This window comes from Noviherbaspirillum sp. (genome assembly GCF_035254685.1).
Classification (GTDB): domain Bacteria; phylum Pseudomonadota; class Gammaproteobacteria; order Burkholderiales; family Burkholderiaceae_D; genus Noviherbaspirillum.
Window position 1 is genome coordinate 1 of the sequence record NZ_DATFAI010000044.1, and the last position, 56,606, is coordinate 56,606.

General features: G+C 58.3%; 55 protein-coding genes (1 of these 55 running past the window's edge). 23 read left to right on the forward strand and 32 right to left on the reverse strand.

The window, feature by feature from the left end; all coding sequences use genetic code 11:
• Positions 1-320 precede the first annotated feature (320 nt).
• The 3 genes from VJ698_RS20615 to VJ698_RS20625 all read right to left on the reverse strand — a co-directional run bounded on the left by VJ698_RS20615 (position 321) and on the right by VJ698_RS20625 (position 3,099).
• Positions 321-965 (reverse strand): hypothetical protein, encoded by a 645-nt coding sequence (locus tag VJ698_RS20615; protein ID WP_324104691.1) that lies wholly within the window; start codon positions 963-965, stop codon positions 321-323.
• 268 nt (positions 966-1,233) lie between these two features.
• Entirely contained in the window at positions 1,234-2,406 is a 1,173-nt protein-coding gene (locus tag VJ698_RS20620) for an HNH endonuclease (protein WP_324104692.1), read from the reverse strand.
• Between the two features lie 426 nt (positions 2,407-2,832).
• Entirely contained in the window at positions 2,833-3,099 is a 267-nt protein-coding gene (locus VJ698_RS20625; protein WP_324104693.1) for a hypothetical protein, read from the reverse strand.
• 278 nt (positions 3,100-3,377) lie between these two features.
• Between VJ698_RS20625 and VJ698_RS20630 the strand changes: the two genes are divergently transcribed.
• From VJ698_RS20630 to VJ698_RS20645, 4 genes are read left to right on the forward strand one after another with little or no spacing between them, the layout of a single operon-like run.
• Positions 3,378-4,187: an abortive infection family protein gene (locus VJ698_RS20630; RefSeq protein WP_324104694.1), complete on the forward strand. Its 810-nt coding sequence runs from the start codon at positions 3,378-3,380 to the stop codon at positions 4,185-4,187.
• A gap of 47 nt (positions 4,188-4,234) precedes the next feature.
• Positions 4,235-4,687, forward strand: a complete 453-nt coding sequence (locus tag VJ698_RS20635; RefSeq protein WP_324104695.1) for a hypothetical protein — start codon at positions 4,235-4,237, stop codon at positions 4,685-4,687.
• A gap of 28 nt (positions 4,688-4,715) precedes the next feature.
• Positions 4,716-5,516 carry a TIGR02391 family protein gene (locus VJ698_RS20640; protein WP_324104696.1) on the forward strand — a complete coding sequence of 267 codons (801 nt, stop codon included), beginning with the start codon at positions 4,716-4,718 and terminating at the stop codon, positions 5,514-5,516.
• A complete protein-coding gene (locus VJ698_RS20645) occupies positions 5,513-6,145 on the forward strand; it encodes a DUF2026 family protein (protein WP_324104697.1) in 633 nt (210 codons plus the stop codon). Before VJ698_RS20640 ends, VJ698_RS20645 begins: the two co-directional genes overlap by 4 nt.
• A 25-nt stretch (positions 6,146-6,170) precedes the next feature.
• Here the strand turns inward: VJ698_RS20645 and VJ698_RS20650 are convergent, their stop codons facing one another.
• Positions 6,171-6,434 (reverse strand): hypothetical protein, encoded by a 264-nt coding sequence (locus tag VJ698_RS20650; RefSeq protein ID WP_324104698.1) that lies wholly within the window; start codon positions 6,432-6,434, stop codon positions 6,171-6,173.
• A 169-nt stretch (positions 6,435-6,603) separates the two neighbouring features.
• Here VJ698_RS20650 and VJ698_RS20655 point away from each other — a divergent pair, with 169 nt between their 5' ends.
• The 4 genes from VJ698_RS20655 to VJ698_RS20670 all read left to right on the forward strand — a co-directional run bounded on the left by VJ698_RS20655 (position 6,604) and on the right by VJ698_RS20670 (position 9,602).
• Complete coding sequence (locus tag VJ698_RS20655; RefSeq protein WP_324104699.1) at positions 6,604-6,828, forward strand: helix-turn-helix transcriptional regulator; 225 nt, start codon at positions 6,604-6,606, stop codon at positions 6,826-6,828.
• A gap of 35 nt (positions 6,829-6,863) precedes the next feature.
• Complete coding sequence (locus tag VJ698_RS20660; protein WP_324104700.1) at positions 6,864-7,610, forward strand: hypothetical protein; 747 nt, start codon at positions 6,864-6,866, stop codon at positions 7,608-7,610.
• Between the two features lie 42 nt (positions 7,611-7,652).
• The gene (locus VJ698_RS20665) at positions 7,653-8,219 is read left to right on the forward strand and encodes a hypothetical protein (protein WP_324104701.1); all 567 of its coding nucleotides are present in this window, start codon (positions 7,653-7,655) and stop codon (positions 8,217-8,219) included.
• 84 nt (positions 8,220-8,303) lie between these two features.
• Entirely contained in the window at positions 8,304-9,602 is a 1,299-nt protein-coding gene (locus VJ698_RS20670) for a hypothetical protein (protein WP_324104702.1), read from the forward strand.
• 1,370 nt (positions 9,603-10,972) lie between these two features.
• On the opposite strand, the gene VJ698_RS20680 is transcribed toward VJ698_RS20670, so the two are convergent.
• The 4 genes from VJ698_RS20680 to VJ698_RS20695 form a co-directional block, all read right to left on the reverse strand.
• Positions 10,973-11,155, reverse strand: coding sequence for a hypothetical protein (locus VJ698_RS20680; protein ID WP_324104703.1), 183 nt, complete (start codon positions 11,153-11,155; stop codon positions 10,973-10,975).
• 167 nt (positions 11,156-11,322) lie between these two features.
• Positions 11,323-12,558 (reverse strand): TniQ family protein, encoded by a 1,236-nt coding sequence (locus VJ698_RS20685; protein ID WP_324104704.1) that lies wholly within the window; start codon positions 12,556-12,558, stop codon positions 11,323-11,325.
• A 10-nt stretch (positions 12,559-12,568) separates the two neighbouring features.
• Positions 12,569-12,910 (reverse strand): helix-turn-helix domain-containing protein, encoded by a 342-nt coding sequence (locus tag VJ698_RS20690; protein ID WP_324104705.1) that lies wholly within the window; start codon positions 12,908-12,910, stop codon positions 12,569-12,571.
• Positions 12,911-12,973: 63 nt separating this feature from the next.
• On the reverse strand, positions 12,974-14,740 hold the full coding sequence (locus tag VJ698_RS20695) for a TnsD family Tn7-like transposition protein (RefSeq protein ID WP_324104706.1): 1,767 nt from the start codon (positions 14,738-14,740) through the stop codon (positions 12,974-12,976).
• 543 nt (positions 14,741-15,283) lie between these two features.
• On the opposite strand from VJ698_RS20695, the gene VJ698_RS20700 reads away from it, so the two are divergent.
• The 4 genes from VJ698_RS20700 to VJ698_RS20715 all read left to right on the forward strand — a co-directional run bounded on the left by VJ698_RS20700 (position 15,284) and on the right by VJ698_RS20715 (position 21,046).
• On the forward strand, positions 15,284-16,261 hold the full coding sequence (locus VJ698_RS20700; RefSeq protein ID WP_324104707.1) for a hypothetical protein: 978 nt from the start codon (positions 15,284-15,286) through the stop codon (positions 16,259-16,261).
• A gap of 2 nt (positions 16,262-16,263) precedes the next feature.
• Positions 16,264-18,309 (forward strand): hypothetical protein, encoded by a 2,046-nt coding sequence (locus tag VJ698_RS20705; RefSeq protein WP_324104708.1) that lies wholly within the window; start codon positions 16,264-16,266, stop codon positions 18,307-18,309.
• Between the two features lie 377 nt (positions 18,310-18,686).
• Positions 18,687-19,727 carry a hypothetical protein gene (locus VJ698_RS20710; protein ID WP_324104709.1) on the forward strand — a complete coding sequence of 347 codons (1,041 nt, stop codon included), beginning with the start codon at positions 18,687-18,689 and terminating at the stop codon, positions 19,725-19,727.
• 251 nt (positions 19,728-19,978) lie between these two features.
• Positions 19,979-21,046 carry a beta family protein gene (locus VJ698_RS20715; protein WP_324104710.1) on the forward strand — a complete coding sequence of 356 codons (1,068 nt, stop codon included), beginning with the start codon at positions 19,979-19,981 and terminating at the stop codon, positions 21,044-21,046.
• Here VJ698_RS20715 and VJ698_RS20720 read toward each other — a convergent pair.
• Complete coding sequence (locus VJ698_RS20720) at positions 21,010-21,627, reverse strand: sce7726 family protein (protein WP_324104711.1); 618 nt, start codon at positions 21,625-21,627, stop codon at positions 21,010-21,012. The two genes, VJ698_RS20715 and VJ698_RS20720, sit on opposite strands and share 37 nt — an antisense overlap.
• Positions 21,628-21,645: 18 nt before the next feature.
• Between VJ698_RS20720 and VJ698_RS20725 the strand changes: the two genes are divergently transcribed.
• Genes VJ698_RS20725 through VJ698_RS20735 form a run of 3 tightly spaced genes read left to right on the forward strand, consistent with a single transcriptional unit; the run spans position 21,646 to position 23,726 of the window.
• A complete protein-coding gene (locus VJ698_RS20725; RefSeq protein ID WP_324104712.1) occupies positions 21,646-22,065 on the forward strand; it encodes a hypothetical protein in 420 nt (139 codons plus the stop codon).
• Positions 22,062-23,078: a hypothetical protein gene (locus tag VJ698_RS20730; protein ID WP_324104713.1), complete on the forward strand. Its 1,017-nt coding sequence runs from the start codon at positions 22,062-22,064 to the stop codon at positions 23,076-23,078. Before VJ698_RS20725 ends, VJ698_RS20730 begins: the two co-directional genes overlap by 4 nt.
• Positions 23,079-23,096: 18 nt before the next feature.
• Positions 23,097-23,726, forward strand: coding sequence for a hypothetical protein (locus VJ698_RS20735; protein ID WP_324104714.1), 630 nt, complete (start codon positions 23,097-23,099; stop codon positions 23,724-23,726).
• Positions 23,727-24,169: 443 nt separating this feature from the next.
• Here VJ698_RS20735 and VJ698_RS20740 read toward each other — a convergent pair whose 3' ends face one another.
• From VJ698_RS20740 to VJ698_RS20820, 17 genes are all read right to left on the reverse strand, one after another.
• Positions 24,170-25,240 carry a GNAT family N-acetyltransferase gene (locus VJ698_RS20740; RefSeq protein WP_324104715.1) on the reverse strand — a complete coding sequence of 357 codons (1,071 nt, stop codon included), beginning with the start codon at positions 25,238-25,240 and terminating at the stop codon, positions 24,170-24,172.
• A 305-nt stretch (positions 25,241-25,545) separates the two neighbouring features.
• On the reverse strand, positions 25,546-25,737 hold the full coding sequence (locus tag VJ698_RS20745) for a 2-hydroxymuconate tautomerase (protein ID WP_088707154.1): 192 nt from the start codon (positions 25,735-25,737) through the stop codon (positions 25,546-25,548).
• A gap of 22 nt (positions 25,738-25,759) precedes the next feature.
• Entirely contained in the window at positions 25,760-26,548 is a 789-nt protein-coding gene (gene dmpH, locus VJ698_RS20750) for a 2-oxo-3-hexenedioate decarboxylase (protein WP_324104716.1), read from the reverse strand.
• Positions 26,549-26,564: 16 nt separating this feature from the next.
• The gene (dmpG, locus tag VJ698_RS20755; RefSeq protein WP_324104717.1) at positions 26,565-27,596 is read right to left on the reverse strand and encodes a 4-hydroxy-2-oxovalerate aldolase; all 1,032 of its coding nucleotides are present in this window, start codon (positions 27,594-27,596) and stop codon (positions 26,565-26,567) included.
• A 19-nt stretch (positions 27,597-27,615) separates the two neighbouring features.
• Positions 27,616-28,527 carry an acetaldehyde dehydrogenase (acetylating) gene (locus tag VJ698_RS20760; protein WP_324104718.1) on the reverse strand — a complete coding sequence of 304 codons (912 nt, stop codon included), beginning with the start codon at positions 28,525-28,527 and terminating at the stop codon, positions 27,616-27,618.
• Positions 28,528-28,702: 175 nt separating this feature from the next.
• Positions 28,703-29,485: a 2-oxopent-4-enoate hydratase gene (gene dmpE, locus VJ698_RS20765; protein ID WP_324104719.1), complete on the reverse strand. Its 783-nt coding sequence runs from the start codon at positions 29,483-29,485 to the stop codon at positions 28,703-28,705.
• A gap of 22 nt (positions 29,486-29,507) precedes the next feature.
• Positions 29,508-30,341: an alpha/beta hydrolase gene (locus VJ698_RS20770; RefSeq protein ID WP_324104720.1), complete on the reverse strand. Its 834-nt coding sequence runs from the start codon at positions 30,339-30,341 to the stop codon at positions 29,508-29,510.
• An 11-nt stretch (positions 30,342-30,352) separates the two neighbouring features.
• Complete coding sequence (locus tag VJ698_RS20775) at positions 30,353-31,807, reverse strand: 2-hydroxymuconic semialdehyde dehydrogenase (protein ID WP_324104721.1); 1,455 nt, start codon at positions 31,805-31,807, stop codon at positions 30,353-30,355.
• Between the two features lie 120 nt (positions 31,808-31,927).
• Positions 31,928-32,353 carry a heme-binding protein gene (locus tag VJ698_RS20780; RefSeq protein WP_324104722.1) on the reverse strand — a complete coding sequence of 142 codons (426 nt, stop codon included), beginning with the start codon at positions 32,351-32,353 and terminating at the stop codon, positions 31,928-31,930.
• 1 nt (position 32,354) lies between these two features.
• Positions 32,355-33,281: a catechol 2,3-dioxygenase gene (locus VJ698_RS20785; RefSeq protein WP_324104723.1), complete on the reverse strand. Its 927-nt coding sequence runs from the start codon at positions 33,279-33,281 to the stop codon at positions 32,355-32,357.
• 41 nt (positions 33,282-33,322) lie between these two features.
• On the reverse strand, positions 33,323-33,649 hold the full coding sequence (locus VJ698_RS20790) for a 2Fe-2S iron-sulfur cluster-binding protein (RefSeq protein ID WP_324104724.1): 327 nt from the start codon (positions 33,647-33,649) through the stop codon (positions 33,323-33,325).
• Between the two features lies 1 nt (position 33,650).
• Positions 33,651-34,712, reverse strand: a complete 1,062-nt coding sequence (locus tag VJ698_RS20795; RefSeq protein WP_324104725.1) for a phenol 2-monooxygenase domain-containing protein — start codon at positions 34,710-34,712, stop codon at positions 33,651-33,653.
• Between the two features lie 55 nt (positions 34,713-34,767).
• On the reverse strand, positions 34,768-35,127 hold the full coding sequence (locus VJ698_RS20800; protein WP_324104726.1) for a phenol hydroxylase subunit P4: 360 nt from the start codon (positions 35,125-35,127) through the stop codon (positions 34,768-34,770).
• Between the two features lie 189 nt (positions 35,128-35,316).
• Complete coding sequence (locus tag VJ698_RS20805) at positions 35,317-36,867, reverse strand: aromatic/alkene/methane monooxygenase hydroxylase/oxygenase subunit alpha (protein WP_324104727.1); 1,551 nt, start codon at positions 36,865-36,867, stop codon at positions 35,317-35,319.
• A 25-nt stretch (positions 36,868-36,892) separates the two neighbouring features.
• The gene (locus VJ698_RS20810) at positions 36,893-37,162 is read right to left on the reverse strand and encodes an MmoB/DmpM family protein (protein ID WP_324104746.1); all 270 of its coding nucleotides are present in this window, start codon (positions 37,160-37,162) and stop codon (positions 36,893-36,895) included.
• A 9-nt stretch (positions 37,163-37,171) separates the two neighbouring features.
• Complete coding sequence (locus VJ698_RS20815) at positions 37,172-38,164, reverse strand: aromatic/alkene monooxygenase hydroxylase subunit beta (protein ID WP_324104728.1); 993 nt, start codon at positions 38,162-38,164, stop codon at positions 37,172-37,174.
• 65 nt (positions 38,165-38,229) lie between these two features.
• Positions 38,230-38,484, reverse strand: coding sequence for a phenol hydroxylase subunit (locus VJ698_RS20820; RefSeq protein ID WP_324104729.1), 255 nt, complete (start codon positions 38,482-38,484; stop codon positions 38,230-38,232).
• Between the two features lie 359 nt (positions 38,485-38,843).
• On the opposite strand from VJ698_RS20820, the gene VJ698_RS20825 reads away from it, so the two are divergent.
• Together VJ698_RS20825 and VJ698_RS20830 are read left to right on the forward strand one after the other, a co-directional pair.
• Positions 38,844-40,526: a sigma 54-interacting transcriptional regulator gene (locus tag VJ698_RS20825; RefSeq protein ID WP_324104730.1), complete on the forward strand. Its 1,683-nt coding sequence runs from the start codon at positions 38,844-38,846 to the stop codon at positions 40,524-40,526.
• A 7-nt stretch (positions 40,527-40,533) separates the two neighbouring features.
• A complete protein-coding gene (locus VJ698_RS20830) occupies positions 40,534-41,271 on the forward strand; it encodes an FCD domain-containing protein (RefSeq protein ID WP_324104731.1) in 738 nt (245 codons plus the stop codon).
• 329 nt (positions 41,272-41,600) lie between these two features.
• Here VJ698_RS20830 and VJ698_RS20835 read toward each other — a convergent pair whose 3' ends face one another.
• Complete coding sequence (locus VJ698_RS20835; protein ID WP_324104732.1) at positions 41,601-41,765, reverse strand: hypothetical protein; 165 nt, start codon at positions 41,763-41,765, stop codon at positions 41,601-41,603.
• Positions 41,766-41,897: 132 nt separating this feature from the next.
• On the opposite strand from VJ698_RS20835, the gene VJ698_RS20840 reads away from it, so the two are divergent.
• Genes VJ698_RS20840 through VJ698_RS20850 form a run of 3 tightly spaced genes read left to right on the forward strand, consistent with a single transcriptional unit; the run spans position 41,898 to position 43,526 of the window.
• Entirely contained in the window at positions 41,898-42,317 is a 420-nt protein-coding gene (locus tag VJ698_RS20840; RefSeq protein ID WP_324104733.1) for a DUF1924 domain-containing protein, read from the forward strand.
• A 17-nt stretch (positions 42,318-42,334) separates the two neighbouring features.
• Positions 42,335-42,823 (forward strand): diheme cytochrome c, encoded by a 489-nt coding sequence (locus tag VJ698_RS20845; RefSeq protein WP_414691198.1) that lies wholly within the window; start codon positions 42,335-42,337, stop codon positions 42,821-42,823.
• Complete coding sequence (locus tag VJ698_RS20850; RefSeq protein WP_324104734.1) at positions 42,795-43,526, forward strand: cytochrome b/b6 domain-containing protein; 732 nt, start codon at positions 42,795-42,797, stop codon at positions 43,524-43,526. Before VJ698_RS20845 ends, VJ698_RS20850 begins: the two co-directional genes overlap by 29 nt.
• Positions 43,527-43,621: 95 nt before the next feature.
• On the opposite strand, the gene VJ698_RS20855 is transcribed toward VJ698_RS20850, so the two are convergent.
• Positions 43,622-44,110 carry a glycine zipper 2TM domain-containing protein gene (locus VJ698_RS20855; RefSeq protein ID WP_324104735.1) on the reverse strand — a complete coding sequence of 163 codons (489 nt, stop codon included), beginning with the start codon at positions 44,108-44,110 and terminating at the stop codon, positions 43,622-43,624.
• A gap of 75 nt (positions 44,111-44,185) precedes the next feature.
• A complete protein-coding gene (locus VJ698_RS20860; protein WP_324104736.1) occupies positions 44,186-44,740 on the reverse strand; it encodes a glycine zipper 2TM domain-containing protein in 555 nt (184 codons plus the stop codon).
• Between the two features lie 247 nt (positions 44,741-44,987).
• On the opposite strand from VJ698_RS20860, the gene VJ698_RS20865 reads away from it, so the two are divergent.
• Positions 44,988-45,200 (forward strand): hypothetical protein, encoded by a 213-nt coding sequence (locus VJ698_RS20865; RefSeq protein ID WP_324104737.1) that lies wholly within the window; start codon positions 44,988-44,990, stop codon positions 45,198-45,200.
• A gap of 55 nt (positions 45,201-45,255) precedes the next feature.
• Here the strand turns inward: VJ698_RS20865 and VJ698_RS20870 are convergent, their stop codons facing one another.
• Both VJ698_RS20870 and VJ698_RS20875 read right to left on the reverse strand, forming a co-directional pair.
• A complete protein-coding gene (locus tag VJ698_RS20870; protein ID WP_324104738.1) occupies positions 45,256-46,983 on the reverse strand; it encodes a methyl-accepting chemotaxis protein in 1,728 nt (575 codons plus the stop codon).
• 247 nt (positions 46,984-47,230) lie between these two features.
• Complete coding sequence (locus VJ698_RS20875; RefSeq protein WP_324104739.1) at positions 47,231-50,152, reverse strand: PAS domain S-box protein; 2,922 nt, start codon at positions 50,150-50,152, stop codon at positions 47,231-47,233.
• 349 nt (positions 50,153-50,501) lie between these two features.
• Here VJ698_RS20875 and VJ698_RS20880 point away from each other — a divergent pair, with 349 nt between their 5' ends.
• The gene (locus VJ698_RS20880; RefSeq protein ID WP_324104740.1) at positions 50,502-52,379 is read left to right on the forward strand and encodes a potassium transporter Kup; all 1,878 of its coding nucleotides are present in this window, start codon (positions 50,502-50,504) and stop codon (positions 52,377-52,379) included.
• Between the two features lie 137 nt (positions 52,380-52,516).
• Complete coding sequence (locus tag VJ698_RS20885) at positions 52,517-55,885, forward strand: EAL domain-containing protein (protein WP_324104741.1); 3,369 nt, start codon at positions 52,517-52,519, stop codon at positions 55,883-55,885.
• Positions 55,886-56,040: 155 nt separating this feature from the next.
• On the opposite strand, the gene VJ698_RS20890 is transcribed toward VJ698_RS20885, so the two are convergent.
• Positions 56,041-56,606, reverse strand: the end of a protein-coding gene (locus tag VJ698_RS20890; protein WP_324104742.1) for a PAS domain S-box protein. 2,353 nt of this gene lie beyond the right edge of the window; 566 of the gene's 2,919 nt are visible here — the last part of the coding sequence; its start codon lies beyond the right edge, outside the window — the gene reads right to left on this strand; the stop codon is at positions 56,041-56,043.

Consider the following 56,606-nt stretch of genomic DNA (forward strand, 5'->3'; position numbering starts at 1 on the left):
TTTTGTGACACGCTTCACCGAAGGCTTCAGCCGCTTCGTTGCCTTCACGACTGCTCCGGTTGCTTCCGGCAGGAGCACTTCGCCGGGTGGGGCTTGCACCCACTGGAACAACACCGCCTTATCACGGCGCACGCCAGAAGCAGTCAGTAGGCAGCACTACGCCACTGGCGGCCTCGAACAAGCAAGCGAACCTCGTCGCTACATTGGCGAATGCCACAGCCCCCGTTTGATATGTACTCGGTCGTCCCAACACATTTCCAATAGCGCCGGCCGTCCGAGCTGAACCATCAATTAGGACAGCCGACTGCCAAACGGTTACACTAGGCCTCCTCTCCCAGCCAGCGCAGACCCGCAGAGTTCACGAAGATTTCGGGCTCGCCGAAGGCGCGCTCGCCCATGCGCTTCAGCTGCAGCGTGCCTTCCACATCGACTGTATCGCCGTAGAACACGCGCTCCTGATCCTGATCGACGGTGACAACGCCTTCCAGCGGGAACTGAAGCCAATTAGCTCCGTTTGCAATATCGGCGTCACTGACCTCGACAGGAACCTCGGCCATAGGCATCTCTCCGTTTGTCATCGCCGTTTGCGAAGTTACTGCGTCGTCATCAGTAATCTCCGCGTCAACAAATTCCTGCAGATAGACCCCGAAGCTTTCAGTGTTCCTGTGGACCTGCGTCTCGGTCAACGCGGCGTTCAACGCTTCCCAAAGCGCAGCACCTACGACATCGGGCGCGGCGCCGCACCCAAGCTGGTGAAAGCGAGTCGCGAAGAGTGCCTCGTCGAGCACGAGATGAGAGGCATCGAAAGACTGGTCCTGGGCTGAGGCAGCTTGGTAGCCAGCAAGCGTCGAATAACCAATCACAGCGGCAAGCAACTGCTGAACGTGCCCGTAGGACAACGTCACGCCTTGTTGATTGCATAGCGTGCGGCAAGCAAAGGCAATTTGGGAAAAAAGCGGATGCATACGTATCTCCAAGTTCAGCGCGGACATCGAGTGCTTAAGTGCCCAGCGCCAGCGAGAACGCATGGATCACAGAAAGGTAGACTTTGGGTAAAGCTGTCGGTTTTGAGTCACTCGAAACTCAGGCGGACGCCTGCCTACGCAGTATTAGGCAACCATCTGGAACTGTCAAGCATAGGACAAGCTCGACGCTGCCGAAGCGGCTGGATGGGGCGTGCGCCGAGCCAGCGATGTGGTTGGGCTTGTGGAACGTAAGGAGCGCGACTAGGTGCTAGGCGTTGCCCGTCAAGCGTCGCGCTTCGAAAGCCTCGATCGCGGGGAGCTGGACGTGCCCCTGACGGTTCGCCAAGAAGTCGGGAAACGCGATAGGCCCGATGGATATATTCACCTGTGGCGCAAGCGCGTATAGGACCCCATGACGGTAAATATCGAAGCGGCTGTCGGCCCAAAGTCGAGGTTCGTCCGAAACCACAACAGAGATCATGTCTCCCGCTGGGAGTGTGACCACGGCGACAAAGTCCTCACGGATCGCCAGAAGCAAGATCGAGTGTGCGCCAGACAGACCTGTGAGACCAGCAAGCTCCTTGCTGGTCTCACTGAACAGCCGTGAGCCTCGCATGAGCGCAGCTCTTTTCTGCCGGTCTTGTTCCCACTGCACTTGCCGCATCTTGGTGCCGTGGCTGCTGTCGAGGTACTCCGGACCGAACAGTTTGTAGCCCAGGCCACGCGCCAACTTGGCCAACCAGCGCTCCTCGACACCGATCGTTATGGTAAGACGCTGGTTCCATGTGTCTCCCGCCATGGCCTTACGGCTCAGCATCTCGTATTCGGCTTGAAGTTCGGCCGGGATTTGGCGGACCACTCCAGCTTCTGTATCGTCTTGCTGGACCTCGAAGTTGCCGGCGTAACGTGCTGCCTTCTTGAACTGGAGCATGAATGACCGAATGGTGAGCGAATATTTGAGCGGCTCGGTGACCGTCAAAAATAGGTACGCACGGCCGGGATCCTTCCGCCGCGCAATGGGATCCCCGCCGGCGTATGCGTCGAATCGCTCGTTATCATTTTCATGGATGTGGTAGACATGCTCGCCATATGGGCCGGACCAGATTTCACACACTTCGTTCTCGCCGAACGTCATGGACTGATTACGCCCCATATAATTGAATGGCATCCACGACTTCAAATCATTCAGATCGACGAAAGGCCGCACCGCCTGGGCCTGCTCGTTGCGATAGAAGAAGCTGCGGATGAAGGGGCCGTCAACGAACATCCCCATAACAGAATTGCATCGGCTGCAGACATCGTCTGTCTTAAACAGGTCCGGGGCAATGTTGCCGCCCATTGCATCCGAGAAGATGTGCTCGAGCGTGAACTCGCCCACCGGTTTGTGGGAATCGCAATAGATGCAGCGCCGCGTTTCCATTTCTTTAGTGTTTTCGGCCATGGGTAGTACTCCTACAAACGAACGCGCTGCAGACCATGCAGCGCGCCCGGGTTAGAGCGAAAATTCTGCGAGAAAAAATCCTGTCTGTATATTTTTATTTCACCGATCAGGGCCGTGCAGCGTCGAATTTGAACTCTTCACCTGCTGCATCCTTGGAGCATTGGCTGGTGCAGCGTAGGGCGTCACCATTCCTGTGGACGGACCGAGCCACCGTCTACTTCAGGTCGACTACTCCAGTTCCCTGTAGGACTGAAATGGCCCGGAACCTGGCATAAAGCTGCCGGCGCGCACGAAGAGCGCTAACGCCGTGTCGGCCATCATGCGACATTCACCGCTTGACGGACTAGACAGATTTGGTATTACCGCAGCGTTTTGTGTCGTGTACAGCGTACAAGTGAAGAGGGCTGCGTCACCGCAGCCCTTGTGTCAGTCGCGGCTTACATAGCCGTCAACATACTGTGAATGATGTTCGCAGCAGAGAAAGCCCGAGTCTGTTTCATACTCGGCGGGCTCGTCGCAATATTCGCAACACTGGTTGCGCTGCCTCCTCGCGGCTTGGCACGCGGGACACATTGGCTCGTCAGGATTGAATTCGTCGTCGATGTCCTCGAAGTCCGATTCGCCTGTCTCGCCCCCACATGCGTCACAACGCGCTTCCTCGCGCTCGTCTTGGTCATATTTGTGGTCACGCATGGCTAGCACCTCCCACGAAGCGACGGAAGAACGCCTCAGCGTGCTCCTCCTCGGAACCTACCGTTGGGGACGCCATAATCGACCGCATTGTCAGTGGAGCGCATTTGATCAAGCTGCGAGGTGAGTCAATGCGCATGACCAAGGCAAAAGCCAAATAAGCGATGGGTGGGTTGGCGCAACGACTCGTTCGTTCAACCCACCACTTGAAAGATTGCCTCGCCGACACCACTTACTGGCGTATAGTTGATATTCCGACAAATTTAATTGGGCTCGTCTAAATGCTGCAACTCTATTCAGGGAGTGGGTCGGGGGAAATTGATCTTTTAGGGCCAGCTTTGCCGGAAAATCAATGGCAACGCTTAAAGCCATCGATAGTCAAGCTACTCCGGCATAAAGGAAGTTTTGAATCCGCAGAGAGGTTGGAATCTATGCCTTTCACAGTGGAAGCTGCTACGAACTCCTTTGGCGACGAATTTTGCGTGTTGCTCGTCACAGTAGGCTTTGAGGAATATGCACAACTTGGCGAGCAGATTGGCGACCGTGGATCAGAACAAATTTACCGCCAGATCGCAAACGTCTCCACTGACTTGCTGCCCAATGGCTATATCCGTTTCATTGCTGCGCGCTTGAATACTGAAGACATGCCTGAGGCGGTTGAATCGCCCAGCTTGAGTGTTTCGTCGAGCACAGTGGAACGCGCTCTTGAGGATGCTGACAAGTTGATCGCGTCCGGCCAAGGTGCAACGAGCGCACTGGACCGAGTGCATACGGCGTTCCATGGCTACCTGAATGTCCTTTGCCGTGAGGCCGGCATTGTTGTTGAGCCCGGCGAAAAGATGACGTCGGTCTTCAAGAAATTGCGCGAGCAGCATCCCAAGCTTTTGTATGACGGACCGCGATCAAATGAGGTCGGGATGGTCTTCAAAGGAACCGCCACGATCATCGATGCCGTCAACACCCTGAGAAACAATGCCAGCGTTGCACACCCTAACGAGGAAGTCATGCCTCAAGCCGAAGCAATGTTTCTCATTAACTTGATTCGATCCCTGCTGCACTTTATCGAAATGAAGGTGCGTGATCAGAACTGACTAGCGCCCTTCAGAAATATGGAAGGGCTTACTATATAGGGAGCTTCATGCGTAAGATTCTGTTTTGTTTGACGCTGTCGTCATTGATGTCGGCGTGCGCTACCAACAGTGCGTTTCGGGCGGTTAACCTCGATCCTGCGACGTTCGCGGCCATTTGTGGCGGTGACACGGCCGGTAGGTCGAGCCCACCCGTAGCCTTGGCTGCAAGTACAAATTCCCCCATTGCTGCTGGCTCCGTCTCATGCGGTGCCGCGCGCGGTCCTGCATCGGCTGAGTACCAAAAAGTAGCTTTAACTTTCAGCGAATCCGACAAGGGTTTGGCCCGCCCCAACGCTCTAATTCTTGTTTCGGCATCACCACCGCGCGATGGTCGCCTGTCGACCGAACTGGTGGATGCAATCAAGATTCAGACATCAATGGCAGGGATGTCGCGGGTGGTTATGATCGAAAAGACGCCACTCACTGACCAAAGAATCTATCTCGGGTATGCCTATCCATGATGCCTGCCAATAATCAAAACGGCTAGCCATGGCAAACCTTCCTTGTTTTGCCTCGGCCGAGCTTGAAGCAGCCTGCAAAGTGCTGGGCGACACCGCGAATGGCCTGACCGGTAGCGAAATCGGCCAGCTATTGCTGGAAATTGGCGTCGCCGACACCGCTCCATCAATGACAAAGTGGAAGCGCTTATACAACGCTTTGGCTGAAAAGCAGAACCAAGTCCAAGCGGGCAATTTCCTCATCCAATTCATTAACAAAGCCATGGCCCCGGCTAAGTATGTTTCCGCCCCGGAGCTTTTTCATTGGCGTCGGGATGGTCTCAACGTTGCTCTTGCGTTCACTGGATACAGGGTGCGAGATGATGGCAAAGTCGCGCATTCGACGCGGGAATCGACGGTAGATGGTGCTCGCGCTCGTGCTGGCCGACTGCGGTCCCTGCTTGAGAACCGTGGCATCCACACAGAGGTACTCAAGTATTGCAAGGCCGAGCTACTGGAAGAAAACTATTTCCATGCGGTGCTCGAAGCTGTCAAGGGCGTGGCCGAACGACTTCGGCTCATGTCAGGACTTGGATCAGACGGTGCTGAACTCGTGAATGCTGTTTTTTCGGTGAAGACGCCAATCTTAGCTATTAACTCGCTCAAGACAGACACCGAGCTGAGCGAGCAGAAGGGAATTGCCAACATGCTGGTCGGCATCTTTGGTGCGATACGGAATCCTGTCGCCCATGCACCGAAGACGACTTGGGCAATGCCGGAGCAGGACGCGATTGATGTATTTGGAATCCTGTCCTACGTTCATCGAAAGCTAGACGGAGCTACCAAGATATGAATTCACGACCTCTGCTACCGCTGCTGGATTACCAACGAATCTATCAGGTCATTTATAGCGTGCTTGAGGCATCCAGCATCGCCGTTACGCACCGCGCATGCATCTTTTTTGCGGCTGTTGGGGCAAACATCCTACGAGAACATCACAATCTGCCTGCAACGATCAGTGCTGGCTGCATGGCGCTCATGGTTGACGAGCAGCGGGCGAACGTAGTTGTATATGGTCGTGATGAAAACGGCATTTTCGTGAATGATGAAAAGGCGTTTCATGCATGGGTTGAGTGCAATGGTTGGCTAATCGATTTCATGGCCCCGATCATGGGTGTCGCATTGCGCCAAGACGGAGTTGACTGGCCTGTTCCTCGCCGGATGCTGCAAAAGCGTCTAAGTGATCGAAAAGGCAGCCTCAGCGAGGTTCAACATGCCGGGGAGTTCTTCGCCAGCCACGATCACGCCCTCACCGAGTCGCTCATCGATGGTCAGTCAGTTCAGTTTCTTGATCTGATGAATGCCTGTATGGCTTGGTATCGCAGGCCACCGAAGCCACTCAAGGAAATCGCATTAGCAGACAGCCACGGCCCGACAAAGAAGCTGACTCTGCGTGCGCCATCGATAGACGGCGTCTGGTGAGTCTTATGGTGTGTGCCTAAGCCTGTTACTTGATCGCCCATTCCAAGAAGGCCATGCCTACGCAAAAAAGGATCAAGCCGAAGAACGCGATCACGCCGAGGACCGCAATCAGCTTGCGGTAAGCGTAGCTCATCACAAAGATCGCAAAGCCACATCCTACATAGATCAGCTTGGTCGTCGTGGTGTGCACAACGAAGAAGTGAAATCTCGGCAATAGCATAGTCAGCAGCCAGACGCCGATGCCGGTCACGATGGACGGTATCGCCATATCGAGGAATTCGCCGCTCACGGCGTTCATTTCCTAGTCCGACAGAATTCTGTCACCAATTTTGTACCAACCCATGATGTCGCTCCAGCTTCGAGATTTGTAGATTATATTCTACAAATATGGACTATAGTCATCATTTGTTGATTATAATCCGTGGATTGATAGTCTCGTCACCGGCATCCTCCAATGCATGGGACGGGAATATGATCAGATACGCAAGCAGCTTGCGGTCAACATTCGGGTACTGCGAGGCCAGAAAGGGCTGTCGCAGGAAGCGCTCGCCTTGAGCGCTGATCTCGACCGAACCTACATCAGCCAGATCGAGCGTGGCGTCGGGAATCCATCCTTGCTCGTGCTGTGCAAGCTGGCCGCCATCTTGGAAACCGATATCACGGAACTGATGAGCGAGGACTAGTTTGATGAGCATAGTGAACGCAGGAGTCGAACTCGATGTCGTGCGCCCATCAGCCAATTGAAGCATCGCTCGACCGTTGGCACGAGTGCCACTGGCATCTTCATCAGATGGAGGGGAACTACCACGATCCGATCCCTTTTCGATACGCCCTGAATTCATTCATCCGAGCCATCGCGGACGTGCCGGAGCTGCTCACAAAAAACTTGGAGCGCCATGAATCCGCAAGGCGGGCAATCAAGCCTCGACTGAAGGAATTAATTGCTACCGATCTCTTCTCGCTTTTGCGTCTTAGAAGAAACTTCATAGTCCACCAAGGGATGCTAGATGTTGAGAGTCGAGGCAGCATCGGCACCATCGAAGGCTCTCGGATCAAGATCAGTTTTCCATTTCGTGTCGAGCCGTGGGAGAGTTCGGACGACGCATATGAGCGCTACAAAGAAATTTGCCGCACTGATTCGTTTTGGAGAGGTCTTGGGCCGGATTGCGATTCTGCACCGGTCTTATGGCGTACATGGATGATTTCTCAGTTCCCCGGCAAAGACTTGCTTGAAGTGGCCTTTGACGCATGGAAGCTTGTGGGCGACCTGCTGTCGGCCACTGTGGTCGAACTCGGCGGTGAGCCGCTTGATCTGTCAATGCCTTGTCGGCATGATCCTGAAGCAGTTCGCCTTAAACGTTACAGTCAACGCGAATTCTTCATGAGCGTGGATGGCGTTGATCTCGCTGAGGAGGAGCGAAAGTGGAACGAAGAGCGACTTAAACGTAAATCACCTCAATCGTGAATCGTGCAGGTGTAGGAAAATTGAAGAAGGTTAAAGTGTCCGATGAACATTGATGTAGCGATTGCCATCAGCGTTGTAGCCGCTGTTGCAGCATTACTTTCGTGGATTGAAGCGCGGCGCATGTATCAGATCACAAAGTCCGCCTTTTTGCGCCAGTCGTTCGAAAAGGTGGAGACCCTGCCTAGCGTTGAAGCGCTGGGTATCGTCAAAGTCAGCGGAAGAACGCGAGCGAAGTTGATGGTTTTTAATCAGCGGGACACTCCGTATCGTGTTAATTGCGTGAAGTGTTACGTTTACGATCCCAAACCGCGCAATCTTGCGAATTGGTTCCGCAGCAAACTTGGGCCATTTGACTGGGACTATTCCCCTCAAGCGGCTGTTTGGAATCCAAAAGGGACGCTGGACGATGATGAGCACTTCATTGAGGATACGCTGCAATTTACGCTGGTGAAAGAGACCGAGCTTTTGTTAGTAACGCTAAAGGACGTGAATCCGGATCAGAGATATCGGTTTGAAGTAATTACCTCACAGGGAACTACATGCTGGGAAGGGATTCTTCCAACTTGCAGAACTCGACTCCCCCATGATCATGTTCGATCAATCGCATGACCTCTTCATGGCTCAACTATGAGACAGATATCACGAGTTCAGTTCAATGCTTACTGCTACGCGAGGCAGCCTCTGATTCGTGTGATGGCTCAAGAGGTTGCGTGGTTTGAGGCGTTCGAAAAAAAGATTCTTGGCCTGATCACCTTCGACAGGACCGATGGTGACTTTGGCTTTCTGGTCCTCGGCCGCGACAATCGGAAGATGTTCCGTTGCATTGAAGTGAGCGGTGAGTTTTATCAAACGCCGGATCAAGCCATACAGGCCATGGCGGAAGCGTTTAAGAAATACGAACATGACGGTCGGGCGCTTTATCCGCAGGGAGATGAGAAAGTAGCCCCGTACGAAATTCTCGTGCCGGTTGTCCCCGACAATGAATTACATCCGTATTTCAAAGTCTTGATTTCAGAGCCCCGCTATGAGGCCGCTCGCAACCTCATCCGCGAAATCGTCTACACGTATAAAGACCCTGATGGACACTACATTAAGGAGTTTCAGACGCATGGATTTGATGCACGCCTGTGGGAGCTTTACCTGTACGTCTATCTGTACGAAGAAGGGTTCGAATTCGTAAGAGGCAATCCCGCTCCTGATTTTCACCTTTCATGGTTTGGAGATGAGTGCTTTGTCGAAGCCGTGACGGTGAATCCGAGCCAAGATAAGAATCGTCCCGATGCCGATGAACCTGAAAATCACGAGGAAGTTATGGCCCTGGCCGACGACTATTTGCCGATCAAGTTTGGCAGTCCTCTGTTCTCGAAGCTCAAGAAGAAGTATTGGGAAAAGCCACACGTCGCTGGTAGGCCACTTGTGCTGGCGGTTCACGATTACCACATGCCGGGTTCCATGATGTGGTCACGAACTGCATTAAGTGAATTTTTATATGGGCTCAGGACACGGCTGGAACTCGACGGGGACGGAAAGGACATTGCCAAAGCTGAAGTGGTCGAATCGCATAGCTGGAATGGGAAGACCATTCCGTCAAATTTCTTCAACTATCCCGATGCTAAATATATTAGCGCAGTTTTGTTCAGCAATGCGGCAACGATCACGAAATTCAATCGCATGGGAAAGTTGGCGGGGCTGGGTTCAAAGGATATTCTGATGATTCGGAAGGGGTTCAAGTACAACCCTGACCCAGAAGCTCTACGGCCGCTGGAGTTCGCAATCGACGTAGATGATCCACGATACGAGGAATCATGGGCGGACAGCATTGTCATGTACCACAATCCGAACGCGTTACATCCTGTCGATCCTGACTGGTTTCCGAGCATTACTCACTTATGGATAGACAGTAAAACCGGCGAATTTAGAGGTATCCAACAGCCCTATGACGTGCTGTCATCGGTAACAGTAGTCCTGTCGGCAGTCGAAAACTTCGACTAGGTGTTCGCTACGGCATGCGACTATCGGCCGAGCAGGAATATGGCGGACCGAAGCGGCCAGTTCATGCTGGCGCGGGTGGCCAGTTTTTGTGGCATGCGCAGTTGTCGAGAGAGCGGAAGGCTTTAGTCCGGGGGACAAAATTTAGCAAGTTTTGCGGGCGCGGTCAAATCGCGCGAGGGGTACAACAGAAACGGAGACTAACCTCGGCGTCGCGCTCGTACCAGCCCATTCGACGTAGTTTGTCCATCCGACTTACCTATGCCATCTGCAGTTGTTATTCGGAATCAGCCGCAGCAATGAGCCGATACAGAACGACTGCAATGGGTCGATTGCTCCATTTCCCTCTGGGACTGCAATGGTCCGGAAGCCGGCACAAAGCAGCCGGTGTATGCGAAGAGCATTCACGCCGAGGCAGCACACGCCCCAAAAACAAAGCGCTGCACGACGAACATGCGTCGTACAGCGCTACGTGATTCTGCTTGCCGGAACTTTGTTTAAGATTTTGTTACTGGCTTAACTTGGCTCGTTTTAGATTTTATTACCTGTTTAAGAATTTATTCCGACGTAACAGCTTCCTTGTATGGCATTCACTGGCAGCCGGCCAGCGCGGTTTTTCCTTTAATTCTTGCTTTGTGCCGGTTGAAACCGAAATCCGAGCTTTTTCACATGGTCACGAGCCGACTTGCCGACAGCTTTAGGATGCCTCTGTATCCGAAAACTGGTCTTGCCGCCCGCAGCTCGGGCAAACGACGCCAACGCCTCCGATGAATTCGTAGAAGCCAGCAGGTTGACCGGGTATATGGCTCTTGGTCGCCGTCCAGCTATGCCCGCAGTTGCACGTTACGTCCATGCTTTTGCGATCGGTTTTCATCATAGGAGCGCCGCCAATGGCATTGGGACGGGCATCGTTCCAGATAACGTTCTTTACACTCATCGGACCCGCTTTACTCATCTTTCAGAACCCTCATCGGCTGCCGGCCGGTGCGGGGCGCGACGCGCCTTTTCCCTTGGCAAAAAAAGCAGCACGGCAAGAAGCGATATGACTGCGATCATTGCCGCAAATCAACTATTAGAGCTCAACGCATGGCCTGAATCTATCCCATATTCATGGGGTTGAGCAGATCGATGCGGGTTCAACGCGGGAGTATTTCATCTGCACCGTGCTGGTGTCAGCTTTGCTCGACCGCCCCACAAGGGGTCGCTGGTAGCTAGTGTCCAGTCCCGCTAATACGTGAACAAAGTCGATTTGATTTTTCGAGGATGGGGTCGGCTGTGGCGATCCAGCAGAAGGGCTTGCAGTTCGTGTTGCAGGAGGTAATGAAACAATCGATATGCGAAGATACGCGGTCACGCAGCATCGAGGACGAGGGTTACTCCACAACCTTGCGCAACGTGGTAACCAGTGCTGGACTAGATTTGCGGGTGGCAACCTTCTCGCTGTCGGCCGGTTGCACCTTGCGGGCGCGAGCGAACAAACGCGTGAGGCGTTCAAACGCCACTTCGTCGCCAGGCAACGGATCGCGGCCAACCAATTTGTCAAGCTTGTAATTCATAGAATTCCTGAATCCACTATACGTTCATCGTACCACACCCAATTTGGGCATTATCCATGTCCGGTCTTTCCATGATCGCGAGTTCTAAATCGCGTGACACGTAATTTTTACAGACGAATACGGTGATGAACGGGTATTTTGTTGAGCTGAATCTTGTAGATACTTGCTCAAGCAAATGATAGCAGTCCGGCTTCTCGCCACGAGGAGATCGAGGACTTTGCATCAGGCTGACGTTGCAGAAGTTGACGCATCTTTTCTGCCCACGCTTGGACACTCTCGACACTTGCACTTCGAAAAAAATTGAGCACGCACGACCGGCTCTGACCATCCAAAAAATGCAGCGATGGCAGACCAAGTTTACGCAGCCTTACATTCAATCCGGCGACGTCAATCTGCAATGCCCTCGCCATCGCAGCGTGATTGCCTTGGTGCTCGATGTATGCCCTCAAGTAAACTCTCCGTCGCGAGGTGTTTTGCGCCACCCTTTTTTCCTCAACAGTCGGCATTTCATCAGGATGAGCAAAAAGACGTTTCAACGCTTCCTCGGGATTTTTCGCAAGCAGGGCAAGCGCCACTGCGTAAGTCTGGCCGCTCACTGGCTGTGATAAGCAAGCACCATCAATTGGCCAAAAATATTTTCCTTCTTCCCTTTCAAGCATCGCTGGATAAAGCTCATACACCCAGGAAGCAGGAAGATGTGCCTTCATGAAATCGCTTAATGTCGGGTGCACACCTAGAGTTCCAACACGTAGGCCATGATCTACGGCCAATTCACGAACAACAACCGAGGCGGAAAAGCGCGACACCCTTCGTGGATCTGCCAGAAGCCGCCTAACAATTTCACTATAACCGTTTACCATCGGGTTTTCGTTCACGAGGTTCGCCCTGTCGTCATTAATCACATGAGCCTGTGCTCTCCAGGCATCAGGCGGCAAATCGAAGGCCGTGTTCCTGGTAACGAAAGAGAGAGGGATGTGGTGCTGATCGCACCGATCGATACCAGGAATCTGATGAATTCGACGCCAATAAGAAAAGCCAAGTACGGCGTGATCCTGTTCGATACACAATGGACAGAAATGCGCATACTTTCGGAGAGGCCATAACGTCGTGCGCGGTCGCGCTGATGCGGCAACGTTGAAATCTTCGACTGTATCTCTATCAAAATATGCCAATCGGTCGAATGGCAATAACGAATGGCGTTTAACGTATTCTTCAGGGTCTTCCTGCAGCAGATTCGCAATCAATCGGTGTACCGGTGTTGGATGCCACTTTTTCCGCTCCGTGGCATACCGTCTATCCAGGTTTCTTATCAGCTCAACGGAGGACGCCGCTCCGTTCAAGATCCGTAGTCGTCCAATATGGCCTGCGGTATATTCTTCTACCCTTGGATGGGCAACGATCATGGCTTTCCCTTCATTGATCAGAGTTGCGTCTGGAAAAAACCCCCAGGCTACGAATGACCGTAGCAAGCAGTTGTGCATGTTGTGGCGTTCCGTCCCAAACCTCCATCAGTGCCCCCATCAACTCATCGTTATCGCAGACGCGCGATCTAGGTGGCTTCTTTAACCTGCCTTCTGCATAGATACATAAATCAAGAAACAGCGGGGTTGGGCGCTTGATATGGCCGGCAAGCACACGACTAATTTGCGATTGGCTTACGCCAAGCGCTTTGGCGATTTCTTCTTGCGTGACGTCGTCCGACTTTAAGCGGCGTGCAATTTGCAGTGCTTGCCTTCGAATAGCTTGCTCTTTCATGCATAGAAATATACATATTTGCATAATTTATTGCAAGAAGCGCGACTAGCGCTAGTTGGCTAGTCAAAAAGGAAGGGGGTGCGACGAACTGAATCGTTTCCCGCGTCGAAGAGCGGTCTCAATAGCCTGCCGAGTCAGTGGAAGACGCTCAAGCTTTGATAGCTTTGGGCGCAGCTCCGGAAGATGCTGGTATATATGCTGAATGGTAGAGATTTTGCAGCCCCGATTGGCCAAATCAAGACAGACACGCCGCACGGCATCGGCAAGAGAGCTATCGCGCGCGCTCCAATCAACCTTTGCGTTGTTGCCTCGCACACGCCTTGGAATGTCACACGTTTGTGCGTTGAGCCAGTCACGATCATTCCGATAGAGCCACGCATAGGCGGCTGGCTCCAGTAAGCGAATTGCTTTGATACCCAAGGAGGGATTTTCTTCTGTGGCCGCCCGCCATGCGGCCCGCGCACGTTCGCGGGCGGCCTGATAACGGGCATCATGCCATGCCTGCTGCAAACCAGTCTCGGTACGCAATGTTCGAGTCACAGTGACGAGTGAAACGCCACACAGTGTCGCCAGTTGCGCCTTATCTTCGCCACGACGCAATCCGTCAACGAGACGTTTCTTGACATCCGAAGTTAATGTCTTCGGCCGTCGCTTGATCTGCAGCCCTGCTTGGGCGGCCCACGCCATCATCGTCGTCACATCCATCCCGACGATTTTTGCGGTGTGCGACAGGGCATATCCTCCCGCCAGGAGATTGAGAGCGTCCTCGTGGCGTGAGCGATTGTCGTCATCAACGACGACCTGTATCGTACGACTTTCCTGCAGCACCGGCCGACCTGATATCGATTCACCTGCGCGACAGTATGCATCCCAGAAAGCCGCCCAAGAGCCGAACAGCCATACAATGAAGGTGAGGTGGCGCAAAGGATGCGTACCCGTTCGAGGCATTCGAAGAAGTCTGCCGACCTGTTCCTTTGACTCATGTTCCGACGATGGCAGTGCCGTCAACTCAGGGATCATCCGAAGAGATTCGACTGCCTGAGCATATGCCCGCGCCACCCCCTCTAACCGGATTCGCCCGCTGGCCGAACGAAATCCACAACGTCCCAAGGCATGAGAGTAGGTATCAAGCAGGCGTCGGGCGTCGATCGAAGCAGGTGGCAAAGCGGCCCAAGCTTGCGCCGCGTGCGCCAGCGCCCTCACGTAATCAATCGTGTTCGCGGATTCGAGATGCTGGCCAGGAAATGTCTCGTCCAGCTTGTCGTTCGATGGCAAGCACCAAAGGAAGCGTCCTACGCCGTTTGCCTTTTCGGTTGCCTCGAGCAGCCAGGCATTATGCACAGGACAGATCCATACTCCGGGGTACTGGTGGGACAGGTGCCAATAAGTAACTTGATATTGCTCCCTATCCTCGGCCATACAATCGGGGCAAGCCTTTAGGGGATGATGGGCACGAAAGCGACTAGTCAAAATTCCGAGTCGATACTTCAAGGAACCGATGCTGTCGCCACGCATTGAACTCCGTGCCGAATTAACCTCTTCCTCAGTGCGCAAGGGCAGGTAAAAGGGCAAGAGTGTGCGCTCGTCGATAATCTCGTGCGCTGCACCCAGTAGTGAACCAGTGCGGCGCACAAATTCATCAATCCGACCCGGCAGGTCGTGCTGGGAACCACGCTGCGGATGACCGAACAGCCGCATACAGGTTGCCGCCGCACTCAAATTCCCGCTCACCACGTGGTATCGACTCGCGAGACTGAACAACGTCTCGTCAGGATACCAATCCAACAAGCCGCCTCCAAACAGCGCCGCTTGGCATGCCGAATGTCTCATGTAGAGCAAACTCCCAGTATCGAATCGTCACTGTCGAATTATTCGCACATGTAGGGAGTTAAAAGATGTTCCCACAGTATGCTGGAAGAATCGACGAAATTAGTGTCAAATAGCGAATCTAGCGGAAGTTTGAGAAGAGGCCAAGGAACGGCTTTTCAACAAAGTCGCCGCAGTTAGCTGTTCACGGCTTTTAGCAACAGCCGACGCGTTATCAAAAAGACACGTCGCGCTTGCAAGCTACGGTTCAACACCAAAAAAGAAAGGAAGGGGGAAGAAAATGCCCGACGGATAAACACGTATGGGGTGAAAAGCACAAAGCCGACCCTCCCGCGAAGAGAAGTCGGCTTTTCAAGGTGTGCCGTGGTATTTATCGATACGCGCCCATCTTGCCGTGAATGCAGCACGTTGTCAAGCGTGGGGCCTGCCCTTGCTCGCCCTTTCACAATCGCTTCAATTCACCCCTCACCCGCACGTTTAGTTGCATCCAGCGCATTAGCGCCGGATGCCGTCTTTTGCACACGTACTTTAAATAGCGGAGAGAATATGGTGCGCGCTATCAGCCTGGAAAAACTAAAACTCTTTCATAAACGTCAAGGGCGTCCCGCCTGGGGTGTCGATTACCAACCAGCTATAAGAGCAACGCCACAAGAAGCACCGAAAATCTCGCGCCCGGCAATCTTGACCTGGGAACGCTTGCGGCGCGATATCCATGTGCTCTCTCAACCAGAGCGTTTTGCAGCGTTGCTGGCAATGTACAACCCCCAGCTAGTTGACCTACAGGAGCAGCGCATCTTATGGCCAGATCCGCAGCCTCACCCGCTCGCTGGCTCGCCTTATGCTGCCGGCATGAAACTACCGTCGCTGGAGGGCACGGTCAAAGTCGCGCAGCGGCTTGGCTGTCTCGAGGTTCATCCAACCATCACTGATAGGACTTCGGAGAATCCAGAAGATTGGCTGACAATTCCGTTTCCGTTCGTCGGCGACTTACTCCTCTTCCTTGAGGATGAGCAAAAGTCTGTCTATTGCGTCAACTGGACAATCAAAAAAAATGTGGAAGGCTTCCGACGAAAAGTAGGCGCGCTTCGGCGAAACGACGCACAGGAGCAAAGAATGCGCGTCCGCGAAGACCAGCGACACAAGATCGAAGAAACGTATTACACCGATGCCGGTATTCGAACGCAACGCATCACAGAAGATGTGCTTCATGCCCACGTTGTCGCAAACCTTCACCAGCTTTTCAATTGGCATAGGAGAAAACTGTCAATCAGTTTTATGCAGCAAGAAGAAATAATTTTCCACCTGCAGCAACTCCTTCAAGAGGGACGTCCTCCGATTGATGAAATTCCTCAATTGATGAAGAAAGTGCGGTGCGAACGACATGACTGCCTTGGGGTGCTCTATCAGGCCATCTGGCATCGCAAACTGCGTGTCGATCTAAACCGACCCATATTGGTGGATCGTCCCCTTCGCGCCGAAAAAGAGGACATTCTTGATGTCTATGCGCCTTGGTTTGGGAGATAGACATGCATATTGGCATCCAAGTTGTCGCCCCCGAAGGATATGGTAGGTTAGAAAAGGGGAAAACGTATCACTTCCTGCGCAGCGACAAGGATCGTGATCGCACGCTCCTGCTTCACATTTTCGAGGACAAAAGGCGCGCCCACATCCGCCTGATAATGATGAATCGCGATTACTTTGAAAATGGGCTCTGCTCGCGAAGCATTGTTGTCGCGGATACGCAGCTAAGTCTCCCTGTATGGCTGGAAGCACTTGAGGGTATCGATTTGTCCTTGATAGACCTCGAACGGCGCACTCCAAAACGTCTGCATCAAGAGCGGATAGAGGATCGATTGGCAATCATTCGACCGCTTTTGGCGAGGACAGGTGAAATTCTCTCCGCAGAAAACCCCGAGCGCGAAATAAACCGATTTGCCAGAGCATGCTCACCAGTCCAAAAGGAATCACGCGTGCGCCAGTGGTTCTTCACCTATCTTGCATTCGGCAACGAATCCTGGTCATTGCTCCCTCCTTTTCATCGGATTGGAAAGTGGGATCGCCAAGAGCGCTTCTCCGGGAAAAAATTCGGCAGGCCCTACCTCGAGGAAGGCAGACTGCATGGATATGGTGCCGACGCCGGCATGATCCAGGCAATTCAGGATTCCTACGTCAAATTCCGACGAGCGGGCAGATCCATGCAGGGTATTTATGCAAGGGCCATCATTTTGACTTTTGGCTGCAAAGTCGAAACTATTGATTCGAAACACGGGAAGAGGCGCAAAAGGTATTTTCACCCAGAAGGAAAGCCATGGCCGACATATGGCATGTATAAGTATTGGGTGATCGAACAATTCGGCTTGGAGCAAGTTCAACGCTCCGTTTACGGCAATGCACGCTATCGCACAAAAATCGCAGCCTCCACTGGAAAATTCTCTGAAGCCGCGGCGAATTTGTTGGAACGCAGCGAAGCCGATGGCTATTACACTGAGGATTATCCGTCCGGCCTATTGGAAGGTTCCATTCTTCCTTCGCTGTGCGTAGTACGTTGGGTCTGCGGCGCCTCCGGCATGATTGCCGGGATTGGATTTTCACTTGGAAAGGAACGCCGCACCGCTTATCAAATGGCATTGTTTAGCATGGCCATCTCCAAGGTGAAATTCTGCCGCCTGTTTGGGCTCGACATTCACCCTGAAGAATGGCCGTGTCTCGGCCTGCCGCCCATGCATACCTTGGATCGTGGCCCTGGCGCCTCATCGTCCCTCGTCGAAGCCTTCGAACAACAATTCCCCATTCGGGAAATTGCACCCTCTTGTTTTGGCCAATCGAAGGCGACGGTTGAGTCGTCTCATCCTCGGGAGGTTCACCAAGAGGGCCGACCGTCCCATATGCAGAGTGACCTGACTCCTGTAGAAATGGCAAAGCGAGAAATTCTACGCGTAATACAGGACAACAATGCGTCGGATGGATCAGCTCGCCGCACCCCAGAAATGATTGCGGCTGGCATTACACCATCTCCTCACGGTATATGGACCTATCTCGACTGTAGGGCCCGGACGGACGCAAGCCCAATGCCGTTTGACGACGCGGTTCGGGAATTTCTGACCCCGACGTGTTTTACGGCGTGCGCCGATGGCATCTACTTTCGAAGTCAGCGGTATGACTCGCCATCGCTACGGGCGACGGGCCTCATCGATAGAGTTGCATCTGGCCAACGTGTCGAAATCGGCGGCTACATTCTTGACCTATCAATCCGATACGCCTGGGTCGAGGTTGGAGGCCGACTCATTGAAGTTGAGGCCCTGCTTCCAATTCGGGATGATGAGGAGCAACTTTTCATGTCGCTCCTGGAATTGGAGCAATTGGCCGAATATGATCGGAGCACTCAGTCTGCGTTTCGAGAGCATAAGTGTGCCGTCAAATCGGAGACCGGCGAGCGATTTGAGGAGGCGACGGGTAAATCCTGGGATGCAGGAACAAGAAGAACAGGAAAAATAAAGACAAAAACACGTTCGTCACATCGAGAACAAGCAGATATAGAACGCTACGCGAGCAACGGGAGAAATCGACCATGACTCCAATGGAAGAAAATCCATGGGTTGCTCGTTTCCTGAATTTGGCGACTATCGATGTCATACGCGCGAGAGTACGCTTGACACCACCTCCCGTGGGGAATCTTTCTGCGATGCCCTCCGCTATGGCGGAGGGCATTCTTCGGCACACACTAGAGAGCATTTATGTTCCTACGACGAAGGGATGCGAAATTCTGCTTACCCTTGTTGGCATGGCTGCAGCCCATTGCCAATTGAAATACCCGGATTACAGATCGTTTCGGACTCGTCTACACAGTGCAGAATCGCCCAAAGATCCCTATACGCCCCCAACTATCTGTTTGACTGGTCCGGGAGGGTGTGGAAAGAGCAAGCTGGTCGCCGCTCTGGAGAGATTATTGATGCCTGCATCGACTGTCGACGTCGGGCATGGTTTGCCGCCCTTCCCCTTGAGACGCCACTGGCACATTGATGTGGCGACCAACACGACTTTGGGTTCGATGCTGCAACCGCTCCTGGAGATTGATATGTCGACCGAGGAGCGCCAAAACGCGTTATTACAAGAACGCATGGGCAAACAGCGACGCAAAATTCAACTCAAACTACTAAAGGACCGATGTCGCTACATCCTCTTTCGCGACGGTGTTGGGCTTCTCACTGTCGATGAATTCCAATTTATGACGCAGAGCGATGATGCCAATTCTGTCCTTACCAGAACGTTACTATTTCTGCGTGATCTTCACCTCCCCCTCGTCTTCATTTGTAACTACAGTCTGGGCCATCGGCTGAATCGACGACGGCAAGAGGAAAAGCAACGGCTTCTTGCGAACCCGATTATTTATTTGCCAGAGGATCCGGACGATGCCGACTGGATCAAGTATCTTCAAGAATGTGTTCGAGTGTCTGGCGCATGGTTAGCCATCGACCCACATCGCGACGCAGAGCCCCTTCATCGCTACTCTGCAGGATTGAAGCGTTTGGTCGTGGACCTACTGTTGTTCAGCTATAGGATGCTTCGAAATGAAAACAAGAAGAAAGTTGACATTGAAGACATTCGACGCGCCTATCTTTCTTCGGAATTTTCATCCCAACGAGACGATGTCGAGGCAATGGCGGCTGGGGCAATCACGGGAGTATATGCCAGGAGCGATCTCCAGTGCCCATTTGAACTTCCCAAAGCTGCACAGGCAACATTTGCGGCAAGAATGCAAAAGCAACGCGATACGGACATTGCAACAGCTTCAATCGAAGCCTCATTGACGCCCAAAGAGCGCGATGGGTTGCGCATAGCGCGAGAGCGCGCGCAAATCGGTGGCATGCAACCAAAGTCAGCAAAGGTATTAAAGATGCCAAGGCGAGGAAAGCGAACTGCGGAAGAACTGCTGTCCGCGCAAAAAGCATACCGCGATGCGACGAAAGGAAAAACTCAGGATGAAAGCTGAAATTGCGAAATGCCGCAGCCATTGACTCTGCCATGATTGTGCAAAGCGGCTGTCTTAGAGTGTTGACGTTCACCGAAAGTTGACCCAGTGGGTGACTTTTACGTGAACATCAACAATTTAGATCTCATATATATGGTATGGGGCGAAGTGTCGCCTCGCTTTAAAATTCTTCTGAGAAAAAATTAGCAAACATACTCCAACTATGCTTGCCGTGCGAGCTTCTTGTTCCCATCAATTTCGGGAGGAATATCGTGACACTTTCGTGGCTCTATATGCCGATGCTGAAGTGGAAGCGCGGAGAACGAGACGCGCTGCGCTACTTGAAAGAGGACCAATGGGAAGGAGTAACACCCATGCTGGAGTTGCAGCCGATCGGCGCAGCGCCCGATACCCCTTCATTGAAAACCGCTCTTCCTGCCTATGTGGATGAGGTGAGCGAACAAATCAACAAATCTGTTCCAGCCTTACAGGCAGCATGCATTGATACTGGCTATTTATCATCAAATTACGCCAAGCAGGTCAGCCTACTATTGGCGACTTGCCGCGGATTGACAAAGCGACTCGAGCATCAGGTCGTGCCAGTCATTCGCTCAACCTGGCTTGAGACATTGGGAAGCTTGACGACGACCCAGATAGCCGTACTCTCCGAATTTGAAGAGGTAATACTCCGGCTGCGCACCGATGAGATGGATCCGTCTCAAGTGCAACCTGGAGTTGACGCGTTAGCAAAATTTGTAAAAAAACGCCGTGTCCATCTCGTTCTCGACCAGTTTTCTCTTGTCGACCGAGACCCCGATGCATGCGTAACAGCCGTTACACCGTATCTGCATGCGGCCCTGTCTGCAGGATGTGCTAGTGTCACCTTAGCCGGCGGCGCCTTTCCGGTTAACCTTACTGGAAAACGACAAGGCTTTACGGATCTACCAAGAGTTGAGTGGCAGATTTGGCAGAAAATCCAAAAGGATGCAGCGTTCGGAGCACTTCGTTACGCAGACTATACGGTAACGAATCCGGCCCCATTACCCGAGGACCTCGATCCAAAGGCTGTGAATCCTTCTATCGCAATCCGCTATGCTGCTGATGGATGCTGGCGACTATATAAAGGTCGGGGATTTAAGGGTGCGCCGAGAGGTGAACTACGCAACCTTTGCAAACTGCTCGTTTCGGACGATGTATACTCTGGTGAAAAGTATTGCTATGGCGATGCGAAGTACCACAAGGACGCCAATGGCGGAGAAAAAAATGGTGTGCCGTGGACTTGGCGCCGTGACGCAACCAACCATCATATCGTCTTCACTGCCGACGCTTTGCTGACTTGACGTTGTAGTAACGCAGTTGAAACGAGTGTCTTGACTGCGTCCAAGGTGAGTGCGGAGGCGATCGATTCCCACAGTATGTGCGATGAGGCCGCCTTCGGCAGTTGAATATGATCGCTTTGCCGGATCACTGCCAATGCCTCTTCTTTCCAGAGTAGCGATGCTAAGCTAAAGGGGTCTTGGCGAAGGTTGGATTGAGCATCACGCATGACTTCCAGTGATATCTTTCCTTTGGCTGACCTTTCTGCTACAAGCACGCCCCACCAAACTGGCACGATGCTGAGTGCCGCATTGGCATGTGAGGGGCCGCATACGAGATAGATTTGATCGAAAACTCGGTTGTAGGCGTGAATCTGATTTGAGAACCTAGCGAAGGTATCAAGATCGCTCTTGATTTCGTATCCGATCATTGATTTGCCGATGACGGCAACATCAATGCGAGCCCCACCGCGCTCAATCCGGAATTCTTCTTGAATCTGCTGCCGTGTTGACCGCTTGCGCTTAATCGCTGTCAGAAGCGCCGTTCGGATTTCGACTTCGGTAACAGGAACTGTATTGGGAGAGATTGCACAATTCTTTGACATTTCGGTATTATGCCGTTTATGCCAAGAAAAGCAACCAGTATTGATTCCGAAGTGCCGCGCGCAATTAAGCGTATTGAAGACTTTTGCAAGGAAAGGAATACCTGCGTCTTTACACTTGCCAAGAGTGCCGGCGTCAGTCAGCCGTCGTTATGCAGATTTCTGAAGTTCGAACGCAAATCAGTCACAAAAACCGCGGAAAAGGTGCTGGAGTACATCGATAATTCGCATAATACGCATAATTTGCATACTCAAGCTATAATGCGACCTCCCGACGCCGACGATGCAGGTCGCGAGTTAATTGAAAGCGCCATCATGTCACTGTGGGATGGTGAGTTCCGCAGTGCCCAGATTCTCGCTCCTCTAATCCGGGCTTTGAAGCCCACATTGGAAATTGCTGTCTCAATGATCTCGGACTCGCCAAGGGGAGGCGATGCATGAGCACAACTAACGCAAAAACAATTTATGACAAGCTCAAGACGTTCGGCCTGACGCGTGCACAGGTACGTGCCCTCCTGCCTGATTGGTGGTCCACAGAAGCGGAAAAGACTCCTGACGGCTTGGCTGAACTATGTGTTCTGATTAGCCGCCGTCTGGGTTTGGATCTTCCGTTGTTGCTTCAGGGCCAGGTCCGTCAACGCAATCTTGCCGAGTCAGTCGCTTACAAGCACCGCTCCGACACAACACCCGGAGCCCTCAATGCAGCCACCGCAATTGCCACCTCCTTGGCACATGCCGTTGTTGCCGCTATGCCTCGGCCATATTCTTGGAATTTCCACTCACCTGCCGAGGTAGCTGCCAGCGTTAGGGCGGCTGGCAACGGACTAATTGGACTGAACTCGCTGATTGATGCTTGCTGGAATGTCGGTATCCCCGTAATACCGCTCCCAAATCTGCCAGTCGGCATACGCAAGATGGACGGGGCGGTCATAAAGGTTGGCAACCGTCCCACGATTGTCGTTTCCAAGAAAAAATCATCGCGTGCTTGGCTAGCGTTCATCGTCGCGCATGAGGTCGGCCATATTGGTTGCAATCATCTCGATCGCGCCACATCAATTGTGGACGTATCACTGCAAGAGCACTCCGAGTATGAAGCTGACTCAACGAATGATATGCAGGAGCAGCAAGCAGATCAGTTTGCACTTTCGATTCTCGGTGGTGATGAAGTTGAACGTATTGTTAGATCATGGCCGCAATGGGCGTCCCCCGTGGAAATTGCCGTTCTCGCCCGCCAAGCTGCTCGTAGCCTCGGCATTGAAAGTGGTCAGCTCGTATTACGGTATGCATTTTTCACGCGGCGCTGGCCAGACGCTGTATCGGCACTTCGGTTCCTGAGTGAGGATTCCGATGCCGAATCCATCATGAAAACGGCACTGCAGCGCAACCTCGATTTGGATCTGGTTTCGACGGACATGCAGGACCTTGTCTGCCGCATCACGGGAATTAGCGGCTGAGTCGAAGCATATCGAACTATGCTCTATATCGACGTCGATGCAATGTCTAAGCTTGCGCACTGGAATGCACTTCCGCTGCTCCCGAAGATTACCGGCTTCGCATGGGAAGAGGTCGTCACGGTAAGCTCACTTCGCTTTCGTGCACAGCGTTGTCGCGAAAAGGCCGATGGTAAGGTGTTCCACCATGCAGATGCCGCGATTCGAATAATCGAGCATTTGGAGCTAATGGGCGTGGCCGGCACGCCCGATCCAGCAATACTGAGCGAACTGTCTTCGTTACCACAAATTGATGAAGGTGAAGCCGTTTTGCTGAGCCTTACTTTGGGCGATGCACAAGGTGTGTTCCTGACAGGAGACAAACGCGCATTAAGGGGCTTGGCCCAGAACGAGATTTGCAGACGGTTTGCCCGACGTATCCTGGTACTTGAACAAATTCTTGAGCAATGCCTAGCGCAAGCAGGCCATAAATGGGTGTTGGCGAACTTTTGCCCCTACAAGCATATCGACAAAGCTATCAATGCGATCCTCGGCAGCCGCTGTGACACTGGCGTCGAAAACTTAATGGACGGAATCCACTCCTACCTCGGCGAACTCGACCGCCTTCACGATCCCAGCATGCTGTACTCATTCGACGACGCCGTACGCTAATCAGCCCGGCAGTCATTTGGAGTTGCCCTGAAAGTCCACGGTCGGTTGATTGCAGAACTACCAAATGACGCCATTCATTTCTTGAATACGCAGTGCAGCCTATAAACTATAAGCCCCCCAGAATGCCAGTCCAAGGAATGTGGAAAGTGGGCTGAAATAATTCCTGATGTATGACACAACTGGAATTCGGGATTTACTGGACTGGCTTTTTAAGTTCAACGCGAATATGTATCGGTGATGCACCATCTCGCCTACTTCTCCTGCCTCAAAATCCGCACGCCACAATGCTCCGACCGACTATATTTATAAACTTGCTGTATCACGATAATCCGACGTCACTTTCGACAGACTTTACGTGCGGTCATAGAAAATTTCATTCCCCATTTTAATCAATAGCTTATACGAGTACGCTCCGACGGACTTTATTTGTTACGATCAACCTTCTACGATGACGTGTGCGGGTCTCGCCTTTCCTCGAATTTTCGCTTCAGGTGCCTTGCCGCCGACCGCCAGTATTTTCCCGCGTGGGCGATCATGGCGAATGGCGTACGGTAAATGACGAGATCGACGAGGTTGTGCTGCACGCCGAGGAAGCGGAACTTGTATTCATCGCGGCCCCACTGGAAGTGGCACTCCTTTCCGCCGTGCGCAATGCAATCGACGATGGCGAGATAGCAGCACAGCGTTCCCAGCCGGTACTCATGGTAAGCCTCGTCATAGACGCACATGTCCATGAAATCATTCCTGCCGACGCGGTAGGAGATCCAGCCGCCGCAGACCTTGCCGTCGACGGTAGCGATGCCGACGACGCCGTAGCTGCGCAACGTGCGCAACATCCGATCGACATCTTCTTCGCTCAGGATAGACGGCCGATGCTTCTCTTCCATCTGCGCGATCTTCATGTCGACGATGGTGCGCACCTGCTCGCGCGTGATGTCGTCGCCGGTGAAGACCTGGTGCTGGAAGCTCGGAAAATCACGCTTCAACTTGTTGGAGTAGTACTTGACGGTACGGCGCGTCGACTTGCCCAGCGCGGCGAGGTATTCGTCTTCGCTGGCAGGCAGCGGCAGGACGATGTCTTCCGAGACTTCGAACCGGTGTCGCAATACCCGCGGCGCGATGTCTGAACGAATGGCGTGAAAGGCAATGACTGACACCGACCTGTACTTCGCGAATACATGGCTGGCGAAGCGTTCGATGTCGGCCGCACCGATGGTCATGACTTCGTTGAGAACGCGCGCGGTGCTGCCGTGAATCCTGAACAGCAGAACAGCGCATGGTTTTCCGGCACGGTATGCGACATAGGTGTGTACATCCGCGAGCGAAGCATCGTGCTTGCTCTGGAACTGCGCGAGAGTTGCGTAAAGACTCTCGTAGAGATGTTCCAGTTCATCCTTCACAAAGAGAGGAACACTGTTCTCATGGAGCTGCACCGTTACGTCAGTGAGCAACACCCCACCTGCCAACTTCGTTCCCTCACCGCTATCCGGCAATGGAACCCGCATCTGATTCATGGTATTCCGTCCCTGCTGTCGTCGACGGCGATGCCCGGCCGTGATGGCCTGCTTGCCTGTTCAAGCGATTGTTGCACGCAGCAGGATGGGGATACTTGAAGAAGAACAAGCTCTCTGGCGATCGGTGAGGTTTTTCAGCCGGGTGAGCAAGCTTGTCGGATCGCGAGGGCGACGGGGGAAGCATTTGGCGAACACAAGCGGCGATGCCCGCCCGCGAACGCATGCGGCAGAGACATGCGTTCGCGACAGCGCCTTCGCGAGGCGCCACCACAAGGACTGACTTGCGTCAGTCCTGCAGCATGACGCTACCTTCCCAACTCGCCGGCACTCTTGCCGCCGATGCCGAAGTGCTCCTTCGGCATTTCGGTCAGGATCACGCGCACGCTTTCCGGCTTGGCGCCGATGGCTTCGTGCATGGCTTCAGTGATCTTCTGGATGAGAAGGCGTTTCTGCTCGACGGTGCGGCCTTCCAGCAGGTGGATCTGGCAAATAGGCATGTTTTGGCTCCCGAATAACCGATTAAACGAATCGCATGTTGACGCTACCCAGATCCTGGATGCGCAAGGTCACATTGTCGCCTGCCTGCACCGCCACCGCTTCGGTGATGCCGCCGGACAGGATCAGCGTGCCGGCCGGAATTTCCTCGCCGCGCTCGCCGAGCAGGTTGGCCAGCATCGCAATCGCCGCTGCCGGATGGCCGAGCACCGCCGCGCCGGCGCCGAGCGACACCACCTGGCCATTCTTTTCCATCACCACACCCAGCGTGCGCAGATCGAGGTTATCCACCGGCGCCATGCGACCACCGACCACAAAGCGCGACGACGAGCAGTTGTCGGCGACAACGCTCTTGAGGTCGAACTTGAAGTCGCGGTAGCGCGAGTCGATCACTTCGATCGCCGGCATCACGAAATCGGTCGCGGCCAGCACGGCACCGATGTGGCAGCCCGGGCCTTTCAGCGGCGCCTTGGTGACGAAGGCGATTTCCGGCTCGACCTTCGGGTGGATCAGTTCGGACATCTTCGCCTCGCCGCCTTCCGGCACGGCGAAGTAGTCGGCGAGGAAGCCGAACACCGGCGTTTCCACGCCCATCTGCTTCATCTTCGCGTGCGAGGTGAGGCCGGCTTTCAGGCCGACGATGCGCGCGCCGCGTGCAATCTTGCGGCGCTTGATTTCGTCCTGGATCGCGTAGGCGTCGTCCCAGTCCATCTCCGGGTATTCGTCGGTGATCTTGAGCGTGTCGCGCGCTTCCAGCTCGCAGGTTTCGAGATGGGCGGCGAGCTTGTCAATCGTGCTCTTGTCGAGTTTCATCGTGGTTTCCTTTGCATCAAGCGGCAATGCCGCGCGCCTTGGCCAGCGTCAGCGCCGTGTCTTCGATCATGTCTTCCTGTCCGCCAACCATGCCGCGACGTCCCATCTCGACTAGGATGTCGCGTGCCGGTACGCCGTATTTCTTCTCGGCGCGCTTGGCAAACAGCAGGAAGGAGCCGTACACGCCGGCAAAGCCGAGCGTGAGCGCGTCGCGGTCAATGCGGATCGGGAAATCCATCATCGGCACCACGAGGTCTTCGGCCACGTCCTGGATCTTGTACACATCCACGCCGGTCTCGATGCCCATGCGCGCGCACACGGCGATGAAGACTTCCATCGGCGTATTGCCGGCCCCTGCGCCCAGCCCCGCGGCGGCGGCGTCAATGCGGTTGGCACCGTATTCGACGGCAGTCACCGAGTTGGCCACACCCATTGCGAGATTGTGGTGGCCGTGGAATCCGAGCTCGGTTTCGGGCTTCAGTTTTTCGCGCAGCAGGCCGATGCGTGCCTTCACGTCCTCCGGCAGCATGTAGCCGGCGGAGTCGGTGCAGTAGATACAGTTGGCGCCGTAGCTTTCCATCAGCTTTGCCTGCTCGAGGATCTTCTCGGGCGATGCCATGTGGCTCATCATCAGGAAGCCGACCGTGTCCATGCCGAGCTTGCGTGCCATGCCGATGTGCTGCTCGGATACGTCCGCTTCGGTGCAATGGGTAGCGACGCGAATCGTGTTGACGCTGAGTTCGCGCGCCATCTTCAGGTGGTCGACGGTGCCGATGCCGGGCAGCAGCAGCGCGGAAACCTTGGCCTTCTTCATCAGCGGAATCACCGCGCCGAGGTATTCCTCGTCGGTGTGCGCCGGGAAGCCGTAATTGACGGACGAGCCGCCGAGGCCGTCGCCGTGGGTGACTTCGATCAGCGGGATGCCGGCGTCGTCCAGCCCTTGCGCGATGCTCTTCATCTGCTCGAGCGTCATCTGGTGGCGCTTCGGATGCATGCCGTCGCGCAGGGTCATGTCATGGACCGTGACTTTCTTGCCTTTGAGTGTCATGTTCTTTCCTTGGTCGTTCTTACGCTTCGACGGGTTGCAGGGTCAGCTTGCCGGCGAGGATTTCCTCGGCAAACATTTCGGCAGTGCGCGCGGCAGCCGCCGTCATGATGTCGAGATTGCCCGCATACTTCGGCAGGTAATCGCCGAGGCCCTCGACTTCCATGAAGATGGAAACACGGTTGCCGTCGAACACCGGACCGTTGACCAGCTTGTAGCCGGGCACGTACTTCTGCACTTCCTTGATCATCATGTGCACTGACGCGGTGATGGAGTCGCGGTCCGGCTCGGTCTCGGTCAGGCAATGAATGGTGTCGCGCATGATCAGCGGCGGCTCGGCCGGGTTGATGATGATGATGGCCTTGCCCTTCTTCGCGCCGCCCACCTTCTCGACCGCGCCGGCGGTGGTGCGGGTGAATTCATCGATGTTCTTGCGGGTGCCGGGGCCGACCGATTTTGACGACACGGTGGCTACGATTTCGCCGTAGGCAACCGGCTGCACGCGCGACACTGCGGCGACCATCGGAATGGTGGCCTGGCCGCCGCAGGTGACCATGTTGACGTTCATTTCGCGCTTGCCGACATGCTCCAGCAGGTTGACAGGCGGCACGCAGTACGGGCCGATGGCGGCGGGCGTAAGGTCGATCATCATCACGCCGAGTTCGTTGAGCTTGCGCGAGTTTTCCGCGTGGACGTAGGCGGAGGTTGCGTCGAAGGCGATCTGGATGTCGTCCTGCTTCACAAAGGGCAGCAGGCCGTCGACGCCGTCGGCGGTGACTTTCAGGCCCATTTCCTGGGCACGCTTCAGACCCTCGGATGCCGGGTCGATGCCGACCATCCAGACCGGTTCCAGCACGGGGCTGCGTTGCAGTTTGTAGAGCAGATCGGTGCCGATGTTGCCGGGGCCGATCAGGGCACATTTGATTTTTTTCATCTCTGTTCTTTCCAATGGATTCTTTCTCGGGAACTGGCTACTGGCCCCTTCCCCCTTGCAGGGGGAAGGATGGGATGGGGGTAGTGAGGTCGATTTCGCGCAATCTCCCATTCAAGCACTCTACCCCCACCCTAGCCCTCCCTCTGCAAGGGGGAGGGAACCAGTAGTGGAAGCATTAATAAAATCTCACCGAACACCCGCCAATGCCGCCGATGGTCACGCGCAGGTTGTCGCCGGCCTTCACCGGCAGCATGGCGGCGAGCGAGCCGGACAGCACCACTTCACCGGCCTTGAGCGGAATGCCGAGCTTGCCGAGCGTGTTGGCCAGCCACGCGATCGCATTGACCGGGCTGCCGAGCGCGGCGGCACCGGCGCCGGTGGCTGCGATTTCGCCGTTCTTCTCCAGCACCATGCCGCAGGTCGACAGATCGATCTTGCGCGGATCGACCGCACGGTCGCCCAGCACGAATACGCCGCAGGAGGCGTTGTCGGCCACCGTGTCCTGGATCTTGATCTTCCAGTCGCGGATGCGGGAATCGACGATCTCGAAGCAAGGCATCACGCATTCGGTGGCGCGCAGCACATCGGCGTTGCTGATGCCCGGCCCGAGCAGGTCCTTCTTCAGCAGGAAAGCGATCTCGCCTTCCGCCTTGGGCTGGATCAGCGTATTCATCGGAATCGCCTCGCCCTCGTTGTAGATCATGGTGTTGAGCAGGTAGCCGAAGTCGGGCTGGTGCACGTTGAGCGCGTCCATCACCACCTTGCTGGTGACGCCGATCTTCTTGCCGACGATACGCGCGCCGGCCTCGAGGCGGCGTGCCGTCATGCGTTGCTGGATGTAGTAGGCATCCTCGATGGTGATGCCAGGGTGGCGCTCGGTCAGCGGCGTCAGCGTTTCGCGGCTGCGCAGCGCGTTGTAGAGCTCGTCGCCGAGCTGGATGATGGTGTGCTGTTCCATGATGTTGTCCGTAAGAGTGAAATCAGGATTGCGACGGCTCGGTCAGGAAATCGCTGACCAGTTTCGCGAAGCGCGCCGCGTGTTCAATCTGCGTCCAGTGGCCGCAGTGCCCGAATACATGCAGCTGCGCGCGATCGATCCATTGCGCCAGCGTGAGCGATGTCGCCAGCGGGATCACCTTGTCTTCGCGGCCATGAATGACCAGGGTTTCATGCGGCAGCGCGCGGATGTCTTCCTCGCGGCTGGCCATCGCGTCCACCCAGCGCTGACGCGGCGCCGGGAACATCGCAGAGAAAGATTCCTGGAAGCCGGGGCGGATGCTGGCCTGGTAGCGCAGTTCGGCCAGCTCGTCGGTCACCAGCGCGCGGTCGTAGGCGAAGATGTCGAGCAGCTTGCGCATGTTCTCGAAAGACGGCTCGTAACCCCATGCGGCATCGAGCCCGGGCGTGAGCGGAAAGGGTACGCCGACGCTGCCCATCAGCACCAGGCGCCGCACGCGCTTCGGATGACGGATCGCCATCGCCAGCGATAATGCACCGCCGAAGGAGTTGCCGACCACGTCGGCCTGTTCGATGCCGAGTGCGTCGAGCATGCCGATCGCCTGCGCCACCCAGGTGTCGAGGTTGTAGATGATGCCTTCGGGCCGCTCGGAAAAGCCGAAGCCGGCCATGTCCGGCGCGATCACGCGGCAGCGCTTCGCCAGCTCGGGCATGGTCAGGCGCCAGTTCACCCAGGCGCTGACGCCCGGCCCCGATCCGTGGATCAGCAACACCGGAAATCCGCTGCCGGTGTCGTGGTAGTTGGTGAGGATGCCGTTGGCGCGGACGCTCTTGGCGATTTCAGGATTGTTCGACATGCCGTATCCGATCAGAGCTTGATGCAAACATTCTTGAGTTCGGTGTAGAACTCGAGCGAATGCACGCCGCCTTCACGTCCGATGCCTGACTGCTTGGCACCGCCGAACGGCGTGCGCAGATCGCGCAGGAACCAGCTGTTGACCCAGACCAGGCCTGCTTCGATCTTCGCCGCGACGCGGTGGCCGCGCTGCAGGTTGGTGGTCCAGATCGACGCGGCGAGGCCGTAGGTGGTGTCGTTGGCGCGGCGGATCACTTCTTCTTCGCTGTCGAAGGGGAAGATGTGGCAGCACGGGCCGAAGATCTCTTCGCGGCAGACGGCTGCATCGTCAGACAGGCCGGTCCAGATGGTCGGCTGCACCCAGGCGCCTTCCGCCAGGTCGCCCGGCATGTTCGGCACGCCGCCGCCGGTGACGACGGTTGCGCCCTCTTCCACTGCCTTCTTGTAGTAGGACAGCACTTTCGCCTTGTGCTCCTGGCTGATGAGCGGGCCCATGCCGGTGGCGGCATCGTTCGGCACACCGATCTTCATTGCTTCGGCGCCGATCTTCATTGCGGAAACGAACTTGTCGAAAATCGGGCGCTCGACATACACGCGCTCGGTGCCGAGGCATACCTGACCGCAGTTGGCGAAGGCGGAACGCAGCGTGCCTTCGATGGCGGCTTCGAAATCGCAGTCCGCGAACACGATGGCCGGATTCTTGCCGCCCATCTCCAGCGACACCGGTCGCGCGCCTTCCGCGGCAGCCTTCATGATCGCCGCGCCGGTACGGGTTTCGCCGGTGAAGGTAATGGCGTTCACGCCCTGGTGCGTGGTGAGGAATTCGCCTGCGGAATTGGGGCCGAAGCCATGCACCACGTTGTACACGCCCTTGGGCATGCCGACGGTGTTCATCACTTCACCCAGCAGCGTGGCGGTCTGCGGGGTCTCTTCCGAAGGTTTCACCACGACCGTGTTGCCGCAGGCCAGCGCGGGGCCGACCTTCCAGGTCATCAGCAGGAGCGGCAGGTTCCACGGGCAGACCACGCCAACCACACCAACCGGCGAGCGTGTCGCATAGTTCAGTGCGCCGAGGCCGTCCGGCGTCGCCATCTCGAAGAATTCGGTCGGCACGTTCTTGATCACGTCGGCGAAGATCTTGAAATTCGCCGCGCCGCGCGGGATGTCGATATGGCGCGCCAGGCTCATCGGCTTGCCGGTGTCGGCGCATTCGGCCTCGAGGAATTCATCGAAGCGGCGGTTGATTTCGTTCGCGACGGCGTACAGCAGTTCAACCCGTTCTGCAACCGCCATCTTGCCCCAGGGGCCGGTCAGCGCGCGGCGCGCGGCACTCACCGCCGCATCGACTTCCGCCTTGCCGGCTTCCGCGACCTTCGCGATCACCGCGTTGTTCAGCGGCGAGCGCTTGTCGAACAGCTTCGCGGTCGAGACGAATTCGCCGTTGATGAAATTGTTGATCTGCTTCATTTACTCTTTCTCCGTTACGTTTCAACACTGGCAGGGCGCGCCTTGCGCGGCGTGTCCGGCACCTGTGCGCCGGTGCGCGGAATGCCCCCCTGCTTCCCTATCCTGCGTATTCTTGCGGCGTCACAGCCCGATGGCATTCAATCCGGCGCGGGCGCACTCTTCATCCTGCGCCTCGGAAGCGCCGGACACGCCGATGCCGCCGATCCATTCGCCGCCTTCGACGCGCAGCGGCAAACCGCCGCCAAACACGATCAGCCGGGGCTGCGCCGAAAACCCGAGCTTCATGCCATCGTCATGGCCGACGGCCGCCATCCATTCCTTGGTCGGAAAGCCGAAGCTCGCCGCCGTGTAAGCCTTGTCGATCGCGATATCGATCGAGTGCAGGAAGGCACCCGGCATGCGCAGGAAGGACATCATGTTGCCGCCGCGGTCGACCACCGCGACGTTGATGCGCCAACCGTTTTCCTGCGCGTGCCGCACCGCCGCTTGCGCGGCGGCACTGGCTGCTTCCCAGCTGATGCCGGGGGTTGCAGTCCGTATTTCCATCTCAGGTCACCACCGTCAGGAAGCGCTCGTTGAGCTTGCGGTCGTGGTAGAACACGCCGGCGCCGACCTGGTCCCAGGTCCAGGTGATCGGCTGCATGTCGGGATAGAAGTCATAGCCGCCGCAGAAGGTTTCGAGACGGTTGCCGGACGGGTCGAAGAAGTAGATGGTGGTGCCGCGGGTGACGCCGTGACGGGTCGGACCGGCATCGATCGAGACGCGGTGCATCGACATCAGGTCAGCCGCGCGCAGCACCTGCTCCCAGCTTTCGAGGCGGAAAGACACATGGTGCAGCTTGTCGTCTTCCTGATGACGCACCATCGCGATGTCGTGCGCCTTGGCCGAACAGGTCAGCCAGGTGGCGAGATCGGTCGTGCCGTCTTCCAGCTTGATACGCTCCACCAGCGAGAAGCCAAGCACCTTCTCAAACAGGTCCTTGTTGCCGTCGATGTCGCCGCCGTAGATCAGGCAGTGGTCCATGCGTACGGGTGCGATGCCAGGAATGTTCGGCACCCAGGCTTCCGGATTGGTGTAGCTCATGCCGTTGCCGACGTCCTTCTTTTCGGCGTACAGCTCGATGGTATGGCCGGTCGGAATCTTGAAGCGCACGCGTTCGCCGGTGTTGAGCATTTCGCCCTCGGGAATGCGCTCGGTCTTGACGCCGTATTCCTTCAGGTCGACGTCCAGCTTGTCCAGCGTGGCCTTGTCGAGCACTTTGAATGCAAAGTGATCGAGCCCGGCGCGGTCCGCCTGGCGCAGCACGATGCTGTGATGGTCGCGTTCGTCCCAGCACTTGAAATACACGCGGCCGGAATCGTCGCGACCCACTTCGAGCAAGCCCATCACTTCCGTGTAGAACTTGACTGATTCCTCCATGTCCAGCACGCGCAACTGCGCATGTCCCGGACGCAAAACTCCTGTCATTGCCATGGTTATCTCCTCCTAAGCAGAGCCTTGATTAAACAAACAATTCATGATTCCGATGCGTGTGTCAGACGGCACACGTTCTTCTTCATCTTCCCTACCACTTTCAATTTCACATCGCTCGCCGGCATCACCCGGCAGGCGAGCACGCATCCTTCCGCTTCTTCCTGCTCGCTGACATGCTCGCGGCTCATCACGCGCTTCTGGTACTCGCCGGCGGTCACGGCGATCTTGCACACGCCGCATCCACCGCCGCGGCATCCGACCGGGATGCCTTTCTTGCCAAGCGCTTCCATGCCGAGCAGCAGGGACTGCTTGTCCGAGCAGCGGTAGGTCTCGCCGGTGTCCTCGATGGTGACGGTGAAGGTCGCCATGTCAGATCTTCTTGAACAGCGGGCTTCTGACCTGTTGCGCATCCGCTGCCGAGAAGAATTTCTCGGTGTAGATGTCGCGCTCGAACAAGCGCCCTTGCATCAGGGTGGTGATGCAGGCATCGATCATCACCGGCGGCCCGCACAGGTAGGCCTTGTGCCCGCGGAAGTCGTTGTCGAAGTGGTTCTTCGCGGCGTCGTGCACGAAACCGCGGAAACCGGTCCAGCTGCTTCCTTCCGGCTCATTCGACAAGGCCGGCACGTAAGTGAAATTCGGATACTTCGCCGCCAGCGCTTTGAACTCGTCGTGGTAGTACAACTCGTCGCGCATGCGTGCGCCATACACCAGTGTGATCGGCTGCGTCGAACCTTCTTCAAGCAGATCGAGGATCATCGAACGCGGGCTCGAGAGGCCGGAGCCGCCGGCAAGGAAGATCGAGGGTACGTTCGCCGACTTGCGCACGAAGAAGCGGCCGTACGGGCCGGACAACATGACCTGGTCGCCTTCGCGCAGGGTTTCGTGAATCCAGGTGGTCGCCTTGCCGCCGGGGACGAGGCGGATGTTCAGTTCCACTTCACCCGCCTGCGAGGGCGCATTGGCCAGCGAAAATGCGCGGGACATGCTCTCGCCCGGAACCTGCAGGTTGATGTACTGGCCGGCCTGGAACCGCATGCCTTCGGGGTCGTCGAGCTTGATCCAGACGCCCTTGATGGTCGGCGTCAGGTTCTCGATGCGGCTGACCGTGCCCGGAAAATCCTTGACGGGCAGGTTCTGCGCATCAGGATCGACATCGACCTCGGCCTCGACGACAACGTCGGACTGCAAGGTCGCGCAGCAAGCCAAGGCCTTGCCTTCCTCGCGTTCGTAATCCATCAGCGCGAAGTTGGATGCCTCGCCGTGGTCGATCTCGCCGTCCACCACGTCGATCTTGCAGGTGGCGCACAGGCCATGACAGCAGGCGTGCGGCAGGTAGATGCCCGCGCGCAGGCTGGCGTCGAGAATGGTCTGCCCCTCTTCGACCTCGATGGTCTGGCCGAGCGGTTCAATGGTCAGCTGGTAGCTCATGTCTTTCTCTCTTGCTTCGCAGGGCGTGCTATGCGCACCCTACATCCTGTACGCCTTAACTGCAGGAACCCTTGATGCCGGTCAGGCCCGGCGTGCGGAAGCGGATCACATCCTTATGCTTCAGGCCGTTCTCGGCGAGCGACTTGTTGAAGTCGGGTGAGAACGGCTTGCCGGACTTGAACCACTCGGCCTTGGCCCAGTCGATCTGCGCGAAATCCGGATGCTCGCCGAACGCGCCGGGGAGCACCTTTTCGATGATGTCGCCGAAGCGCATCACGGGCGGGAAAGGGAATGCGAACGGGGCGCAGAACATCAGGTGGTCTTCCCAGCCGATGTACAAGAGCTGCGCGCCGTGGAACTTGTCGGCGCTGTCCTTCACTTCGCCGATGTAAGGTTTGATTGCTGCTACTGGCATGTTTTGTCTCCTGGATGGATGCTGCTATCTGTGACGGTGATTGGACGCTTCTCCGGCCTCCCTCCCCCTTGCAGGGGGAGGGTTAGGGTGGGGGTAGTGAGCCTGAGTCATCGCAAGCTCTGGCTCGACCTCCCTACCCCCTTCCCCACCTTCCTGCAAGGGGGAAGGAGCTGCGCGCTCGCATCAGGTCTACGTATTCGTCGTCGCCTGTGCCCGCCACTGCGCGAAATTCTTCTGGTCTTCCGAGCCTTCGAAGTCGAGGTTGTCGCGTCCGAAGTTCAGGTGATACCAGCGCAGCACTTCAGCCAGCGGGTCGAAACCTTCCTTGGTCGGATCGACATCCGGCTCGAAGCAGTTGCCCTGGTAGATCTGGTGCACCGGGAGCCATGCCTGCACGTACTTCTCCGGCTCGTTGTCGAAGATTTCCTTGCAGCCGTCGGAGCAGAAGTGGTACTTCTCGCCCTTGTAATCGGATTCGCGGTAGCAGATCTTGGTCGGATCGCTCGGCTCGGTGAACAGCATCGGGATCTGGCAGCACTGGCACAGCATCGGCAGCGTCTTGTTATAGAAGCGCTTGCCTTCCTTGGCCTGCTGCGCCCAGTGTTCGAAACGCGGGCGGTAGTACTTGTCGAAGGTGTTCGGGTACTTGGCGGAGAGCCAGTCCATTTCTTCCGGCGTCGGCATCCAGGTGTGGAAGTCGGCTGCGGCGCCGTACTGGTAGAAGGTAGCCCATGCCTGATGCGAGATGTGCTCCTTGTCGATGGTGGCCTGCTCGACGCACTTCGGCACCGTGATGCCGTAGCGGGCGAGGTCCTTGAACAGCGCGCCGCCGGATTCCTCGAAATACACTTCCCACGCTTCCTTCCAGCTCATCACGCGCTTGGGCAGCATGTAATCCATCATCATGCCGACCAGGGTCAGCATGCGCACGCCGCGCCAGGTCCACTTGTCGATCCACTTCTGCACGATCGGCAGGTTGTCCGGATCCTGTTCGAGAATGAACTTGATCATCTCGAGCCCGAGCGTCATGTGGCGTGCTTCGTCGGACTGCGCGGAGAAGCCGAAGGCCATCGCGCCCATGTCGCCGTTGTAGGCCGCGCCGGAGATGAACGGCACGAACAGCAGGTTGGTCAGCACGTATTCGAACGAGAAGCCGATCGCCACCATGAACTCGAACGGGCCGGCCGACATCGCGTCGTCGAAGAAGGACTTCGGCACGGACAGGTACCAGACGCGGTCATGCATGTGGCGCCAGTCGTGAAAGCCGTTGTAGTGCTTGTTGTAGTTCGACAGCGAGTGGATCTGCGTCTGGAAGTGGCGGATCTCGTCGAGCGACTGCATCTGGCAGGCGACACGTGCACCGGCGCCGGGGAACTGGCGGCCGACATGAGCGAAGCCGCGGTGCGCCATGTATTCCAGCGGCGAGACGCCGGTCAGGAACAGCTTGAGCGCATTGATGTACCGTGCATCGGTCACGCCGAGATGGCCATTGCCCTGGTTGAAGGCGTCGAGGATCGCGTACAGCTTGCGCTCCTTCTCGGCCTGATATTTCCAGTAGGCGTCCATGGTCAGGCGGAACGGATCTTCCCACTTGTCCCAGTCGTGGATCTTGATGCCTTCGAATTTGTCGTACGGGTAGACCGCATCCATCGGCTGGTAGGTGGTTTCCCAGTCGAGGCCGCGCGTCATTGCGGCGTAGCGCTCCTTGAGGCCGAGCTTCTTGCTTGCTTTCATGTCCATGTCTTGTCTCCTTGTCGGTGCCGGCTCAGTGCTTCCAGCTCAGGGTGAATTCGTCGTCGGTCTCGTTGATGTGGCCGGACAGCGTGATCAGGTGCACGTGCAGTTCCTGCAGGTCGAAGCTGCGGCCGAGCCTGTCTTCGACGGTTTCGCGCTTGATGGTCAGGCGGCCGGGTGCATCGATCTTCACCATCGCGGGCTGCTCGTTGACGATGGCGTCGGGGTTGTCCTGCGCGATCGCATCGATGATGCCGCGCGTCTCTTCGTTGGTCTGGAATGCGATGAATACGTTGGACATCATGTCTCCTTACAGCGCGAGGCCGGCCTTGGTGGCGCGGATGTTGAATTCTTCTTTCAGCTCGGTCATGACCGCTTCGGCCTGTTCACCGAGCGCATGTTTCGCGAGCGGCAACAGCGCGGCGATGGCCTTGTCGCGGTACTGCGTTGTCCATTGCGACAGCAGCGCCTTGTTGTCGGCGGATTCGGCGGCGGCGGTCTTGATGCTGGCATCGACCCACTTGCGCGTCTCGGCGAACCACTCGGTCTGGAAGCGCGTGAGCATCGAGATGGTCGGGCCGGCCTGGGCGCAGAGCGCGTTGTCGATGTGTTGATAGACCAGCGGATAGAGCAGGCCGTCGAGCACGAGGTTTTGTGCGACGAACAGTTCGAACCAGTCCTTCACGACGAAACTGTCCTCGACGTAGCGGCGCAGGCCCTGCCACGTGGCGTTGTTCAGCCAGGCGTCCTTGGCGGCGTCGAGCGCGGTTTCGTCTTCGAGCAGCAGGCCGGCGCGGGTCAGGTATTGCGCGATGCCGAGATGGTCCATGGCCTGGTAGATGCACGGCTGGGTGATGGCCGTGCCGTAACCGTAGGCGCAGATGAAGGCGTTGTTCATGTTGGCGCCCCATTCCTGGTGGCGCAGCGGCAGCAGCACGTCGAGCGCGAGCTTGCGGGTCGCTTCCGGCAGGGCGGAAGCGAGGCCGCGCGATTCGACGAAATCGAAATCGCCCTCGGCGGTTTCCTGCATGCGGGCGCGGGCCAGCGTGTAGGTGCCGTAATAGAGCTGACGCGGGTCCTTGAAGGCGTACCAGTCGGCCATCTTCACCCTGGTGCGAGTGACGTCGAACAGCTCGTGGTCGGGATCCCACAGCGGGCGGTAGTGGAAATTGGCATCGGCCTGCACGCCGAGCGTGCCTTCCTGATAGCGTGACGCCGGCTTGTCGCCGCCGATACGGCGGGCAACGTTGTCGAACGTCTGCCGCATGGGTTTGATGCTGACGGTGCGTAGATCAATATGCATTGCTGACTCCTCCTGTTATTGAATCCGGCGCCGTTGGCAGCGCCGGTAATGCCTTGCCTGAAGCTTTACTTGAAGCGCTGGTGCGTGGCCTGCCGCAGATTCCAGTCCCACTGCGAAGCCTCGCCGGATGCCTGCGCCTTGCTGCCGAGCACGGTGACTGCGTTGGCCTCGCAGAATTCGGTAAAAGCTGGTGCCGGCAGGAGCAGCTCGACGAAGAGCTCCGGATCGCCGATGGAGAATTCGAACTCCACCATCCCGTTGTCACGGGTTTCCATGACGCGGACGTACTTGCGGGTCGTGTCGAAGGTTGAGGTGTTCATAGTCTCCGCCGTGCTTGTTGTGCAGGGACATATAGCAACCGCCGTGCCAAAATGTCGGCAAACAACAAAAATCTCGAGATTAATGATTTATGGTGCGACGCAGCGGATAATGGATGTCTCTGAAAATCCGGAATTCAAGCGGTGACAGGCATAGAAATTGTGCGGCGCAACGTAACCGGTATTGCTTTTTGTCTACGCATCAAATGATGAAGTCGCCGATTTTGGCTTCATCAAATGGTGATTATTTTCGATAATCAAGTAAAATCTCGAGAATATGAGCGGTGTCAGGCTGAAGCCGCTCGTGAGCTGTACGATTGGCAAGGTATTTGCCATCCACCACATATTGCTGGCAGGCTCCCATGATCAATTACCCCAACGACCTCGACCTGCGCCGCCTGGTCCGCTTCTCCGCCGAGGACGGCACCATCTGGCTGGCGGAACACCGCATGGTGCTGCTGCACACCGGCGCGCTGGCCGGACTGCGCAAGGAACTGCTCAATTCCGTCGGCCTCGAACATGCCCGCCGCGTGCTCACCCGCATGGGCTATGAGTCCGGCGTGCGCGATGCGGAACTGGCGAAAAAGCTGCGCGCCGGGCAGAGCGTGGTCGATGCCTTCGTGGTCGGCCCGCAACTGCACATGCTGGAAGGCATCGTGAAGGTCACACCGCTCGCCATCGACATGGACGTCAAGGCCGGCCGCTTCTACGGAGAATTCCAGTGGGACAACTCATGGGAAGCGGAATCGCACGTCAAGGAGTTCGGGCCGCAGAAGGATCCGGTGTGCTGGATGCTGCTCGGCTATGCCTCGGGCTACACCACCACGTTCATGGGCAGATTCATCCTGTTCAAGGAAACGCAATGCGTCGCCTGCGGTGATCCGCATTGCCACATCGTCGGCAAGCCGGTGGAGGAATGGCCGGATGCGGCGCAGCACACCGTGTATTACGAAGCGGACTCGATCGTCTCTCGCCTGCTCGAACTGCGCACGCAGGTCGACGCGCTGCGCTCCTCGCTGGACCAGCAGCGGCAGGTCGAGAACCTGATCGGCAGTTCGCCCCCCTTCCGCCGCGCCTGCGACCTGGTGGAGAAGGCCGCCAAGACCAATGTCACCGTGCTGCTGACCGGCGAGACCGGCGTCGGCAAGGAACGCTTCGCGCGCGCGCTGCACGACATGAGCAAGCGCGCCGACCGGCCCTTCGTCGCAGTCAACTGCGCGGCGCTGCCGCATGACCTGGTCGAATCCGAACTGTTCGGCGTCGAGAAAGGTGCCTTCACCGGCGCGCACGCGACGCGGGCCGGCAAGTTCGAGCGCGCCGAGGGCGGCACGCTCTTTCTTGATGAAATCGGCGAACTGCCGCTGGCGGCGCAGGCGAAGATCCTGCGCGTGCTGCAGGAGGGCGAGATCGAACGGCTGGGCGACGACCAGACACGCAAGGTGAATGTGCGCATCGTCGCCGCCACCAACGTCGAGCTGCAGCGGGCCGTAAAGGACGGACGTTTTCGCGCCGACCTGTATTACCGCCTCAATGTCTACCCGATCGAGATCCCGCCCCTGCGCGAGCGCGCGCTCGACATCCCGCCGCTGGTCAACGCGATGATCGAGAAGTTCAACGCCATGCATGGCAAGCGCGTGGCAGGCATCACCGACAAGGCGATGAAGGCGCTAAAAGCCTACCAGTGGCCGGGCAATGTGCGCGAGCTGGAGAACATGATCGAGCGCGGCATCATTCTCGCGCCCGCCGACGGCTGGATCGAACTCGAACACCTGTTCCCGAGCCTGGGCGAAGCGGAAATGCGCTCGATCGGCATCGGCGAGCAAGGCATCCTCACGGAAGCGCGCCCATTGGAACAGGAGCGCCTGTGTGATGCCATCATGGGCAGCGGCATGTCGCTCGACGACATCGAAAGCATGCTGCTGCGCGAAGCGGTCGAGCGTTCGGACGGCAACCTCGCCGGCGCGGCGCGCATGCTCGGCCTGACGCGCCCGCAACTGACCTATCGCCTCAAACGCAACCAGGACCACGCTCCGGACAAGGAGTAGAAACACCATGCTGCATGCTCAAAAATTCAACACCGCTTTCCGCGAGGCCGACACGGCACCCAGCACCCTGACCGAGGGCACTTACCTGCAACTGCGCAGCGACATCATCGAGGGGCGGTTGCAACCCGGCGAGAAACTGCGGGTGGAGCACCTGAAGGACCGCTACAACGCCGGTGCAGGCACCTTGCGCGAGGCGCTGTCGCTGCTGCTGTCGGACGCGCTCGTCGTCAGCGAGGGGCAGCGCGGCTTCCATGTCGCGCCGATGTCACTGACCGATCTCGAAGACATCACGCGCACCCGCGTACTGGTGGAAGGCGAAGCACTGCGCCAGTCCATCCTGGCCGGTGACGACGAATGGGAAGCGCGGCTGGTCGCCGCCTTCCACAAACTGACCAGGACCGAGGAGAAACTCGGCGATCGCGAACAGGCTCGCGTGCGCGAGTGGGAAATGCGCAACCGCGAATTCCATGAAGCGCTGATCGACGGCTGCGATTCGCGCTGGCTGCGCTACCTGATCGGCCTGCTCTACCGGCAATCGGAACGCTACCGCCACCTGGCCATTTCACAGCATTCGATCGCGCGCGACGTGCACGCCGAGCACACGGCGATCTACGACGCCGCGCTGGCACGCGACGTCGAGAAGGCGCTGGCCGCCATCGAAACACACATCCAGCTGACCTTCGAAGCAATCCGCAGCATCATGCCGGAGCTGGATCAGGCGTCTGGCTCCACGGAAGATCGGTAGGTCGTTCGGTTGGATTTGATGACGCGGGTCTTGGCGCATTGCGGTGATGGTCAGCGTGCTTATTTTTGTCCACGGAAAACACGAAAAGCACGGAAGATTTTTTTCCGTGTTTTCTGTGTTTTCCGTGGACATGATTTATCAGATTGCACGCCGGAGCTGCATCGGGCGTTTGACTCCACGGAAGATCGGTAGATCGTTCGGCTGGATTTGAGGACGCGGGTCTTGGCGTATTGCGGTGATGGTCAGCGTGCTTATTTGTGTCCACGGAAAACACGAAAAACACGGAAGATTTTCTCCGTGTTTTCTGTGTTTTCCGTGGACAGAATTGATCAGGTCAGATGCCTGTCCACAGAGACGCTCGCGGTCATTGCTTCGCCGGGATTCGTTCCAAGGCTCATCGGGATCGACAGGAAGGTTGTCAGGACGACCGGCACGATCGCAGCGCATACGACATACAGGTACTGACGGACGAAGATTCGAAGTGCGGGATGCATGATGATTCCTTTCTTTTTTGTGAATCGGACAGCTGCATCCTCGCCGCTGAAGCTTAAGCAAATCTGAGAACGCTCTTAAGAAAGCCTTAAGATCGCCTGCGCATCATGGGCACTCCAACGAAAGGAGTTCCCATGAAATTGTCGTTTCCGCATCGATTCTCGCCTGGATTCCTGGCCGCCCTTGCGCTGGCCGGCGCCGCCCTGGCGCCTGTTGCGCAGGCTGCAACGCCTGCGGAACTTCTGTCTGGCTATACCGCGCAGGCAGGCGCGCCGGCATCAGCCGCGCGCGGCCAGCAATTCTTCACCTCCCGCCATGGTCGCGAATGGAGCTGCTCGTCGTGCCATGGCGCGGTGCCGACGCAAACCGGCAAGCATGCATCCACCGGCAAGACCATCAGCGCACTCGCACCAGCCTTCACCCCGGAACGCTTCACCGACGCGGCCAAGACCGAGAAATGGTTCCGCCGCAACTGCAATGACGTGGTGGGCCGCGAGTGCACGCCGGCAGAGAAAGCCGACGTGCTGAGCTGGCTGCTGACGCTCAAGCCCTAACGCCTGGAGAACTCACTATGCGCAATCCACTTCACACCCAGGCACGCCGCGCCTTGTTCGGTCTCGGCGCGCTGCTGTGCTTCAACTTGGCGGCCATGGCCGACGACGACCATCACGGCCGGCGCGTGCCGCTCTCGCCGCAATACAAGCAGGAATGCGGATCCTGCCACGTGCCCTACCCGCCCGGCCTGCTGCCCGCGGCGTCATGGCAGCGACTGATGCAAAACCTGCCGCAGCACTTCGGCACGGATGCTTCGCTCGATCCGGCCGCCACGAAGCAAATTGCGGCCTGGCTGGACGCGAACGCCGGCACCGGCAAGCGTGCGCGCGAAGAACCGCCGCAAGACCGCATCACGAAGTCGGCGTGGTTCGTGCGCAAGCATGACGAAGTGCCCGCCGCCGACTGGAAACGACCGGCAATCAAGAGCGCCGCCAATTGCGCCGCCTGCCACCCTCAAGCTGATCAAGGAGCATTCAATGAACACGATGTCCGAATCCCGCGATAACACTGTCGTCGCAGAAACGAAAACCCGCCAGGTCCTGGTGTGGGACGTGCCGGTGCGCGTCTTCCACTGGCTGATGGTGCTGAGCTTTGCCGGCGCCTATCTCACCGCGGAAAGTGAACGCTGGCGCCTGCTGCACGTGACGCTGGGCTACACCATGGCTGGCCTGGTCGCCTTCCGCATTCTTTGGGGCCTGGTCGGCACGCGCTACGCCCGCTTCTCCAGCTTCGTGCGCGGCCCGCAGGCGGTGATGCACTACCTCCGTTCATTGCTCAGCGGCCGGCCGGAACACCATACCGGCCACAATCCGGCAGGCGCGCTGGCCATTCTCGCCCTGCTGGGACTGACGGCGGCCGTTGCGGTGACCGGATGGGCAAACTACAACGAACTCGGCGGGGACTGGCTGGAAGAAGTGCATGAAGCATTTGCCAACATCATGCTGGCCATCGTCGGCGTGCACGTGGCGGCGGTGATCCTGAGCAGCTGGCTGCACGGCGAGAACCTGGTGCGTGCAATGATCAACGGCCGCAAGCCGGGCCGCCCCGAGGAAGGTATCCGCAGCGCGTGGCGCACGGTGGCCGCGCTGATGCTGGCGGCAGTGCTGGGCTTCTGGTGGCTGCAATGGCAAGGCGCGCCGTCGGGCGATGTCGGAGACGGTGTGACCGTCACGTCGAAGGCTGCGCATCATGGCCATGATGACGACTGAAATCTGAGACCTCCTCAAACGAAAAACCCGCATCTTCCGGTGCGGGTTTTTCTTTTCGTGCCTTGGGTCATGCGACGCATTGCATCAACATTGCATCAATCATCGTCGTCATCATCATGATGGTGGTGGCGATGATGCTTCCAGTGCTCATTGCGATAAGGCGGACCGTAGCGGTCCACGTAATAGACGCGCTGCTCGATGACGGGCACCGGCTGCTCGATCACTTCGACGCGCTGGCGCACCACGGGAACGCGCACATGGTCGACCACCGTGCGGCAGCGCTGCACGTTCTGGTAGGAGGTCGACGGCGTGCGCGAAGACATGCGATCGCCCACCACGGCGCCGGTCATGGCGCCGACCGCGGTGGCAACCGTCCTTCCGTTGCCGCGACCGACCTGGTTGCCGATGATGCCGCCAGCGATGCCGCCGACGACGGCGCCGCCGTAGTCCTGCCCGGCCGTCTGCACCGGCACCTGCTCATTCCAGCATTCCTGGCGGGGTCGTTCGACGATCTGGTACTCGGTCGCGGACGCCGCCAGCGGCACCGCCACAGCAAACAAGACGCAGACTGCTTTGCTCAACATGATGTTCTCTTCGTGTTGTTGTTCGGGGGAGGCATGTTATCCGCGCCGCTGCCTCCGGTCGGCTGAGACGATTTCCTATTGACCGCTTTGGCCGCTCTGGTTCTTCTTCGCAATTTCGTTGCCGATGTAGCCACCACCGATCGCGCCGGCGACCGTGGCCAGCGCACGTCCGTTGCCGTGACCGACCTGGTTGCCCAGAAGTCCGCCGACCACCGCGCCGATGCCGATGCCGACCGGGCTGTTCTGTGCCACCGGCGCCGGCTGCGGCGCGGGGGCGGGCGCCTGCGATGCGTAGGTCACCGGCTGGGCGGCGGCCGTCGTGGTGTGATGATGCACGACATGCGTATGTTGCGCGGTACGGACCGGCGCCTGGTAGGAAGGCGCCGGCGCGACGGCCTGCGGCGCGGGTTGCGCGACAACCGGGGCCGGCGCGACCATTGCCTTGCTGTCAATCGACGGAGCCTGCGCAGCCTGCACGGCCTGGGTATCCTGTACCGGCGCGTTGCCGCTGTGCGACGCGGGAAGGATGCCGGTAATGGCAGCCGCACCGACCAGGCTGACCAGCATGACCGATGCTGCGGCGCCGGCCATCAAGGGGTGGATACGCTTCGGTGACTGATTCGATTCCATGTTTGCTTCCTCTGTAAAAATCGGGTGTTCGCAGGCATGTTAACGCCCGGGCTCGGGAGGAAGACTTTATGGCGATGTTTCAGGAGTAAGCGAATGTAACCTGCGCTCCTGCCGACAGCCAGGGCACGTGCGCCGCAGGCGGAAGTGCAACATTTTGTAAGCGCGGTCGGCGCGCATGGAAGCAGGGTCGTTATTCCGACCAACAGAGGAATGTCTCCCCTGCCTTCAAGATGAAAGAGAGCCCCCCATGAAAAAGATCATCGCTATCGCTGCCCTGCTGGCTGTCGCCGGTGTCGCCAGCGCGCAGAACGCTGCTTCCGCCTCCGCTCCGGCCGCTGACGCTGCTCCGGCAGCAGCTCCGGCAAAGGTCCACAAGACCGCGCACAAGAAGCACGTCAAGCATGTTGCCAAGAAGGCGCACGCCAAGGCTGCCAGCGCCGACGCTTCCGCAGCGAAGTAAGCCGTAACTGAAGCCAGTGACAAGCCCGCGCAAGCGGGCTTGTCTGCTTTTGGGGTCAGCGCAGCTTCTTGACTTCGCCGCGCAACCGGCCTCGCGTTCCTCCCGCCGCGCTCGCCGCAGGGTTGAAGCGGACTACCTGCGCGTTTCCGTTACCATGCAAAACGGTCGCCCGCCCCGTACCGGCAACGACAAGCGCCTCGGGTGCATTGCGGTCGAGCTTGAACACCGAGATCGCATCCGACATGCGACGCACCTGTTCCTCCAGCGATGCCGCCGCCGCAGCGGCCTGTTCGACCAGCCCGGCGTTCTGCTGCGTAGCCTCGTCCATCTTCAAAATGGCACCGTTGATCTGCTCGATGCCACCTCGCTGCTCCGCTGATGCCGCGGAGATGTCGCCCATGATGCCGCTGACACGCTGCACGGAGACAAGGATCTCCTTCATGGTCGTGCCTGCCTGATTGACGAGCACGGTTCCGGCATCGACCTTTCCGGAAGCCGCGTCGATCAGGTGCTTGATGTCCCTGGCGGCCGTCGCTGACCGTTGTGCAAGGCTGCGCACTTCGCCTGCCACCACGGCGAACCCCCGACCCTGCTCGCCTGCGCGCGCTGCTTCGACGGCGGCGTTGAGCGCCAGCAGATTGGTCTGGAAGGCGATGCCGTCGATCAGGCTGACGATATCGACCACCTTGCGCGACGAGGTGCTGATTTCCGACATCGTAATGACGACCTGTTCCACCACCTCGCCGCCCCGCGATGCGACGTCTGCAGCAGCAAGGCCGAGCTGGTTGGCCTGTGCGGCGTGTTCAGTGTTTTCACCGACGGCCGCAGCAAGCTGCTCCGCGCTGGCGGCTGTTTCTGTCAGGCTTTCCACCTGTGCTTCGGTGCGACGCGACAGGCCGAGGTTGCCGGCGACGATGTCGTGCGTGCCCGCGGCGATGGTTTCGATGTTGGCTCGCACGTCGCCGATGATCGCCTGCAGGTTGACATTCATCTGCTGCAAGGCGCCGAGCAGGTGGCCAATGTCGCTGTGGCGGGCAGCATGGAAGCCGGCGGACAAGTTGCCGCCGGCAATGACGCGTGCGGTCTGGGTGGCGTCGCGCACCGGCCGCACCACCGCGACATGCAGGAAGTACCAGAGGTAGAGGCACAGCAGGATGCCGGCCGAGCTGATGCCTGCAATGCTCCACGCGTGCAGCGTGGATTGCGGCAGCGCTGCTTCGAAACCGATGATGCCCAGCAGAAGCAGCAGCATGCAGATCACGCCCAGCTTCAGGCCGAGCAATTGCCCGATCGGCAGGTTCATGAGCGCGGCGATCTGCCCGGCCAGCCCGGTGCGCATCACGGCACCGCGGCGAAGCACGATGTTTTTTGCTTCCCCGTTGCGAATCTTTTCATACAAGGCTTCCGCGGCCTGCACCTGCTGCCGCTCGGGCCTGGTCCGCACGGACATGTAGCCGACGACGCGTCCGCCTTCGCGCACAGGGGTAACGTTTGCCAGCACCCAGTAGAAATCGCCGTTCTTGCGGCGGTTTTTCACCAGGCCAGTCCACGGAATGCCTTCCTTCAGCGTATTCCACAGGTCGGTGAATGCCTCGGGTGGCATATCGGGATGCCGGACCAGGTTGTGCGGCGCGCCCAGCAGCTCTTCTTCATCGAAGCCGCTGACTTTGATGAAGCCGGGATTGGCGTAAGTGATTCGTCCCTTGACATCGGTTTTGGAGACGAAGGCAATGTCTTCAGGCAGGACGTATTCCGAGTTCGTGACGGGAAGATTTTTCCGCATCGATTGTTTCCTCTATTCCGGATGGCGCTCATGTCGGCAAAACTCCGCGCAAGCGGGCCAAGGTCTTGCCCCTTACGATTTGTTGCCTATCGGAAAGCTCGATAATACACCAGTGACTTACAGTTTTTGATTTAAATCAACTTTTGGTATCAACGTTGCAATGGGAAATTGCTGAATAGACCAGATTTGCCGGCCGGCCGGAATGGCAGGGACGGCGTGCGTGCGCGCCCGGACTGGACTACGCGGCTTACGCCACATAGAAACGGAAACTGTCTTTCGTTCCGCGCTTGACGGCGTACATGGCGGCATCGGCATGCTTGAGGATGGCGTCCTCGTCCTGGCCGTCGTCCGGGAAGATGCAGATGCCGACGCTTGCGGTCACCTGGTGCATGGCACCGGCCAGCGTGACCGGCATGCGCAGCGCTGCGATGACTTTGCGGGCGATGCCCTCCAGCTGCGTCGTGTCGCCGGGCTCCTGGACGATCACCACGAATTCATCGCCCGCGAGGCGCGCGACGAAATCGCTTGCCCGCATGTTTTCGCTCAGGCGCTTCGCCGTTTCCTTGAGCAGCACGTCGCCGGCATCATGGCCCGAGGTGTCGTTGACCGCCTTGAAGTGGTCGAGGTCGATGAACATCAGCGCAAATTTCCGGCCGTAGCGCCGCGCCTGCTGCACCTGGAAGCTGAGCATCTGGTTGAACATCATGCGGTTCGGCAAGCCGGTCAGTATGTCGTGGCTGGCGAGATGGCGGATGCGCTCTTCCGCCAGTTTCCGTTCGGTAATGTCTTTGCCGGTGCCACGATAGCCGGTCAGGCGCCCTTCCGCATCGCGCATCGGCAGGCCGCTGACGCTGAGGTAGCGCGGTTCGGCGCCGGGCAGGCAGGTCTTCAGCACCAGTTCATAGAACGGCTGGCCGCCGGCGAGGCAGCCCTGGTGCTCCAGCCACTGGTCCATCGACACATTGTCGAAGGGCAGCTCCCACAAGGTCTTTCCAAGATAGTCTTCGGCGGCCATGCCGGTCCTGGCGTGCACCTCGCCATTGATCTGGACGAAACGGAAGCGGTTGTCCTGTTCCCAGTACCAGTCTGACGACAGCTCGGTCAGGTCGCGGAAACGCTCCTCGCTCGCGCGCAAGGCCGCTTCCATCTGGCGCCGCGCCGTGACGTCGCGCAGCATGCCGCGAAAACCTACCGGTTCGCCGCTGTCGTCCCTGACCAGCAGGATCGAACCTTCGCACAGCACGGTCGTGCCGTTCTTGTGCTTGAGCTGCCAGTCGAGCCCCTTCTTCGGCACGCCGGTGCGGAACACCTCGTTGAAGTTGGCGAACACATACGCCACCTCCCCCGGATTGTGATACTCGGAATAATTCAGGCCGATCAGCTCCTCCATGCGGTAACCGAACATGCGGCAGAACGCCTGGTTGCACAGCATCAGGGTGCCTGCAAGATCGACCTCGTAATAGGCCTCCTCGATGCTCTCAAGGATGGAGCGGTATTTTTCCTCGCTGGCGCGCAGCGCCTCCTCCGCCTCGCAGCGCGCCGTGATGTCGCGCGAGATGCCGCGAAACCCGATGGCCTTGCCGCTGGCATCGAGGATGAGCTGGGTCGAGGTCTGCACGATGCCATAGGTGCCGTCCTTGCTCCGCACCGGATATTCCGCCAGCTCGGCCGGCTGGCCGGTCCGGTACACCTGATTGAAGGCCTTGTAGATGGTGGCCGCCACGTCGGGATCGGCATAATCGCGATAGCCGAGCTGCAGCGCCTCCTCACGGGTGCACCTGTGCAGCCGGCACAACGCGTCGTTGACCAGTGTGTAGTTGCCCTCCAGGTCCACCTCGAAATAGCCGTCGCTCATGTCTTCAAGGATGCGGCGATACTTCTCTTCGCTTTCGCGCAAGGCGTCGACGGCCTTCCTGCGCTCGTTCTCGCGTTCGAAATTGTCGAGTGCGAACACGATGTCGCGTGCCATCCGTTCGAGCAGCTGCACGATTTCGTCATCGAAGGCATCGATGTCGCGCGAATACAGCAGGAGCACGCCGTCCGACTGTCCATTCCTGACCAGCGGGAAGGCCGCGCCCGCCGCCGCGCGTTCCTTGCCGGCCGCCTGGCGCCAGGGCTGCGAGCGCGGATCATTGATGAAATCGTTGATGACGCAGGGCTTGCGGCTGCGGAAGGCTGTGCCGACCAAACCCCGTCCTTCCGGCCGTTCCTGGTCGAAGCAGATGCGCAGCTTGCGCAAGGTGTCCGCGCCGACGCCGGCAAGCGCCGCCACTCTGGCCCATTCCGACTCCGGGTCCGGAAGCAGCACCGAAGCGCTGACGATCTGCCCGCCGCGCACCGCCACCTCGCACACCTGCTGGTACAGCTCGTCGGGAGAGCGCGCATGCAGGATGGCTTCGTTGGTGCCGCTGATGGCCGCGTACATCTGGCCGATGCGCACCGCCGCCCGCTCCACGCGCTTGCGCCGCGTGATGTCGCGGCCGATGCTCACGACCATCCATCGGCCGTCGATGCGTATCGCGCGGCGATGGATTTCAAACAGGAAGACTTCGCCGGCGCGGTTGTGCGCCCTGCCTTCGCTGGTCCGGCCGAGGCCGCCGCCCGCGATCAGTTCGTCGTAATCGGTTTCGATGGCCTGCCGGTGGGACAGAAGGATGTCTTCCGGCCCCATCGCCATCAGTTCCGCGCGCGAATAGCCGGTCAGTTCGCAGGCGGTTTCATTCATGTCGATGAAGCGCATGGTTTCGCGGTCGACCAGGAGAATGGGATCGCCCGACACCTCCACCGCCGCGCGGAAACGCCGCATTTCCTCTTCGCGCCGCCGTTCCAGAGTGATGTCATGCATTACGCCGCGATAGCCGGCGAACGCGCCCGCGGTGTCGAAGACCGGTTCGCCGGCCACCCGAAGAAAGCACCGTTCGCCCGACGCGAGTTGCCAGCGCCATTCAACATCCCGAAAAGGCTGGCGGCGATGGATCATGCCGCGCCAGTCCTGCCATGACGCCGGCCCGATGATGTCGGCGCATTCCCACGGCCGCTTTCCCGCGGCTGACTGGATGCCTTCGTCGTACGGGCGCGGCTGCGCGCGCGTACTCCGGACCAGGCTGAACCGGCAGTCGGTGTCCTGCTCCCAGTAGAAATCGGCACAGAGCGCAATCAGGCTGTTCATCGAAGGGAGATGCCGTCCATGGAGGCGGCGCTGCTTGGAGATCCAGAGAAAATTGCCACAAGGAAATCAAAAATGCAATCGTCTATCTGGACGATTTCGGTTTTGCTGCGCCGCATTTCGTGGAGCGTACGGCGCGTTAGGGGTGTCCACGGAAAACACGGAAAGCACGGAAATCAAGACAAGATATTTTCCGTGCCTTCCGTGTTTTCCGTGGACACAAGACCTTCGTCCGCATATTCCGTTGCCCCGAATACGTCACGTGCCGGAAGATCTGGCGCAGCATGCGGAACTGGCAAATGCGATAACATTTGCCTTCCTTGCACCGCAACAAAAACCGGAGGACGACGTTTTGGATCTGCAATCCCGGAAGAGCAGCCTTTCCTCACTGATCCTGGCCGCCATCGGCGTCGTGTATGGCGACATCGGTACCAGCCCGTTGTATACGATGAAAGAAGTGTTCTCTGCCGAGCATGGCCTGCCGCTCAACCCGGAAAATGTGCTGGGCGTCGTCTCGCTCATCTTCTGGGCGCTGGCGATCATCGTTTCCCTCAAGTACGTCACGCTGGTGCTGCGCGCCGACAACCGCGGCGAAGGCGGGATCATGGCTCTGGTGGCGCTGGCCCTGTCTTCGGTAACGACGAGGTCGCGCTGGTATGCGCCGCTGGTGCTGGTCGGGCTGGTCGGCGCCTCGCTCTTCTTCGGCGACGGCGTGATCACGCCGGCCATTTCCGTACTCTCGGCCATCGAAGGGCTGGAAGTGGCCACGCCGGCGTTCAAGCCCTACGTCGTGCCGCTGACGGTCGCCGTGCTGGTCGGCCTGTATGCCCTGCAAAGCAGGGGCACGGCCGACATCGGGAAATGGTTCGGGCCGATCCTGCTGACCTGGTTCCTCGCGCTGGCGGCGATGGGGGTCGTCAACATCGTCGAGTCGCCGCGGGTGCTTGCCGCGCTCAATCCCCTGCACGCCTTCCGCTTCCTCGGACAAAACGGCTGGCTGGCATTCATCGCGCTGGGCGCGGTCGTGCTGGCGGTGACAGGCGTGGAAGCCTTGTATGCGGACATGGGCCATTTCGGCAGGACAGCAATCCGTTCGGCATGGTTCGGAATCGTCTTTCCGTCGCTGGTGCTGAATTATTTCGGCCAGGGCGCGCTGCTTCTGGCAAACCCGGCGGCGGTGACGAATCCGTTCTACCAGCAACTTGGGTCGTGGAGCGTGTATCCGCTGGTGGCACTGTCGACGGTGGCCACGGTGATCGCATCCCAGGCGACCATCTCCGGCGCCTTTTCCGTGTCGCAGCAGGCAATCGCGCTCGGCTTCCTGCCGCGCATGAAGGTGGTGTACACCTCGGAACGCGAGAAGGGGCAGATCTACATTCCGCTGGTCAACTGGATGCAGATGACGGTGGTGATCCTGGCGGTGGTCGGATTCGGCTCTTCTTCCAAGCTCGCCTCGGCCTATGGCATCGCCGCCACCGCGACCATGCTGATGACGACCATCCTGACCTTCTTCGTGATCCGCTACGGCTGGCATTACAACCCGCTGCTGTGCTGGGCGGCCACCGGTTTCTTCCTCACCATCGACCTTACACTGTTCTCCGCCAACATCCTGAAAGTGCTGCACGGCGGCTGGTTCCCACTGGCGCTCGGCGCGGTCTCAGTGACGCTCATGCTGACCTGGCGCGACGGCCGGCAATTGGTCTACGACAACCTGAAAAAGCACCTGGTGCCGATGGGCGATTTCCTGCAGTCGCTGTTCCTCAGTCCGCCGGTGCGCGTGGAGGGCACGGCAGTCTTCTTCCGCGCCGAGGGCGACGGCGTGCCGCATGCGATGCTGCACAACCTCGTGCATAACAAGGTGCTTCATGAGCGCACGGTGTTCCTGACGGTGTTCAATGCGGATATCCCTTTCATACCGCCGCAGGAGCGCATCAAGGTGCGCTCGCTCGGCCACCAGTGCTACCAGCTGGATGTGCATTACGGCTTCAAGGACGATCGCGACATCCCGGCGGCGCTGGTGCAATGCAAGGACGCCGGCCTGGAGTTCGACACCATGTCCACTTCCTATTTCATCTCGCGCCAGACGGTGATCCCACGCGTGGGCACTGGCATGGCTTTCTGGCGCGAATCCTTGTTCGCGATGATGTCGCGCAACGCACGCGACGCGGCCGATTATTTCCGCATTCCGACGAACCGCGTGATCGAATTGGGCAATCAAGTGGAAATATGATCAGCAAAAGAATATTTCCTAAATGAAATTCCTGCGCTAAGCTACGACGGTTTCACATTACCGTCGCTGCCAGACAAATGCGATTCTGACAACAGGCCGGGAATCATGCATGGTGACCCGACCATCCAATGGGAGACATGGAAGCAATCGAAAAGATACTGGCTGAGTCCGGGCCAGGGCCAGCGCCAAAGCTGGTGCCGGGACGCAAGCGCCTGCCCCTGAAAACGCGGCTGATCGTGCTCGCGGTGGGGCTGCTTGCAGCCTTTATCTGGGCACTGACCTTCTTTTCGGCGACGATCCTCAAGGGCCAGTTTGAAGACGTACTGCGCGACCAGCAGCTCGCTTCCACGCGGCGGCTCGCGGTGGAACTGGACGTCAAGCTGAGGGAACGCATCGAAAGCCTGAACCGCGTCGCGGCGACGCTGCCGCCGGACCTCGGCGAGAAGGGGCTGGATGCCGCGCTGCGGCAGTTCGTCACTCTGCACGCGATCTTCTCCGGCGGCATTACCATCATTGGCCTGGACGGCGTCGCCATCGCCGATTTCCCCGTTGCTCCGGGACGGCGCGGCACCTATTTCGGCGACCGCGATTATTTCCGACGCGTCGTGCAATCGCAGCACCCCTACATCGACAAGCCCATCATTGGGCGCGCGCTGAAGCGCCCGGTGCTGGTCATCTCGGTTCCGGTATTCGACGAGGCCGGCAAGCTGCGCGCCGTGATGAACGGCATTACCGACCTCACCGCGCCGAATTTCCTCGGTCTCATTTCCCAGCCCGAGATGTCCGGCAAGGGCGAGCTGTTCGTGATTTCCCCGCACGACGGACTGATCATCGCCGCCAGCGATGCCAGTCGCGCAATGACGGCGACTCCGCCAAACGGTATCGCTACCGTGGTCGACCGCCTGTTGGACAGCGACGAAGGCTCCGGCGTCGGCGTCAGCTCGCAAGGCGTGCCCAAACTGTATTCCGCCGTCCGCGTACCGGTCGCAAAATGGGTCGTGCTGTCGGCCTTGCCGACCGAGGTCGCCTTCGGGCCGGTGCGCACCATGCAGGTCTACCTGTATGCACTGGCCGCCATCATGACCCTGCTCGCCGTCCTGATCCTGCGCCACATGACGAAGCGCCTGCTGGCGCCGCTCGACGAAGCCACGGCCGCGATACGGCGCATGATCGGCGGCGAAGCGCCAATGCAGCCGGTGCCCGTAACGCGCCAGGATGAAGTCGGTGAACTGATCGGCAATTTCAACCTGCTGGTCGAAGACCGGCAGCGCTACGAAACCGCGCTCGGTGAAAGCGAACGCAAGCTGCGCAAGCTGGTCGACAGCGCGCCGGAGGCAATCGTGGTCCAGACGAAGGGACGCTTCGCCTATGTGAATGATGCCGCGGTGAGCTTGTTCGGCGCGGCCTCGCGCGAGCAGTTGCTGGGCCGCTCCGTCATCGACCGCATTCCGCCGGAAATGCATCTCGAGGCGCTGGAACACATGCGCCGCCTCAAGGAGGAAAGAAGCCCGGTGCCGCAGCGTGAAGGAAAGCTCCTGCGCATGGACGGCACGCGGATCGATGTGGAGCTGTCGGCAGTGCCCTTCTTCCATGAAGACGAGCATGGCGCGCTGGTGTTCGCACGCGACATCACCGACCGCAAGCGCGCCGAGGAAACCCAGGAGAAGCTCAATCGCGCGCTGCGCCTCTTGAGCGACTGCAACATGGCGCTGGTGCATGCCGAGCGCGAACAAAGCCTGCTGGATGAAATCTGCCGCCTTGTCGTCACCCGCGGAGGCTACCTGATGGCCTGGGTCTGTTATCCGGAACAGAATGAGCAAAAATCGGTACGGCCGATGAGCCACTTCGGCCGCAACGAGGGCTACATCGAAAGTGCCAATGTCACGTGGGCCGACAACGAGCGCGGACAAGGCCCGATAGGGCGCTGCGTTCGGACCGGCAAGATCCAGGTCAACCAGAACTATCTCGACAATCCCGCCATGGCTCCATGGCGCGAGTCCGCCGCCCGGCGCGGCTTCCGCTCGAGCATCGCGCTACCCCTGAAAATCGACCAGAACATGTTCGGCGTGCTGTCGATCTATTCGCGCGACCCGGAATCCTTCGCCGAGGACGAAGTGCGCCTGCTGGAAGAGCTGGCCACCGACCTGACCTTCGGCATCAGCACCCTGCGCGTGCGCATCCAGCGCGAGGCGGCGGAGGAAAAGCTGGCCTTCCTCGCGCATTACGACCCGCTCACCCACCTGCCCAACCGCGTGCTGCTGCGTGACCGTTTCGAGCGCGCGGCGGCACGCGCCGCCCGCCAGCACCGGCGCGTCGCCATGCTGGTGCTCGACCTCGACAACTTCAAGCGCGTGAACGACAGCCTCGGCCACGAGGTCGGCGACCTGCTGCTGCTGCGCGTGGTCGAACGGCTGAAACATTGCATCAGCGAAGGCGACACCATCAGTCGCCAGAGCGGCGACGAGTTCGTGATCCTGCTGCAGGATCTGTACGATACCGGCGCCGTCGGGCGCATCGCGCAGTCCATCCTCGATGCGGTCTCGGAACCGTTCGAGATCGGCGAACACACCATCAGTACTTCCTTCAGCATCGGCATCGGCATGTATCCGGGCGACGGCAACGATTTCGATACCCTGCTCAAGAACACCGACGCCGCGCTCTATCACGCCAAGGACAACGGGCGCGACACCTATCACTTCTTCGCCAACACGATGAACGTCGATGCGCTGGCGAGCATGCAGCTGCACAGCAACCTGCGCAAGGCGGTCAAGAACCAGGAGTTCCTGCTGCACTACCAGCCGCAGATCGACATCGGCAGCGGCGCAATCGTCGGCGCGGAAGCGCTGGTGCGCTGGCGCGGCAGCGATGGTGCGCTGGTCGCGCCGGGCCATTTCATTCCGATGGCGGAGGAAAGCGGGCTGATCGTGCCGATCGGCGAATGGGTCCTCAATGAAGCCTGCCGCCAGGCGAAGGAATGGATCGACGGCGGCATGGCACCGCTGGTGGTCGCGGTCAACCTGTCGGCGCAGCAGTTCCGGCGCGGCGATATCGTCGACACGGTGCGGCGCGCGCTGGCGCAATCGGGCCTGCCGCCGGCATTGCTCGAGCTGGAGCTGACGGAATCGATCCTGCTGCAGGACACCGCCGGCGTGATGGAAACGCTGCACAGTCTCAAGAAGCTCGGCGTGCTGCTCTCGATCGACGACTTCGGCACCGGCTATTCCAGCCTTGCCTACCTGAAAAAACTGGCGGTCGACAAGCTGAAGATCGACCAGAGCTTCGTGCGCGACCTGTCGGTGGATGCGGACGACGAAGCCATCGTGAAGGCGGTCATCCAGCTCGGCCACGCGCTGCAGTTGCACGTGGTGGCGGAAGGTGTCGAAACCGAAAGCCAGCTCGCCTTCCTGCGCAAGCACGGCTGCGACCACGCGCAGGGTTACCTGATCACGCGCCCGCTGCCCGCGCCAGATTTCCAGCGTTTTGCGGAGAAGTCGAGGTCTGCCTGATTATCCAGATAATAATGATGATGGATAAAGGATCGCAGGGTAGCTTGAGCAAAGCGAAACCCGCCAATGCCTCGACTGCCGATAATTCACCATCGATACCTGCCAACGCTGTCATGGTGCACGCAGTGCGCCCTGCGTCTTTGTCCGGATGATCACTAATGAAGGCCTGACAGCCGGTCCGCGCGCGGCATCCTGTTGATGCGCGACAGGCTGCCGTCCAGGATCATCTCCTCGAATTTCTGCGCCGGCACTGGCGGGCTGAAAATGAAGCCCTGTGCGCTGGTGCAGTCACGCGCTTTCAGGTAGGCCAGTTGTTCCGCCGTTTCCACGCCGCCGGCCGCCACTGCAATGCCGAGGTTGTGCGCCAGGCTGATGATGGCCGAGGTAATGGCCGAGTCTTCGCGCCGGTGCGGCAGGTGCTGCACGAAGGTCTTGTCGATCTTGAGCGCATCGACGCCGAACTCCTTGAAATCGGTCAGCGGGGTGGCGCCGGTGCCGAAATTGTCGATGACCAGGCGAATTCCAAGCGCGCGCAGTTCGGCCAGCACCGCCTTGATTTCCGGATGCTGGCCCAGCATCGCTTCCGGCACTTCGAGCTCCAGGTCGCAGGGAGCCAGTCCCGCGTCGCGCAGGACGGACGGGATCAGCGCCACGAATTGCGGATCGTTGAACTGCCGCGCCGAGCAGTTGATCGACAGGCGCAGGCCGCCGAGCCCTTTCG

Coding starts and splice junctions, on each gene's coding strand:
- VJ698_RS20615 (WP_324104691.1), bottom strand. CDS start 965: ATGCATCCGCTTTTTTCCCAAATTGCCTTTGCTTGCCGCACGCTATGC.
- VJ698_RS20620 (WP_324104692.1), bottom strand. CDS start 2,406: ATGGCCGAAAACACTAAAGAAATGGAAACGCGGCGCTGCATCTATTGC.
- VJ698_RS20625 (WP_324104693.1), bottom strand. CDS start 3,099: ATGCGTGACCACAAATATGACCAAGACGAGCGCGAGGAAGCGCGTTGT.
- VJ698_RS20630 (WP_324104694.1), top strand. CDS start 3,378: ATGCTGCAACTCTATTCAGGGAGTGGGTCGGGGGAAATTGATCTTTTA.
- VJ698_RS20635 (WP_324104695.1), top strand. CDS start 4,235: ATGCGTAAGATTCTGTTTTGTTTGACGCTGTCGTCATTGATGTCGGCG.
- VJ698_RS20640 (WP_324104696.1), top strand. CDS start 4,716: ATGGCAAACCTTCCTTGTTTTGCCTCGGCCGAGCTTGAAGCAGCCTGC.
- VJ698_RS20645 (WP_324104697.1), top strand. CDS start 5,513: ATGAATTCACGACCTCTGCTACCGCTGCTGGATTACCAACGAATCTAT.
- VJ698_RS20655 (WP_324104699.1), top strand. CDS start 6,604: ATGGGACGGGAATATGATCAGATACGCAAGCAGCTTGCGGTCAACATT.
- VJ698_RS20660 (WP_324104700.1), top strand. CDS start 6,864: ATGTCGTGCGCCCATCAGCCAATTGAAGCATCGCTCGACCGTTGGCAC.
- VJ698_RS20665 (WP_324104701.1), top strand. CDS start 7,653: ATGAACATTGATGTAGCGATTGCCATCAGCGTTGTAGCCGCTGTTGCA.
- VJ698_RS20670 (WP_324104702.1), top strand. CDS start 8,304: ATGGCTCAAGAGGTTGCGTGGTTTGAGGCGTTCGAAAAAAAGATTCTT.
- VJ698_RS20680 (WP_324104703.1), bottom strand. CDS start 11,155: ATGAATTACAAGCTTGACAAATTGGTTGGCCGCGATCCGTTGCCTGGC.
- VJ698_RS20685 (WP_324104704.1), bottom strand. CDS start 12,558: ATGATCGTTGCCCATCCAAGGGTAGAAGAATATACCGCAGGCCATATT.
- VJ698_RS20690 (WP_324104705.1), bottom strand. CDS start 12,910: ATGAAAGAGCAAGCTATTCGAAGGCAAGCACTGCAAATTGCACGCCGC.
- VJ698_RS20695 (WP_324104706.1), bottom strand. CDS start 14,740: ATGAGACATTCGGCATGCCAAGCGGCGCTGTTTGGAGGCGGCTTGTTG.
- VJ698_RS20700 (WP_324104707.1), top strand. CDS start 15,284: ATGGTGCGCGCTATCAGCCTGGAAAAACTAAAACTCTTTCATAAACGT.
- VJ698_RS20705 (WP_324104708.1), top strand. CDS start 16,264: ATGCATATTGGCATCCAAGTTGTCGCCCCCGAAGGATATGGTAGGTTA.
- VJ698_RS20710 (WP_324104709.1), top strand. CDS start 18,687: ATGCCTGCATCGACTGTCGACGTCGGGCATGGTTTGCCGCCCTTCCCC.
- VJ698_RS20720 (WP_324104711.1), bottom strand. CDS start 21,627: ATGTCAAAGAATTGTGCAATCTCTCCCAATACAGTTCCTGTTACCGAA.
- VJ698_RS20725 (WP_324104712.1), top strand. CDS start 21,646: ATGCCAAGAAAAGCAACCAGTATTGATTCCGAAGTGCCGCGCGCAATT.
- VJ698_RS20730 (WP_324104713.1), top strand. CDS start 22,062: ATGAGCACAACTAACGCAAAAACAATTTATGACAAGCTCAAGACGTTC.
- VJ698_RS20735 (WP_324104714.1), top strand. CDS start 23,097: ATGCTCTATATCGACGTCGATGCAATGTCTAAGCTTGCGCACTGGAAT.
- VJ698_RS20740 (WP_324104715.1), bottom strand. CDS start 25,240: ATGAATCAGATGCGGGTTCCATTGCCGGATAGCGGTGAGGGAACGAAG.
- VJ698_RS20745 (WP_088707154.1), bottom strand. CDS start 25,737: ATGCCTATTTGCCAGATCCACCTGCTGGAAGGCCGCACCGTCGAGCAG.
- dmpH (WP_324104716.1), bottom strand. CDS start 26,548: ATGAAACTCGACAAGAGCACGATTGACAAGCTCGCCGCCCATCTCGAA.
- dmpG (WP_324104717.1), bottom strand. CDS start 27,596: ATGACACTCAAAGGCAAGAAAGTCACGGTCCATGACATGACCCTGCGC.
- VJ698_RS20760 (WP_324104718.1), bottom strand. CDS start 28,527: ATGAAAAAAATCAAATGTGCCCTGATCGGCCCCGGCAACATCGGCACC.
- dmpE (WP_324104719.1), bottom strand. CDS start 29,485: ATGGAACAGCACACCATCATCCAGCTCGGCGACGAGCTCTACAACGCG.
- VJ698_RS20770 (WP_324104720.1), bottom strand. CDS start 30,341: ATGTCGAACAATCCTGAAATCGCCAAGAGCGTCCGCGCCAACGGCATC.
- VJ698_RS20775 (WP_324104721.1), bottom strand. CDS start 31,807: ATGAAGCAGATCAACAATTTCATCAACGGCGAATTCGTCTCGACCGCG.
- VJ698_RS20780 (WP_324104722.1), bottom strand. CDS start 32,353: ATGGAAATACGGACTGCAACCCCCGGCATCAGCTGGGAAGCAGCCAGT.
- VJ698_RS20785 (WP_324104723.1), bottom strand. CDS start 33,281: ATGGCAATGACAGGAGTTTTGCGTCCGGGACATGCGCAGTTGCGCGTG.
- VJ698_RS20790 (WP_324104724.1), bottom strand. CDS start 33,649: ATGGCGACCTTCACCGTCACCATCGAGGACACCGGCGAGACCTACCGC.
- VJ698_RS20795 (WP_324104725.1), bottom strand. CDS start 34,712: ATGAGCTACCAGCTGACCATTGAACCGCTCGGCCAGACCATCGAGGTC.
- VJ698_RS20800 (WP_324104726.1), bottom strand. CDS start 35,127: ATGCCAGTAGCAGCAATCAAACCTTACATCGGCGAAGTGAAGGACAGC.
- VJ698_RS20805 (WP_324104727.1), bottom strand. CDS start 36,867: ATGGACATGAAAGCAAGCAAGAAGCTCGGCCTCAAGGAGCGCTACGCC.
- VJ698_RS20810 (WP_324104746.1), bottom strand. CDS start 37,162: ATGTCCAACGTATTCATCGCATTCCAGACCAACGAAGAGACGCGCGGC.
- VJ698_RS20815 (WP_324104728.1), bottom strand. CDS start 38,164: ATGCATATTGATCTACGCACCGTCAGCATCAAACCCATGCGGCAGACG.
- VJ698_RS20820 (WP_324104729.1), bottom strand. CDS start 38,484: ATGAACACCTCAACCTTCGACACGACCCGCAAGTACGTCCGCGTCATG.
- VJ698_RS20825 (WP_324104730.1), top strand. CDS start 38,844: ATGATCAATTACCCCAACGACCTCGACCTGCGCCGCCTGGTCCGCTTC.
- VJ698_RS20830 (WP_324104731.1), top strand. CDS start 40,534: ATGCTGCATGCTCAAAAATTCAACACCGCTTTCCGCGAGGCCGACACG.
- VJ698_RS20835 (WP_324104732.1), bottom strand. CDS start 41,765: ATGCATCCCGCACTTCGAATCTTCGTCCGTCAGTACCTGTATGTCGTA.
- VJ698_RS20840 (WP_324104733.1), top strand. CDS start 41,898: ATGAAATTGTCGTTTCCGCATCGATTCTCGCCTGGATTCCTGGCCGCC.
- VJ698_RS20845 (WP_414691198.1), top strand. CDS start 42,335: ATGCGCAATCCACTTCACACCCAGGCACGCCGCGCCTTGTTCGGTCTC.
- VJ698_RS20850 (WP_324104734.1), top strand. CDS start 42,795: ATGAACACGATGTCCGAATCCCGCGATAACACTGTCGTCGCAGAAACG.
- VJ698_RS20855 (WP_324104735.1), bottom strand. CDS start 44,110: ATGTTGAGCAAAGCAGTCTGCGTCTTGTTTGCTGTGGCGGTGCCGCTG.
- VJ698_RS20860 (WP_324104736.1), bottom strand. CDS start 44,740: ATGGAATCGAATCAGTCACCGAAGCGTATCCACCCCTTGATGGCCGGC.
- VJ698_RS20865 (WP_324104737.1), top strand. CDS start 44,988: ATGAAAAAGATCATCGCTATCGCTGCCCTGCTGGCTGTCGCCGGTGTC.
- VJ698_RS20870 (WP_324104738.1), bottom strand. CDS start 46,983: ATGCGGAAAAATCTTCCCGTCACGAACTCGGAATACGTCCTGCCTGAA.
- VJ698_RS20875 (WP_324104739.1), bottom strand. CDS start 50,152: ATGAACAGCCTGATTGCGCTCTGTGCCGATTTCTACTGGGAGCAGGAC.
- VJ698_RS20885 (WP_324104741.1), top strand. CDS start 52,517: ATGGAAGCAATCGAAAAGATACTGGCTGAGTCCGGGCCAGGGCCAGCG.